Annotated in this window: 52 protein-coding genes and 1 tRNA gene (1 of these 53 only partly in view); 33 read left to right on the top strand and 20 right to left on the bottom strand. The window is 68.9% G+C overall.

What is annotated here, in order from left to right:
• The 5 genes in view from ACFVAV_RS02105 to ACFVAV_RS02085 are tightly spaced (at most 6 nt apart) and all read right to left on the bottom strand, a layout consistent with a single transcriptional unit that may run on beyond the window.
• A protein-coding gene (locus tag ACFVAV_RS02105; RefSeq protein WP_379028587.1) for a hypothetical protein crosses the window boundary here: on the bottom strand, window positions 1-741 show its 5' portion. Its footprint begins 51 nt before the window's first position; only the first 741 of its 792 coding nucleotides appear in the window; it begins with the start codon at window positions 739-741; its stop codon lies beyond the left edge, outside the window.
• Window positions 734-1333 carry an ATP/GTP-binding protein gene (locus tag ACFVAV_RS02100; RefSeq protein WP_189027398.1) on the bottom strand — a complete coding sequence of 200 codons (600 nt, stop codon included), beginning with the start codon at window positions 1331-1333 and terminating at the stop codon, window positions 734-736. The genes ACFVAV_RS02105 and ACFVAV_RS02100 overlap by 8 nt, the downstream gene beginning before the upstream one ends.
• Before the next feature lie 4 nt (window positions 1334-1337).
• Window positions 1338-1709: a DUF742 domain-containing protein gene (locus tag ACFVAV_RS02095; protein WP_189025876.1), complete on the bottom strand. Its 372-nt coding sequence runs from the start codon at window positions 1707-1709 to the stop codon at window positions 1338-1340.
• 6 nt (window positions 1710-1715) lie between these two features.
• Window positions 1716-2120 (bottom strand): roadblock/LC7 domain-containing protein, encoded by a 405-nt coding sequence (locus tag ACFVAV_RS02090; RefSeq protein WP_019049250.1) that lies wholly within the window; start codon window positions 2118-2120, stop codon window positions 1716-1718.
• Complete coding sequence (locus ACFVAV_RS02085; RefSeq protein ID WP_379028585.1) at window positions 2117-4927, bottom strand: ATP-binding protein; 2811 nt, start codon at window positions 4925-4927, stop codon at window positions 2117-2119. Before ACFVAV_RS02085 ends, ACFVAV_RS02090 begins: the two co-directional genes overlap by 4 nt.
• 302 nt (window positions 4928-5229) lie before the next feature.
• Between ACFVAV_RS02085 and ACFVAV_RS02080 the strand changes: the two genes are divergently transcribed.
• From ACFVAV_RS02080 to ACFVAV_RS02045, 8 genes are all read left to right on the top strand, one after another.
• A complete protein-coding gene (locus ACFVAV_RS02080; RefSeq protein WP_379028583.1) occupies window positions 5230-5916 on the top strand; it encodes a response regulator transcription factor in 687 nt (228 codons plus the stop codon).
• Between the two features lie 9 nt (window positions 5917-5925).
• Window positions 5926-7386, top strand: coding sequence for an ATP-binding protein (locus ACFVAV_RS02075; RefSeq protein ID WP_379028581.1), 1461 nt, complete (start codon window positions 5926-5928; stop codon window positions 7384-7386).
• Window positions 7387-7481: 95 nt separating this feature from the next.
• Window positions 7482-8909 carry a trypsin-like peptidase domain-containing protein gene (locus tag ACFVAV_RS02070; RefSeq protein ID WP_379028579.1) on the top strand — a complete coding sequence of 476 codons (1428 nt, stop codon included), beginning with the start codon at window positions 7482-7484 and terminating at the stop codon, window positions 8907-8909.
• Window positions 8910-8956: 47 nt separating this feature from the next.
• Complete coding sequence (locus ACFVAV_RS02065) at window positions 8957-9451, top strand: molybdenum cofactor biosynthesis protein B (protein ID WP_379028577.1); 495 nt, start codon at window positions 8957-8959, stop codon at window positions 9449-9451.
• A gap of 5 nt (window positions 9452-9456) precedes the next feature.
• The gene (locus tag ACFVAV_RS02060) at window positions 9457-9648 is read left to right on the top strand and encodes a hypothetical protein (protein ID WP_379028575.1); all 192 of its coding nucleotides are present in this window, start codon (window positions 9457-9459) and stop codon (window positions 9646-9648) included.
• 522 nt (window positions 9649-10170) lie between these two features.
• Window positions 10171-10851, top strand: coding sequence for an MspA family porin (locus ACFVAV_RS02055; protein ID WP_189025887.1), 681 nt, complete (start codon window positions 10171-10173; stop codon window positions 10849-10851).
• Between the two features lie 65 nt (window positions 10852-10916).
• Window positions 10917-11576, top strand: a complete 660-nt coding sequence (locus ACFVAV_RS02050; RefSeq protein WP_379028573.1) for an MspA family porin — start codon at window positions 10917-10919, stop codon at window positions 11574-11576.
• 308 nt (window positions 11577-11884) lie between these two features.
• Complete coding sequence (locus tag ACFVAV_RS02045; RefSeq protein ID WP_379028571.1) at window positions 11885-12553, top strand: MspA family porin; 669 nt, start codon at window positions 11885-11887, stop codon at window positions 12551-12553.
• 86 nt (window positions 12554-12639) lie between these two features.
• Here the strand turns inward: ACFVAV_RS02045 and mscL are convergent, their stop codons facing one another.
• The 4 genes from mscL to ACFVAV_RS02025 all read right to left on the bottom strand — a co-directional run bounded on the left by mscL (window position 12640) and on the right by ACFVAV_RS02025 (window position 14957).
• Complete coding sequence (gene mscL / locus ACFVAV_RS02040) at window positions 12640-13089, bottom strand: large conductance mechanosensitive channel protein MscL (RefSeq protein ID WP_379029912.1); 450 nt, start codon at window positions 13087-13089, stop codon at window positions 12640-12642.
• 156 nt (window positions 13090-13245) lie between these two features.
• Complete coding sequence (locus ACFVAV_RS02035; RefSeq protein ID WP_379028569.1) at window positions 13246-13917, bottom strand: SAF domain-containing protein; 672 nt, start codon at window positions 13915-13917, stop codon at window positions 13246-13248.
• Between the two features lie 89 nt (window positions 13918-14006).
• On the bottom strand, window positions 14007-14288 hold the full coding sequence (locus ACFVAV_RS02030; RefSeq protein WP_379028567.1) for an FmdB family zinc ribbon protein: 282 nt from the start codon (window positions 14286-14288) through the stop codon (window positions 14007-14009).
• Between the two features lie 69 nt (window positions 14289-14357).
• Complete coding sequence (locus ACFVAV_RS02025; RefSeq protein ID WP_379029910.1) at window positions 14358-14957, bottom strand: 5-formyltetrahydrofolate cyclo-ligase; 600 nt, start codon at window positions 14955-14957, stop codon at window positions 14358-14360.
• A gap of 87 nt (window positions 14958-15044) precedes the next feature.
• Between ACFVAV_RS02025 and ACFVAV_RS02020 the strand changes: the two genes are divergently transcribed.
• The 7 genes from ACFVAV_RS02020 (at window position 15045) to ACFVAV_RS01990 (ending at window position 21002) form a co-directional block, all read left to right on the top strand.
• The gene (locus ACFVAV_RS02020) at window positions 15045-15971 is read left to right on the top strand and encodes a UTP--glucose-1-phosphate uridylyltransferase (RefSeq protein WP_378848863.1); all 927 of its coding nucleotides are present in this window, start codon (window positions 15045-15047) and stop codon (window positions 15969-15971) included.
• Window positions 15972-16025: 54 nt separating this feature from the next.
• On the top strand, window positions 16026-17285 hold the full coding sequence (gene glp / locus ACFVAV_RS02015; RefSeq protein ID WP_379028565.1) for a gephyrin-like molybdotransferase Glp: 1260 nt from the start codon (window positions 16026-16028) through the stop codon (window positions 17283-17285).
• A gap of 11 nt (window positions 17286-17296) precedes the next feature.
• Window positions 17297-17947 (top strand): GNAT family N-acetyltransferase, encoded by a 651-nt coding sequence (locus ACFVAV_RS02010; protein WP_379028563.1) that lies wholly within the window; start codon window positions 17297-17299, stop codon window positions 17945-17947.
• Between the two features lie 136 nt (window positions 17948-18083).
• Entirely contained in the window at window positions 18084-19127 is a 1044-nt protein-coding gene (glpR, locus tag ACFVAV_RS02005) for a gephyrin-like molybdotransferase receptor GlpR (protein WP_379028561.1), read from the top strand.
• Window positions 19128-19224: 97 nt separating this feature from the next.
• Window positions 19225-19297 (top strand) — tRNA-Ala (locus ACFVAV_RS02000).
• Between the two features lie 620 nt (window positions 19298-19917).
• Window positions 19918-20298 (top strand): helix-turn-helix domain-containing protein, encoded by a 381-nt coding sequence (locus ACFVAV_RS01995; RefSeq protein ID WP_379028560.1) that lies wholly within the window; start codon window positions 19918-19920, stop codon window positions 20296-20298.
• Entirely contained in the window at window positions 20295-21002 is a 708-nt protein-coding gene (locus ACFVAV_RS01990; protein ID WP_379028558.1) for a DUF998 domain-containing protein, read from the top strand. Before ACFVAV_RS01995 ends, ACFVAV_RS01990 begins: the two co-directional genes overlap by 4 nt.
• Before the next feature lie 7 nt (window positions 21003-21009).
• Here the strand turns inward: ACFVAV_RS01990 and ACFVAV_RS01985 are convergent, their stop codons facing one another.
• Window positions 21010-21714, bottom strand: coding sequence for a class I SAM-dependent methyltransferase (locus tag ACFVAV_RS01985; RefSeq protein ID WP_379028556.1), 705 nt, complete (start codon window positions 21712-21714; stop codon window positions 21010-21012).
• A gap of 127 nt (window positions 21715-21841) precedes the next feature.
• Here ACFVAV_RS01985 and ACFVAV_RS01980 point away from each other — a divergent pair, with 127 nt between their 5' ends.
• The gene (locus tag ACFVAV_RS01980; RefSeq protein WP_379028554.1) at window positions 21842-24106 is read left to right on the top strand and encodes a serine/threonine-protein kinase; all 2265 of its coding nucleotides are present in this window, start codon (window positions 21842-21844) and stop codon (window positions 24104-24106) included.
• Between the two features lie 6 nt (window positions 24107-24112).
• On the opposite strand, the gene ACFVAV_RS01975 is transcribed toward ACFVAV_RS01980, so the two are convergent.
• Together ACFVAV_RS01975 and ACFVAV_RS01970 are read right to left on the bottom strand one after the other, a co-directional pair.
• Window positions 24113-24844, bottom strand: a complete 732-nt coding sequence (locus ACFVAV_RS01975; RefSeq protein ID WP_379028552.1) for a MerR family transcriptional regulator — start codon at window positions 24842-24844, stop codon at window positions 24113-24115.
• A 40-nt stretch (window positions 24845-24884) separates the two neighbouring features.
• A complete protein-coding gene (locus tag ACFVAV_RS01970; RefSeq protein WP_379028550.1) occupies window positions 24885-25787 on the bottom strand; it encodes an alpha/beta fold hydrolase in 903 nt (300 codons plus the stop codon).
• Between the two features lie 188 nt (window positions 25788-25975).
• Here ACFVAV_RS01970 and ACFVAV_RS01965 point away from each other — a divergent pair, with 188 nt between their 5' ends.
• A complete protein-coding gene (locus tag ACFVAV_RS01965; RefSeq protein ID WP_379028548.1) occupies window positions 25976-27748 on the top strand; it encodes an ArnT family glycosyltransferase in 1773 nt (590 codons plus the stop codon).
• Between the two features lie 3 nt (window positions 27749-27751).
• On the opposite strand, the gene ACFVAV_RS01960 is transcribed toward ACFVAV_RS01965, so the two are convergent.
• Window positions 27752-28189, bottom strand: coding sequence for a GtrA family protein (locus ACFVAV_RS01960; protein ID WP_379029907.1), 438 nt, complete (start codon window positions 28187-28189; stop codon window positions 27752-27754).
• A gap of 159 nt (window positions 28190-28348) precedes the next feature.
• Between ACFVAV_RS01960 and ACFVAV_RS01955 the strand changes: the two genes are divergently transcribed.
• A complete protein-coding gene (locus ACFVAV_RS01955; protein WP_379028547.1) occupies window positions 28349-29293 on the top strand; it encodes an ATP-binding cassette domain-containing protein in 945 nt (314 codons plus the stop codon).
• Window positions 29290-30057 carry an ABC transporter permease gene (locus tag ACFVAV_RS01950; protein WP_379028545.1) on the top strand — a complete coding sequence of 256 codons (768 nt, stop codon included), beginning with the start codon at window positions 29290-29292 and terminating at the stop codon, window positions 30055-30057. The genes ACFVAV_RS01955 and ACFVAV_RS01950 overlap by 4 nt, the downstream gene beginning before the upstream one ends.
• Here ACFVAV_RS01950 and ACFVAV_RS01945 read toward each other — a convergent pair.
• Entirely contained in the window at window positions 30041-33184 is a 3144-nt protein-coding gene (locus ACFVAV_RS01945) for a BTAD domain-containing putative transcriptional regulator (RefSeq protein WP_379028543.1), read from the bottom strand. The genes ACFVAV_RS01950 and ACFVAV_RS01945 overlap by 17 nt on opposite strands.
• Window positions 33185-33348: 164 nt before the next feature.
• On the opposite strand from ACFVAV_RS01945, the gene ACFVAV_RS01940 reads away from it, so the two are divergent.
• Genes ACFVAV_RS01940 through ACFVAV_RS01930 form a run of 3 tightly spaced genes read left to right on the top strand, consistent with a single transcriptional unit; the run spans window position 33349 to window position 35460 of the window.
• Window positions 33349-33993 carry a DUF4097 family beta strand repeat-containing protein gene (locus tag ACFVAV_RS01940; RefSeq protein WP_379028541.1) on the top strand — a complete coding sequence of 215 codons (645 nt, stop codon included), beginning with the start codon at window positions 33349-33351 and terminating at the stop codon, window positions 33991-33993.
• Window positions 33994-34033: 40 nt separating this feature from the next.
• A complete protein-coding gene (locus ACFVAV_RS01935; RefSeq protein WP_379028539.1) occupies window positions 34034-35254 on the top strand; it encodes a cytochrome P450 in 1221 nt (406 codons plus the stop codon).
• A 2-nt stretch (window positions 35255-35256) separates the two neighbouring features.
• Window positions 35257-35460: a ferredoxin gene (locus ACFVAV_RS01930; protein ID WP_379028537.1), complete on the top strand. Its 204-nt coding sequence runs from the start codon at window positions 35257-35259 to the stop codon at window positions 35458-35460.
• Window positions 35461-35478: 18 nt separating this feature from the next.
• Here the strand turns inward: ACFVAV_RS01930 and ACFVAV_RS01925 are convergent, their stop codons facing one another.
• Window positions 35479-36129, bottom strand: a complete 651-nt coding sequence (locus tag ACFVAV_RS01925; RefSeq protein ID WP_379028534.1) for a hypothetical protein — start codon at window positions 36127-36129, stop codon at window positions 35479-35481.
• Between the two features lie 243 nt (window positions 36130-36372).
• Between ACFVAV_RS01925 and ACFVAV_RS01920 the strand changes: the two genes are divergently transcribed.
• Window positions 36373-36978, top strand: coding sequence for a hypothetical protein (locus tag ACFVAV_RS01920; RefSeq protein ID WP_379028532.1), 606 nt, complete (start codon window positions 36373-36375; stop codon window positions 36976-36978).
• A gap of 76 nt (window positions 36979-37054) precedes the next feature.
• Here the strand turns inward: ACFVAV_RS01920 and ACFVAV_RS01915 are convergent, their stop codons facing one another.
• Window positions 37055-38545, bottom strand: a complete 1491-nt coding sequence (locus ACFVAV_RS01915) for an MDR family MFS transporter (protein WP_379028530.1) — start codon at window positions 38543-38545, stop codon at window positions 37055-37057.
• Window positions 38546-38840: 295 nt separating this feature from the next.
• On the opposite strand from ACFVAV_RS01915, the gene ACFVAV_RS01910 reads away from it, so the two are divergent.
• The gene (locus ACFVAV_RS01910; protein WP_379028528.1) at window positions 38841-39770 is read left to right on the top strand and encodes an alpha/beta hydrolase; all 930 of its coding nucleotides are present in this window, start codon (window positions 38841-38843) and stop codon (window positions 39768-39770) included.
• 2 nt (window positions 39771-39772) lie between these two features.
• On the opposite strand, the gene ACFVAV_RS01905 is transcribed toward ACFVAV_RS01910, so the two are convergent.
• A complete protein-coding gene (locus ACFVAV_RS01905) occupies window positions 39773-42049 on the bottom strand; it encodes a hypothetical protein (protein WP_379028526.1) in 2277 nt (758 codons plus the stop codon).
• Window positions 42050-42214: 165 nt separating this feature from the next.
• On the opposite strand from ACFVAV_RS01905, the gene ACFVAV_RS01900 reads away from it, so the two are divergent.
• From ACFVAV_RS01900 to ACFVAV_RS01875, 6 genes are all read left to right on the top strand, one after another.
• Window positions 42215-42658 (top strand): GyrI-like domain-containing protein, encoded by a 444-nt coding sequence (locus ACFVAV_RS01900; RefSeq protein WP_189025953.1) that lies wholly within the window; start codon window positions 42215-42217, stop codon window positions 42656-42658.
• A complete protein-coding gene (locus ACFVAV_RS01895; RefSeq protein ID WP_379028524.1) occupies window positions 42655-43095 on the top strand; it encodes an AraC family transcriptional regulator in 441 nt (146 codons plus the stop codon). Before ACFVAV_RS01900 ends, ACFVAV_RS01895 begins: the two co-directional genes overlap by 4 nt.
• 309 nt (window positions 43096-43404) lie before the next feature.
• Window positions 43405-45552 carry an Rv1355c family protein gene (locus tag ACFVAV_RS01890; protein WP_379028522.1) on the top strand — a complete coding sequence of 716 codons (2148 nt, stop codon included), beginning with the start codon at window positions 43405-43407 and terminating at the stop codon, window positions 45550-45552.
• Window positions 45553-45620: 68 nt separating this feature from the next.
• Window positions 45621-47438, top strand: a complete 1818-nt coding sequence (locus ACFVAV_RS01885) for a putative bifunctional diguanylate cyclase/phosphodiesterase (protein ID WP_379029905.1) — start codon at window positions 45621-45623, stop codon at window positions 47436-47438.
• Between the two features lie 8 nt (window positions 47439-47446).
• Window positions 47447-48430 carry a GAF domain-containing protein gene (locus tag ACFVAV_RS01880; RefSeq protein WP_379028521.1) on the top strand — a complete coding sequence of 328 codons (984 nt, stop codon included), beginning with the start codon at window positions 47447-47449 and terminating at the stop codon, window positions 48428-48430.
• Window positions 48431-48508: 78 nt separating this feature from the next.
• Window positions 48509-49636 (top strand): glycosyltransferase, encoded by a 1128-nt coding sequence (locus ACFVAV_RS01875; RefSeq protein WP_379028519.1) that lies wholly within the window; start codon window positions 48509-48511, stop codon window positions 49634-49636.
• Window positions 49637-49646: 10 nt separating this feature from the next.
• Here ACFVAV_RS01875 and rsmI read toward each other — a convergent pair whose 3' ends face one another.
• Complete coding sequence (gene rsmI / locus ACFVAV_RS01870) at window positions 49647-50552, bottom strand: 16S rRNA (cytidine(1402)-2'-O)-methyltransferase (RefSeq protein ID WP_379028517.1); 906 nt, start codon at window positions 50550-50552, stop codon at window positions 49647-49649.
• 129 nt (window positions 50553-50681) lie between these two features.
• On the opposite strand from rsmI, the gene ACFVAV_RS01865 reads away from it, so the two are divergent.
• On the top strand, window positions 50682-52256 hold the full coding sequence (locus tag ACFVAV_RS01865) for a dolichyl-phosphate-mannose--protein mannosyltransferase (RefSeq protein ID WP_379029903.1): 1575 nt from the start codon (window positions 50682-50684) through the stop codon (window positions 52254-52256).
• Window positions 52257-52259: 3 nt separating this feature from the next.
• On the opposite strand, the gene ACFVAV_RS01860 is transcribed toward ACFVAV_RS01865, so the two are convergent.
• Entirely contained in the window at window positions 52260-52619 is a 360-nt protein-coding gene (locus ACFVAV_RS01860; protein ID WP_379028515.1) for a GntR family transcriptional regulator, read from the bottom strand.
• Between the two features lie 6 nt (window positions 52620-52625).
• Window positions 52626-53867, bottom strand: coding sequence for an arginine deiminase (gene arcA, locus ACFVAV_RS01855; protein ID WP_379028513.1), 1242 nt, complete (start codon window positions 53865-53867; stop codon window positions 52626-52628).
• A gap of 132 nt (window positions 53868-53999) precedes the next feature.
• On the opposite strand from arcA, the gene soxR reads away from it, so the two are divergent.
• Both soxR and ACFVAV_RS01845 read left to right on the top strand, forming a co-directional pair.
• Window positions 54000-54485, top strand: a complete 486-nt coding sequence (soxR, locus tag ACFVAV_RS01850) for a redox-sensitive transcriptional activator SoxR (RefSeq protein ID WP_379028511.1) — start codon at window positions 54000-54002, stop codon at window positions 54483-54485.
• Window positions 54486-54525: 40 nt separating this feature from the next.
• On the top strand, window positions 54526-55278 hold the full coding sequence (locus tag ACFVAV_RS01845; RefSeq protein ID WP_379028509.1) for an isocitrate lyase/phosphoenolpyruvate mutase family protein: 753 nt from the start codon (window positions 54526-54528) through the stop codon (window positions 55276-55278).
• Window positions 55279-55390: the final 112 nt, after the last annotated feature.

Raw genomic sequence — 55390 nt, 5'->3', positions numbered from 1 at the left:
CGCGTCGCGCCGATCCGGCGCCACCAGTACCGCGGTGATCGGTACCGTCAAACCCAGCGCGCCGAGCACGAACATCGGGAACACCAGATCGAACAGCTGCAGCCCGCTCGGCGTCCGGCTGCCCGGATCGATCGAGAACGCGAGCGCGGCGACCGCCGTGTAGTACACGGCCGCGACGCCCAGCGCGAACAGCACGGACGCCCCGACCCGCACTGCCACCACGCGGACCACCTGGGAAGCCCACAGCGTGGCCGTGCACACCGCCATCGACAGCAGCACGGCAACCCCGATGAGCCCCAGTGACTCTTCGACCTGGCCCTGCACTTCGAGCGCGTCCAGGGTCAGATAGGTCGACAGGCCGGCGCTCAGTCCCATCGTCAGCCCGCCGACGATCAGCCGCGGCAACTGCGGTGTCCGCCCGCCGATCAGCAATCCGGCCAGCACGCCGAGAACCGCGATGGCCAGCGACGCCGCGCCGAGCGCGGCGTTGTACCGCATGATGCTGTCCTGGACCCGGATACCGAGCAGCGCCACCGAATTCGCCAGCCACAGCCCGACCCCGCCGAGCGAGACCGCCGCCATCGTCAGCCAGACGAGCCGGAACCGCGCCGAGTACTTCGCATGCCGCACACAGGCGAATGCCACCAGCGCGCCGAGCCCCGACATGTCCAGCGCGAGCCAGGCGATGCCCGTGCCACGCCCGAACGTCTCGGCGCCGGTCGCGGCGAGCAGGTCAACCACGCCGGCCGGCCCCCTCGAACTGCTGCGGCTCCAGCTGGGCGATGGCGTACTCGGTCACCGCGGCCAACGCCTGCCGCACCTCGACGGCATTGCGCGCGTCGATGTCGACGATCGGGATGCCCTCGCGCACCGAGAGCGCCTCGCGCAGTTCGGCGATCGGGAAGCGCGGGGCGTTCGGGAAGCGGTTCACCGCGATCAGGAACGGCAGACCGCGCGCCTCGAAGAAGTCGACCGCGGCGAAACTGTCCTCCAGCCTGCGGGTGTCGATCAGCACCACCGCGCCGATGGCGCCGCGGATGAGGTCGTCCCACATGAACCAGAACCGCTTCTGGCCCGGGGTGCCGAACAGGTACAGCACCAGGTTGCCCGGCAGCACGATGCGGCCGAAGTCCATGGCGACGGTGGTGGTCTCCTTCTCCGGCGTCTCGGCGAGATCGTCGATGCCGTCGGAGAAGTGGGTCACCATCGCTTCGGTGCGCAGCGGAACGATCTCCGATACCGCTCCGACGAAAGTTGTCTTGCCTGCGCCGAATCCACCGGCCACGACGATCTTGGTCGACGCGACCCGCTGATCGGGGTTCGGCGGGCGCATGCCCTCAGAGGCCACGGAGTCCACGCAAAGTCCTCTCCATCAGTGATCGGCGTTCGTCGTAGCTCGCCTGCTCGGTCAGCGTCGAATGCACTCGAAGAATCCCGCCGACAACGAGATCGCCGATCATCACCCGGACCATACCCAGTGGGCGGCCAAGGTATGCAGCTATTTCTGCGACGGACAGTCTATGTGTGCCAAGACGCACTATTTCGGTGCGCAAATCCCCTGCGGGCCATTCCAGGTGCGCGGTATACGAGACCGTTTCCACGACTGCCTCGAGTGGCAGCGAGATCGCGGGCTCGGTTCGGCCGGAGGTCAGGGCGTAGGGCCTGACCCGGGTCGTCGGCCGGTTTTCTGATCCGTACGGGCTCGACATCTCACCTCAGCCGGCGGAGCGGGCGGTGGCGGTGACCGCCGAGCCCACTCGGTCGACGAGCAACGCCATCTCGTAGCCGATACGGCCGATGTCGTGGCTCTTGTTGGCCAGAACCGCCAGGTGCGAGCCGTTTCCGACACTCATCACCAGCAGGTACCCGCGCTGCATCTCCACGATCGACTGCATCACCTTGCCGCCGTCGAACAGATGCGCCGCACCCATCGACAGGCTCGCCAGGCCCGCGGTCACCGCGGCCAGCTGCTCGGCCCGGTCCGACGGCAGGTGCGGACTGGTCGCCTGCAGCAGACCGTCGGCCGAGACCAGCACCGCGTGCGAGACGCCGGGCACGTCGCGGGTGAAGCGGGCGACCAACCAGTTCAGATTCTCGTCCGTGGGATGCGCGTTGCTCATTCGAGGCCTCCGTCGTTGTACTGGATCTCGGCGCGGCCACTGCGAACGCCGCTGAGGTGTCTGGTCAAGTTGTTGCGGATCTCCTCGGGATCGCGGGCGCCTGCTTCCTCGGCGGGGGTGAGTCCGCCGGGGACCAGCTGGGCGCCCGGTTTACGGATCGGCAGCCCGCCGACGGTGCGTGAGGAAGTCGGCGGATTGCCCGCGCTGGCCGCTGCCGACCAGCCCGCGTCGCCGGGGGCACTCCATGATGCGCCGTTTCCGCCGGATTCGGCAGTGGCGGAAGCGGGTTCGACGAGCCATTCCGACACCATCCGCTGGTAGATGGGGGTCGGCGCCTCGCCGGGAACCGGTGCCAGCCGGGTGGACGACGTCGGCATCGGGTCGGCGTCGGCGACCGGCGCCGGTTCGGGCTCGGGTGCCGGCGCGGGGAGCCGCGGCGTCTGCCTGGCCGCGGCGAGCTCGGTCAGCGCGGAGGCGGGAACGCGTTGCGGCAGGCCGATGGCGCCGGCTGTGGTGCCGTTCGACGCGGTGGTGGTGGCAGGCGCGACCGGCAGATCGTCGGTGTCGTGCTCGTGCTCGGCCCACAACCCGGTCGGTTCCTCGGGTTCGGGCGAGGCGGCGGGCACCGGCTCGGCCGCGGGCGCGTTCGCCGGACGGCGTTGCGGCAGACCGGCACTGGTGAGCGGCGCCATGGACAGCTCGGACCGGTCGGCGTCCAGGCCCGGTGCGACGGGTCCCGTCGGCACCAGCGGGTTCGGTCCGGTCGGCACCAGCGGGTTCGGTCCGGTCGGCAGCGGGATGCCGATCGGACCGGTGCCGGCCGGCGGCATGATCGGGTTCGGGCCGGTGATGTCGGCCGGGGTCAGCGCGTGCGGGCCGATGGCCGATGGCGCCAGTGCGTGCGAACCGGTCGACACGATCGGGTTGGGGCCGGTCGCCGGGCCCGACGACGCGGGCGGCGGGGAGACCAGCGCGCTGGGCAGATGCACGCTCGCGGTGATGCCGGGCTGCGGCGCCTGGGCGGCGGTACGCCGCAGGCTGACGGTGATGGTGTGCCGCTTGGCGAGCCTGCCGACCACGAAAAGACCCATCCGGCGGGCGGTCTCGATGGTGACCTCACCACCGGAGGCGAGCCGGTCGTTGGTCGTCTGCAGGTCCTCGGCCGACATGCCGAGACCGCGGTCGGTGATCTCGATCAGGTAGCCGCCGTCGACCGCGCGCCCGACGATGACCGCCACCGAGGTGCTCGGCGGCGAGTAGCGCAGCGCGTTGTCGATCAGCTCGGCGAGCAGATGCTCGATGTCGACCGCGGATTCACCGGCGACCACGCCGTCGGGCACATTGCCGATCTCGACCCGCTGGTAGTCCTCCACCTGGGAGACCGCACTCCAGAGCATGTCCGACAGCGGCACCGGCGGCAGATGACCGCGGCGCAGCGCGGTGCCCGCGAGCACGAGCAGGTTGTCACCGTTGCGGCGCATGCGGGTGGCGAGGTGGTCGAGCCGGAACAGCGTCTGCAGGCGCGACGGGTTGTCCTCGTCGTGCTCGAGCTCCTCGATGAGCGCGAGCTGCTGCTCGACCAGCGACTGGCTGCGCCGCGACAGCGTCTCGAACATGTTGCCGATCTGCAGGCGCAGGCGGGCCTGATCAGCGGCCAGATTAAGCGCCTGCTCGTGGATCTCGTCGACGGCACGGGCGAGCTGACCGACCTCGTCGGTGGAATGCACGCCCACCGGTGCGATCTCGGGCGTGGCGCCGCCGCTGCGGACCACGGCCAGCTCCTCGGGCAGCTTCACGTGCGCGACCTCGAGCGCGTCGCGGCGCAGCCTGCGCACCGGGACGACGAGCGTGCGGGCGACCGCCAGCGCCAGCGCCAGGCCCGCCAGCAGCATGCCGAGCACCAGGGTGGTCTCGCGCAGCGCCGCGGTCTGCGCGTTCGCGGTGTTCGTGTCGAGCGTGCGGTCGATGTTGTCGAGCAGGGTGGCGATGCTCGACGCGTAGGTGTCGGCGCTGACCTGCAGGGTGTTGAGCACCGCGGCGTTGGTGGTGGGATCGCCGTTGTTCTGGCTGAACACGCTGATCCTGGTCTGCACCGCGTCCAGCAGCGCGGCCATGCTGCCCGCGTTCTGCGGCATGATCATGCCGTAGGTCTTGATCATGGTGGACTCGGAGCCGAGCTCGACCAGCATCTTCGCCCGCGCGCTCTGGCTGCGGCCCGCGTCGGGGGAGACGACCAGCGTGCGCTCGCGGGTGAGCACCCTTCTGGCCTGGTGCAGCGCGGTGATCTGGAGGAAGTAGCGCTGGACGACGAAGTCCTCGACCACCGGGGTCTTGGCGAGCGCGTTGCCGATCCGTTCACCGATCTCGTCGGTCTGCTCGCCGACCATCGCCGGGGAGCCGCCGCGCACGGTGTTGCGCAGGGTGGAGCCGGTGGCGGTGGCCGCGGTGAGTTCGGACGCGACGGCGGGGTCGATCTGCGCCGAGCGCAGCGCGTTCTGGACCTCGGCGAGCGACTGGTCGTAGGTGGTCAGCGCGGCGTCGGTCTGCGGGTCGGCGATCGCACCCCAGTTGGCGGTCGCCGCGATCGCGAGTTGTTCGGTCGCGGTGGCGAATTTGACGACGGGACGGATGACGGTGGCTTGCTCGGTGGCCGCGCCGAGCTGCGTCATCGTTTGCAGCTCGTTGTTGATCCGCAGCACGGCGAACGTGGTCGCCAGCATCACCGGCAGCACCAGCACCACACCGACCTTGCGCGTTACCGACCAGTTCGACAGGCTGAATTGCCAGGAGCGCGATGCAGGTTCCATCCGCGTGCGTTGCCTCTGCTTCCACGTGTGACCCCGGCCCGCGCGGGGAGGTCGCGGAGTGATGCGAGCGCAGAACCAACTGGAGGTCTTCTTTTATCGCAGGAAAGATACCGTGCTGGGTGGTCAACGGCAATCCGGGCCACTCGGTCTGTAATTCGCCGAATATGCGCTGACACAAAGACGATTCACGTGGATTTGTCAAGGGCGACAGGTTGTGCTGCCGCGCCGCTACCGATCGCGCTCCGCCACGCGGGGCGCGACCCTCTCAGTGCGTTCTCAGTCGATCACGGCAAACTGAGCACATGCGCATTCTGGTAGTCGACGACGATCGCGCCGTGCGGGAATCTCTGCGCCGGTCGCTGAGCTTCAACGGCTACACCGTCGACCTGGCGGTGGACGGCATGGACGCGTTGGAGAAAGTCACCGCGGCCAGGCCCGATGCCCTGGTTCTCGATGTGATGATGCCCAGGCTGGACGGCCTGGAAGTGTGCCGCAGGCTGCGCAGCACCGGCGACGATCTGCCGATTCTGGTTTTGACCGCGCGGGATTCGGTCTCCGAACGCGTCGCAGGCCTCGACGCGGGCGCCGATGATTATTTGCCGAAGCCTTTCGCGTTGGAGGAATTGCTGGCGCGTTTGCGCGCGTTGCTGCGCCGCCGAGCGCCCGACCCGGGCGAAGCATCGGAAGCGATGGTGTTCGCTGACTTGTCGCTGGATCCGGTGACGCGTGAGGTCTCGCGTGCCGAACGCGCCATCAGCCTCACCCGAACCGAGTTCTCGTTGCTCGAGATGTTGATGGCCAATCCGCGCCGAGTGCTCACCCGCGGGCGCATCCTCGAAGAGGTCTGGGGCTACGACTTTCCCACGTCGGGAAATGCGCTGGAGGTCTACATCGGTTATTTGCGGCGCAAGACCGAGGCCGACGGCGAGGAACGACTGATCCACACCGTGCGTGGCGTCGGCTACGTGCTGCGCGAGACTCCTCCGTAGGCGGCGAGGATGGCACCCAAGGAACCCGTGGTCGCGGTATTGCGGCGGCCGCCGGACGGCGGCGAGATGCGGCCGCCGATGCCGCTGACGCGCTCGGTGTCGCTGCGCTGGCGGGTGACGCTGCTGGCGGCGTCGGTGGTGCTCATCGCCGTCGCGGTCACCTCGATCGCGGCCTACGCGATGGTGGCGCGCGCGCTCTACGCCGACGTCGACGCCCAGCTCGAGGCGCGCGCGGCGACGATGATCAACAACAACTTCGAGACGCTCGGCTTCCAGACGATCGTGCTGGCCGGGTTGTTCTCCAACGATGTCGGCGTGGCGCTGATCTACGCCGACCACAAGCCGTACATGCCGCCGCAGCAGACGATTCCGCCGGTGGGCGCCCAGGAGCTGGCCGTCGCCGACGGCAAGTACAGCTCCTCGCTGCGCACCGTCGGTGACCAGCGGGTACTCGCGGCGCGCACAAACAGCGGCGCGACGCTGATCATCTCGCAGAAGCTCTACCGCACCAGGGAGGTGCTCGACCGGCTGGCGTGGCTGCTGTTCGTCGTCGGTGCCTGCGGCGTCGTGCTCGCCGCGGCGGCGGGCACCGCGGTGGGCCGCACCGGCCTGCGTCCGATCGCCCGGCTGACCGCGGCCACTGAGCGCGTCGCCCGCACCGACGACCTGACCCCGATCCCGGTCACCGGCGACGACGAACTGGCCAGGCTGACCGACAGTTTCAACACGATGCTGCGGGCGCTGGCCGAATCCCGCGATCGCCAGCGCAGGCTCGTCGCCGACGCGGGCCACGAACTGCGCACTCCGCTGACCTCGCTGCGCACCAATATGGAACTGCTCATCGCCTCCGGCAGGCCGGGCGCGCCCCAGCTGCCCGACGAGGACATGGCCGAGCTGCGCGCCGATGTGGTCGCCCAGATCGAGGAGCTGTCGACGCTGGTCGGCGACCTGGTCGAGCTGGCCCGCGAGGACGCGCCCGAAACCGTGTACGAGCGGGTGGATCTCGGCGAGGTTGCCGAGCGGGCGCTGGAGCGGGCCCGCCGCAGGCGCACCGGCATCACCTTCACCGCCGAACTGCGTCCCTGGTTCGTCTACGGCCACGAGGCCGGGCTGGAACGCGCGGTGCTCAACGTGCTCGACAACGCGGCCAAGTGGAGTCCCGGCGATGCCGAGGTGCGGATCACCATGCGCCCGGCCGGGCCCGGCCTGCTGGAGCTGGCGGTGGCCGATGCCGGTCCCGGCATTCCGACGGGGGAGCGCGAGCTGGTCTTCGAGCGCTTCTACCGGACGACCGCCTCGCGCTCGATGCCCGGCTCCGGGCTGGGGCTGGCGATCGTCAAGCAGGTGGTCACCAAGCATGGTGGCACGATTGCGGTCGACACCTCCGACCGCGGCGGCGCCCTGGTCCGGATCGTGTTGCCCGGTGAGGCGCCGACGGTTCCGGACGATCCCGACGCCGGATCGGTGTGATCGGCCGCGGAGTCTCGGTGAACTGACGGCGCGATCTCAGCCACCTCTCAGTACCCGTCACGAAGCTGGTCGGCAAGCGTGAGGAGACAGACACCATGACCGACGATCCCCAGCAGCGACCTGCTGACCGGCCCGCCGATCCCGGATCCGGCAGCGCGGATCATCCCGCCGAGGCCCAGCACGGGCAGCAGGCCCCGTTCCCCGGCCAGGCGCAGCCTCAGGGCCCGGCGCAGCCGTACGGTGGCGAGCAGCCGCCCTACGGCTCGGCGCAGCATTACGGCGCGCCGGAGTCACCCGGCACCGCTCCGCTGCCCGGCGTGTCGGTTTACGGCGCGCCGCACGGTCACCAGGCGCCGCCTCAGCCGCCTTTCGGGGCACAGCCCGGTCCGTTCGCCCCGGCGCCCGCACAAGCGCCGCAGCGTAGGCCGCTGCGGCTCGGCCTGGTCGCAGGCGCGACCGCGCTGGCCCTGGTCAGCGGTGGCGTCGGCGGTGTGGTCGGCGTGCTCGCTACCGGCTCGGACTCCGCGACGGTGACCAACGCGCTCGATGTCCCCAAGCCCGCGGTCAACAACGCCGTCAACGCGCCCGCGGGCTCGACGCAGGCGGTAGCTCAGCGGGTGCTGCCGAGCGTCGTGATGATCAAGGTGGCCGGTACGCGCGCCTCCGGCGAGGGCTCCGGGGTCGTGTTGTCCTCCGATGGGCTGATCCTCACCAACAACCACGTCGCTGCCGGCGCGGGCGCCTCGGCGAAGATGGAGGTGGTGTTCAGCGACGGCAGCACCGCCCCGGCGACCATGATCGGCGCCGATCCGGTCTCGGATCTCGCCGTCATCAAGGTCTCCGGCAAGAGCGGGCTCACGCCGATCGAACTCGGCACCTCCGACGGTCTCGCGGTGGGTCAGCCGGTGATCGCGATCGGTTCGCCGCTCGGCCTCGCCGGCACGGTCACCACCGGCATCGTGTCCGCGCTCAACCGCCCGGTCTCCACCAGCGGCGAGGGCACCCCGAGCCAGGTCAACCCGGTGATCGACGCGATCCAGACCGACGCGGCGATCAACCCGGGCAACTCCGGCGGCGCCCTGGTCGACGCCCAGGGCAAGCTGATCGGGATCAACACCGCCATCGCCAGCCTCGGCGGCGAAGCGGCGGGCGCGCAGAGCGGGTCGATCGGCCTCGGCTTCGCGATCCCGGTGGATCAGGCCCGCCGGGTCGCCGACGAACTGATCAAGACCGGGCACGCTACCTACGCCCAGATCGGCATCAAGCTGCGGCCGCTGGACACCGCGGCCCGGGTTCTCGAGGTCACCCCGGACGGCCCCGCCGCCAAGGCGGGCGTCCCGGCGGGCGCGATCGTCACCCGGCTCGACGACCGGCCGATCGATTCCGGCGACGCGCTGATCGCGGCGGTCCGCTCGCATCAGCCGGGCGACAAGGTGAAGCTCACCTATACCGACGAGCAGGGCGGCAACGCCAAGACCGTCGAGGTCACGCTCACCGCGGCCGCGACGGAGGGCGGCCGATGATGCGTTCGAGCGCGGCGCTGCCGACTGTAGGCGCTACGGTGATGAGCATGGACATCGATGCTCCCGTGGCAGGGCGTGCACTGGTTGTTGTCGTCGACGATCGGACGGCGCATGGCGGCGTGGATTCGTTCGGCCCGCTCGTCACCGAACTGCTCAGCGAAGCGGGCTTCCTCGTCGACGCCTCGGTGACGGTGCAGGCCGAGGAGGTCGAGATCCGCAACGCGCTCAACACCGCGGTGATCGGCGGCGTCGACCTGGTGATCTCGGTGGGCGGCACGGGGATGTCCCCGCGCGATGTCACCCCCGAGGCCACCGCACAGGTGCTCGACCGGGAACTGCCCGGCATCACCGAGGCGCTGCGCGCGTCCGGCCGGGTGGCCGGGTCGCTGGACGCGGGGCTCTCGCGCGGCGTCGCCGGTATCTCCGGCAGCACCCTCGTGGTGAACCTGCCGGGTACCCGGTCGGCGATCCGCGACGGCATGGCGACCCTCGGCCCGCTCGCGAGCCGGGTGATCGGCGAGCTCTCCGGATTGGACGAGTGAGGGCAGTGGCTACGCCGGACAGCACGTCGCCGCGGGATCCGGAGGCGGCCAGGCGCAAGGCCGCCGAGGCCGCGCGGCTGGCGCGGATCTTCGGCGATGTGCTGCCCGAGACCACCGGCGACGAACGCGGCGATGGCGGCGGGCGCTCGGATAACGATGAATGGTTACGTTCGCAGGTACCGCCGCATCACGGGTGACCGTACCGTTATCTACGTAGCTGCTACGTAATAAGTGCTCACCGAAATGCCGTTTTCGGTGTGATTGCGAACGGGTGACAATTCCTCAGGACCACGCGAAAGCGTGGTCCTTTGTCGTATAAGTGTTCGAAACCGGCCAGTAGCCAACCTGCGGTCCATCCCCGTTGACGCGGTGGGTCTCGGATGCATTTATGCACGTCAAAGCATGTGGCGATGTGCGCACCTGTGGCTGGGGTCACAATGAAATTTACGAACTCTTTCGTTGCCGGAACGATGATGCAGCGTTTAATGTTCGCCATCGAGCCATCAACTATTGGTCCCCGCAGTACCCCACTTCTATGCGTTGAACCACCCGGTGGAGCCCTGGCTCGGGTTCGTCACACCGGCCCCGGCCGTATCGTCGAAATAACAGTTGGTTACGTAACGGCAACAAAGGGGCGACACACTGAGCTGGGCCTGTGAGGTCCACCCGTTCGGTCTCGAAAGTCGAGGCCGGCTGCTAGACACCTGATGAGGGGAAGTATGAGCGAGAACCGCACCACCGGTGTGCGCCGCGGAGCCCGTGCCGCGGGCGTCGGCGCTGCCGCGGCCGCCGTGGCCTTCGGCCTGCTGTCGACCGGTGCCGCCAATGCCGACACCTTCGTGCCGTTGCCGGACGGCCAGAAGGTCAGCCCTGCGGGCGTAACCATCACCCGCACGGGTGAGCACGCCCTGATCTCGCCGTCGCTGGCCGCCAATGGCGCGGGCCGCGTCGTCTGGGTCTCGGGCTCCGCGATCGCCGAGGTCGCCGACACCCCCGAGGGCGAGGTCGGCCCCTGGAACGGCCCGACCGGCCGTCCCGGTTCCAACAACTCCTCCACGCACGGCACCTCCCAGCTGAACACCGGCTACATCGTCGGTTGCCAGGTGAGCATCGCCGACGACGCCATCGGCGCCGGTGTATCCGGTGGCGTGAGCACCGGCGGCGTGAGCGCCGGCGGTTCGATCGGCGTCAACCTGGGCCCGGGCGAGGTCAAGTTCGTGCAGATCAGCTCGAAGGACATCCAGAAGGCCGGCACCTACGCGATCGATTACCAGGACGCCGAGATCGAGATCCAGGGCTGCGCCGGCTACGCGCAGGCCCGGGCGTACACCGTGGTCGAGATCATCGGCGACCACTACTCGAAGACCACCCTCTACGGCATGCCGTTCAGCATCGGCTGACGTCTTTCGAACTGTACGAATCTTCTTCTCGCTGCGGCGAACTCAATCTTCGAGGGATAAATCCTATGATCAACCGTAAGTTCATGGCGCGGATGGCGGGCGTCAGCGCTGCGGCCACCGTGGCCGTCGGCCTGTTCTCCACGGGCGCGGCCAATGCCGACACCTTCGTTCCGCTGCCTGGCGGACACATCACCAAGGTCCTGTCCGACGGCACCGTCGTCGACATCAGCCTGGTGGGCGAGTCGGCCAACATCAACCCGTCGCTGGGCTCCACCCCGGTCCACCGCAACGCGTGGGTCTCGGGTAGCGCGCAGGTCACCGTCTCCGACGGCGGCAGCGGCAAGATCTTCCCGGGCTACACCGTGGGTTGCCAGGTGAACATCGCCGGCGGCGGTGTCTCCGGCGAGGGCACGGTCGAAAGCGACTGGGAGGGCAACGCTGCCGGTGGCATCGGCACCGGCGGCGAGCTCTCGCTCGGCCCCGGCCAGGCGAAGTCGTTCTACGTGCTCGACATCGAGAAGGCCGACGACTTCGGCAGCGAGTCGCACGGCAAGTCGAACAAGTTCAAGAACGGCAGCGGCTCGGTGACCTGGTCGGACACGACCATCGGCCTGAGCGGCTGCGCCGGCTACGCGCAGGCTCGCGCCTTCGTGAGCGTCGAGGTCGAGACCGACAACGTCATCAGCTGGGTGACCCTGTGGGGTCAGCCGTTCAGCCTGGGCTGATCTGTTCGATTCCCGAACACACACGGGCCGGTCGCTTCCGCGACCGGCCCGTTGTGTTGTGCCCGCACGGTGGCAGGGCTGGACTTTGCCAGGCCGGCTCACTATCTTTGTCTCGAATCGACTGCCCGACAGTCGATATCGCCACGAGTTTCGTGCTTTTCAGCTTCTCGATATACCTCCCGGCTGGGCGTACCTGCCCTGTTGCCAGCGGTGTGGTCTGCGGACCCGCCTGGGCTGGGTCCGGGGCGCAGCACAGATGTCGACCTCGACGGTCGAGGTCGATTTTTGCGTACACCTCGAGGGGAAGTATGAGCGAGAACCGCACCATCCGCGTGCGTCGCGGCGCCTGGAGCGCCGGCGCCGCGGTGGCCGTGACGATCGGCCTGCTGTCGGCCGGTGCTGCCGATGCGGATACCTTCATATCGCTGCCGGACGGTCAGAAGCTCGGCCCCGGCGTCACTCTCACCCGAACCGACGAGCATGCCGTCATCTCCCCGTCGCTGGTAGCCAACGGTGTGGGCCGCGTCGTCTGGGTCTCGGGCAATGCCAGGGCCGATGTGCGGGTCACGCCGGAGGGTGAGGTCGGCCTCTGGAACGGCCCGACCGGCCGTCCCGGCTCCGACAATTCCTCGACGCACGGTGCCTCGCAGCTGAACACGGGCTACATCGTCGGTTGCCAGGTGAGCGTCGGTGACGATGCGCTCCGCGCCGGTCTGCAGGGTCTGGTGACGACGGACGGACCGGGTGTGGCCGGGGCGATCGGTCTCGACCTCGGCCCCGGTGAGGTGGCCTTCGTCCAGATCGGCGCCAAGGACATCCTGAAGCCGGGCGTCTACTCGGTGGAGTACCAGGACACCGAGATCGAGATCCAGGGCTGCGCCGGCTACGCCCAGGCCCGCTCGTACTCGGTGGTCGAGATCATCGGTGACTACTACTCGAAGACCACTCTGTACGGACAACCGTTCAGCATCGGCTGACGGGTTCGGCGCCGAAACAGCCTCCAGCCCACCGAGATCGGGGTGGGTTCTACCGAACCTGCCCCCGATCTCGCTGTGTGCGGAGCTCAGTGCTTGTGCTCGCCGTCGCTTCCGGCCGGTTCTGTCAGCATGCCGTGCTTGCCGCTCGACGTGGTCCCCTGTTGAGCCTGAGCCAGCAGATCCCGGATCTCGATGAGCAGTTCGTTGTCGGAGAGCTGCTCGTCTTCCTTCGAGAACCGCTTCCTCGCCATGGTCGCCGGCAGGATGAGGACGAAGTACAAAATTGCGGCGATCAACAGGAAGTTGACGGCCGCGGTGATGATGGGCCCGATCGCGATGAAGGTGGCCGGTTTGCCGGCGACGAGCTGGACGCCGAGCCCCATCTCGTTGCTCCCGCCGAATACCGCGAGCACCGGGTTGACGATCCCGTCGGTGAACGCGGTGACGATGGCGACGAACGCGGTACCCAAGACGACGGCGACCGCCAGGTCGATCACATTGCCGCGGAGCAGGAAGTCTTTGAAGCCTTTGAGCATGCCGATATCCCCTTCGTCTAGGAGCCGGCCGGAGGCGCTGTGCTCCATGTTCGAATGCTGCGAAACGGTCGTGCTGTGTGTGTGATGCTAACCAGAGCTCTGGCAATTATCTCGCGAACTCTGGCCGGGTGGCACCGACGACCCGTGCCAGGGGCGTCAATGGAAGACGACAGTGAGCGCGGTGCGCAGCGAGGCACCGGCCACCGCGGTGGCGTATTCGGCGTCCAGCGCGACCAGGACCACCCGTTCCGCACCCGAGCGCCGCTCGCCCGTCGCGGTGACGAGCACCACGGCGGCATCGGTGGCGAGGGTGCGTGCCGGCTTCGTCGCGCCGGGGCCGCCCGCGTCCTCGACGCCGACGACGTCCACCCGATCGCCCGCGCGCAACACATCGGCCACCGCCGAATCGGCCAGCCGGATGGGCACGATCCGCGCGTCGGCGCTGCCCGCCGCGGCGGCGGCCAGGCGCGGACCGACCACGCGCAGATCGGTGAAGGTTTCCCCGGCGCGCATCGCACCGGTGAGCGTCGCGCCGAGCAGGGGAGCGGACTCGGTGGCGGAACCCGAAGGCAGCGAACGGGATTCGTGATGGTCGACGCGCAGATCGTCGGCGGTGAGCAGCCTGCCAGGCGCCAGATCGCGGGCCGCGACCACGACGGCGCGCCGGGAATCACCGGGATCGCCGCGGACGAACATGGCCAGCGCGAGCAGGGCCAGGACGGCGGCGGCGAGGCGGCGCGCGAGCAGGGCATCGGCCCACGCCGGGCGGTTACCGAGGGCGAAACGCCAGGAGCTGCCACGTCCCAGATCGGCAAGACTGCGAGTCATGCTCCGAGCCTAGGAGCGGGGCAGCGGGGAACAGCCCCCGAAAGTCCAGGTTGTGGACAACTACGGGGCTGTGGATAACTCCGGGGAGATCAGCTGGCGGCGGCGGGCGCCGAGCTCGTGCTCGACGCGGGGGTGCTGGTGCCGCTGCTGCCGTCCGAGGACGACTTGGCGGGCTCGCTCGCGGTGGACGCGCCACCACGGCTGTCGGTGCGATAGAAACCGCTGCCCTTGAATACGATGCCGACCGAGTTGAACAGCTTCCGCAGCTTCCCCGCACACTGCGGGCATTCCGTCAGTGTGTCGTCGGAGAAGGACTGAACGATGTCGAAGCGGTTGTCACACTGGGTGCACGCGTATGAATAAGTTGGCACAGGATCCTCCGCAAGTCTCGTCGATCTAGCACTCTACCGCCGACACTGCCAACGTTGCGAATCGCCGTTTCATTCCGGCGAAACGGGCAGCTCTCGGCCCAGTTCACGCAGACCGTGGCCGGGCGTCAGCGCCCAGCCCATCCGCCGGTCGTGTGGTTCTTCCGGCAGGCGGTCGACGAGTTCATTATCCCGCACGACGGCGATGAGCCTGGTCCCGTCTCCGACGGCGCCCAAGGTCCGGTCGTAGTAGCCGGCCCCGCGCCCGAGCCGTACCCCGCGCAGATCCACCGCGAGCGCGGGAACCAGGACCGTCGACGCGGTGGCCACCGTGTGCGGCGGCAGGGTTGTGGTCGTCGGTTCCAGCAGCCCGAAGCGGGCCTTGCGCAGGGAATCGGGGCCTTCGTAGCGCGCCCAGCTCAGCGGTCCCGGCTCCCCGGTCACCGGCAGCAACACCGTGGCGTTGCGCACACGCAGCGCGTCGAGCATGCGCAGATCGCCGGGTTCGCCACGCATCGGGACATAGGCGCAGACGACCTCGTCGGCCCCGGCCAGCGGCCCGATCGCGCTCGCGAGCTCGGCCGCTTCGCGTGCGTGCTCGGCTGCCCCGACCAGGGCGCGCTCGGCCAGTATCTGGCTGCGCCACGCATATTTGGTGCGCTCACCGGGCATCTCCACAGCGACCACCCTAAGCTCTTGCCGACGCCGGATCGTCGCGACGGGCGATCGGACGGCACGCTGAATGGATAGGGTATACGCATGACAGACAAGACTTCCGGTTTCCGCACTGCGGTGGTACCCGCGGCCGGACTCGGGACGCGGTTTCTGCCTGCCACCAAGACGGTGCCCAAGGAATTGCTGCCGGTCGTCGACACTCCCGGCATCGAGCTGGTCGCCGCCGAGGCCGCCGATTCCGGTGCCGACCGGCTGGTGATCGTCACCTCGCCGGGCAAGGACGGCGTGGTCGCCCACTTCGTCGAGGACCTGGTGCTGGAGAGCACGCTGGCCGAGCGCGGCAAGTTCGCGCTGCTGGAGAAGGTCCGCAAGGCCCCCGGCCTGCTCGATGTGACCTCGGTCGTCCAGGAGGAGCCGCTCGGCCTCGGGCACGCGGTCGCCCAGGCCGAATCGGTGCTCGACGACGACGAGGACGCCATCGCGGTGCTGCTGCCCGACGATCTGGTCCTGCCGTGCGGCGTGCTGGAGACGATGAGCCGGGTGCGCCGGGAGCGCGGCGGCTCGGTGCTGTGCGCCATCGATGTACCGAAGTCGCAGGTCAGCGCCTACGGCGTGTTCGACGTGGAGGATCTGACCGAGGGCGCCGAGGCCGACGTGCTGCGGGTCAAGGGCATGGTCGAGAAGCCCGAGCTGGCCGATGCGCCGTCGACCCTGGCCGCCGCGGGCCGCTACCTGCTCGACCGCGTGATCTTCGACGCACTGCGCCGGATCGAGCCGGGCGCCGGCGGGGAACTGCAGATCACCGATGCCATCGCCCTGCTGATCGCGGAAGGACACCCGGTCCATGTGGTCGTCCACCGTGGGTCGCGCCACGATTTGGGTAACCCGGGCGGCTATCTTCGAGCTGCTGTCGATTTCGCCCTCGAGCGGGAGGAATATGGTCCGCAACTGCGCGAGTGGCTGAAGTTCCGGCTGAGCCCGGAGTGGGACCCCCAGTCTCCGAACGCGTAAGCGCGGCAAGCGGTAGCACACAGGCAGGCAGTCGCCGATAGACACAGGAGCTCGATGCGCTCGGTTGAGGATCAGCTGATCAAGGTCACCGCGGCCGCGGTCGCACCCAGGCCGGTCCGGGTCGCGATATCCGAGGCCCAGGGTTTGCTGTGCGCGGAAGACGTCGTCACCGAACGCCCGCTGCCCGGCTTCGATCAGGCCGCCATCGACGGTTACGCGGTGCGCAGCGTCGATGTCACCGCCGCGGGCACCGATGTGCGCGACGAGGAGGGCGAGCTGATCGACCTCACCCTGCCGGTGGTCGGTGAGGTGGTGGCCGGTTCGCGTCAGCCGATCCGGTTGCAGCCGCGCCAGACCGTGCGGGTCGACACCGGCGCGCCGCTGCCGACGCTGGCCGACGCGGTGCTTCCGGTAGAATTCACCGACGGCGGCCGCGCCAGGATCAAGGTTTTCGAGCCGGTCCGCTCGGGCGATTACGTCCGCCGGATCGGTGACGACGTGCAGCCCGGTGACGTGGCGGTTCGCGCGGGCACCATCATCGGCGCGGCCCAGGTGGGCCTGCTGGCGGCGGTCGGCCAGGACAAGGTGCTGGTGCATCCGCGGCCGCGGCTGTCGGTGATCTCCATCGGTGGCGAGCTGATCGATATCGATCGCACGCCCGGACCCGGTCAGGTCTACGACGTGAACTCCTACGCGCTGGCCGCGGCCGCGCGCGACGCCGGTGCCGATGTGAACCGGGTCGGCATCGTCAGCGCCGATCCGCGCAGGCTGCGTGATGTGGTCGAGGGGCAGTTGGTGCGCTCGGAGGTCGTCGTGATCGCCGGCGCCGTCGGCGGCTGGGCCTCGGAGCAGGTGCGCGAGGCGCTGGACGGACTCGGTGAGCTCGAGGTCGACCGGGTGGCCATGCATCCGGGCTCGGTGCAGGGTTTCGGCCGGCTCGGCCGCGACGAGGTGCCGACGTTCCTGCTGCCGTCGAATCCGGTGAGCGCCCTGGTGGTCTTCGAGGTGATGGTCCGTCCGCTGATCCGGATCGCGCTGGGCCGCAGGCAGCCGATGCGCCGAATCGTCAACGCCCGCACCATCACTCCGGTCTCCTCGATGCCGGGCCGCAAGGGTTACCTGCGCGCGCAGCTGCTGCGTGACGAGGCGACCGGCGACTACCTGGTGCAGCCGCTCGGCAACGGCAACGGCGGGTCCTCGCATCTGCTGGTGACGCTGGCCGAGGCGAACAGCCTGATCGTCGTCGAACCCGACGACACCGATTTCCGGACCGGTGACGAGGTGCGGGTCGCGTTCTTGGCGCAGCGCGGCTGAACGTGGAGTCGATGAACGTATTCCGGGCAGGCCAGCATCCCGGCTGGCCCGCGCGGCTCGGTCCGGTGGTCGTGGCGGGCGGACAGGTGACCCTGCGGCCGGTGCGCTTTCGCGATGCCGCCGCGTGGAGCCGCATCCGGCTGCGTGACCGCGACCATCTGGAGCGCTGGGAACCGACCGGGCGCGGCAGCTGGGAGGCGCGCAATCACGCGTCGAACTGGCCGTCGCTGTGGACGAGCCTGAAGGCCGAGGCGCGGCGGGGCGCGATGATCCCGCTGGTGATCGAGGTCGACGGGCAGTTCAGCGGGCAGCTGACCATCGGCAATATCGTGCGCGGCGCGCTGCGCTCGGCCTGGATCGGCTACTGGGTGGCCAAGGACCTCGGCGGTCAGGGCGTGGCGACGGCCGCGCTGGCGCTGGGGCTGGATCACTGCTTCGGGCCGGTCGGCCTGCACCGCGTCGAGGCGACGGTGCGGCCGGAGAACCTGGCCAGCCAGGCGGTCTTGCGCAATGTCGGCTTCCGCGAGGAGGGCATGCTGCGCCGCTACCTCGATGTGGACGGCGAATGGCGCGATCACCTGCTGGTGGGCTTGACGGTCGAGGAAGTCATGGGCACGGTGGTGGACCGCCTGGTCAGGGAGGGTCGAGCGGCGCTGCCGTGAAATTTCTGTTACTCATGTGGCAGGTGTGCACGGCGCGCCTGCCCCGCGGGCAGGCGCGCCCGAATTAACCTACGGACGTCGGTAGTGCGTCCACGGATGGACAACACGCAGGCGGGGACGGGAGGTGATGACCGCGATGCCGAATTCGATCCTATGGATCGGACTCGTCGTGCTCTGGGTCTTCGTCCTGTTCCCGATCCTGGCGGACCGGCATCCCCGGATCCGCCGCACCACCGATGCCGCGCTCGCCACGCGCGTGCTGCACCGTGGCGGGGCCGAACGGCGGATCCGCATCGGGGCGGCAGGCGGTCACGAGAGTGACCCCGACTACCGCCCCCGTGTGCTGAGCAAGCGCCCCCACCGTACTGATTCGGAGGATCGGATGACGACATCGGCCGACGAGCCCGTCACCGAAGCTGACGACGAGAAGCTCACCCCCACACCGGAACTCGAAGCTGCGTCCGAGACCGAGGTCGACCTCGGCGACGACGCGGCCGACGACGAGCCCGAAGAGCGCATCGAGACAGCCGATTCCGCGGATGCCGAACTCGATGACGCTGCGGCGGAGCCGGACCCGGACATCGCGGAGGACGACGACGAGGCCGAATCGTCGGGCGCCGCGCGCATTCCGCCCGCGCCGCCCGCCCGCCTCGACGACGTCGCCGAGGACGTCACCGAGGACGACTTCGACGAGGACTTCGTGCCGAGCAGGCGCGGCCGCGGCGGCTACGACCCCGAGGCCGACGCCGTCGCCCGCGCCGCCCGCTACAGCTTCCGGCAGCGCGCGGTCATGGGCCTCATCATCGCCACCATCCTGTTCGCCGCGTTCGGCCTGCTGCTGAACGCGATGTTCTGGTCGGCGTGCGGCCTGTCCACGGCCGTGCTGGTGGGCTACCTGGCCTACCTGCGCAAGCAGGTCCACGTGGAGGAGGAGATCCGCCGCAGGCGCGCGGCCCGCCTCACCCGCGGCAAGCGCCGCGAGGCCACCGCCACTCCCGAGGCCGCGACGACCCGGCGCACGATGGACCGCGACACCGCCCGCGCCCTGCGCCGCCGCTCCACCCTGCTCGACACCGACGACGAGGATCCGATGTTCGAGCACCTGGAAACCTTCGATCCGGCCACCGCACGTGCCCTACGCACCCGGGTCGAGGACCTAGGCCGCGCAGTCGGCGAATAACTGGTCGAACCACGCAGAACAGCAGGTCAGAGTACCGATTCGGTATCCGGGCGCAACGCCTGATACAGTGTCACAGCGCGGTTCACCAGAGCCGCACGGGGCTATAGCGCAGTTGGTAGCGCGTCTCGTTCGCATCGAGAAGGTCAGGGGTTCGATTCCCCTTAGCTCCACTTCACCCGTAGACGGCTCATGCTCATGGAGAGCATGGGCCGTTCTCGTTTCCTCGTGTTTGTGGGGGCGGAACCCCCACAGCCCCATCCGGCGGACCCCCTCCCCAGCTCGCCTGCCGTGCGGGCTCGTTAGCCTGGACGAGGTGGGAGTTGCGGATGCTGGCTGCGGGCCCGATGTGGGATGGGATTTCGCGGGTCCGTCCGCTGCCGCGCCGTCGGGTGCCGCGATCATCGGATATCGCGATGTGGGTGGCGCTGGGTTGGACTTGCGGGTTGCCGCGACGACGGCGGTCGCCGTGGTGATCGAGTTCGGGGGTCGCGAGCTGATTGTCGACGACGCTGGTGGGCGGCAGGCATCGGGCGGTTTCGTCGTGGGACTTCCCATGGCGGCCATGCGCATTCGTAGCAGGCACGCCGCGTGCGTGGAGGTTCGCTTGTCGCCGATCCGGGCGCACTCCCTGTTGGGTATTGCCGCAACCGATCTGGGTCGTGGCGTTGTCCCGGTGGAGGAGCTGTGGGGATCCGAGGTTCGGCGACTGCGGGAGCAACTCGCGGACGCCGGGACCTGGGCGGAACGGTTCGCGCTGACGAAATCGTTTCTGGCACAGTGCGACAGGCCAATGCGAACGCCGGATCCCGAGGTGATCGCCGCCTGGCATCGCATACTCGCCTCCGGTGGCCAGGTGAAGGTCGGCGAGCTCGCCGAATCCCTCGGTTGGAGCCGTAAACGGCTGTGGGCGAGGTTCGAATCCCAGATCGGTCTGACACCCAAGCGGGCGGCGATGCTGGTCCGATTCCGGTGCGCGGTAGGCGGTTTGCTGGCGGGCAGGCCCGCCGCCGACGTCGCCGCGGTGTGTGGGTACACCGATCAGGCTCATCTGTGCCGGGATGTGGCGATCTTCGCGGACCGCACACCGGGGGCGCTGCACGCGGACAATCTGCCTGTCATCGCCCTGGATCGGTACCGGGCCTGGGGAACATTTTTCCAATCCCCGGGGTGACCGACCGGTCGATAGTGGTGTTCATGGAAGCCTCAGCACAAAGTACTGGAGAGCGGTCGGCGGCGATGAGATTGCTGCTGGCTTGCGGTGTCATTGCTCCGCTGCTCAACATTGTTGTCATTCTCGTCCTCGGGGCTGTCCGCCCTGACTACAACGCCTGGGTAGTCCCCGACAGCAACCTCGAGCTGGGGCCTGGTGGGTGGATGCAGATAACCAACTACATCGTGACCGGAGCGCTCCTGCTCGCTTTTGCCATCGGGATGAGGCTGCTGCTGCGCACCGGACGTGGTTCCACCTGGGGGCCGATCCTGCTCGGTATCTATGGCTTCACCTTCGTCGCCATCGGGCCTATCCTTCCCGACCCGTCGCTGGGTTACCCAGCGGGAGCGTCGGAAGCGCTGACCATTCACGGAGCCATTCATAGTCTCTTGGGTCTGGTTCAGTTCACTTCGCTGACTGTGGCTTGCTTCGTGTTGGCACGGCGCGAGGAGGCGCTCGAAAGTCGCGGCTGGTCCCGGTATTCGGTGGCCACCGGCCTGCTGGTCGCCATCTCTTATGTCGCCTTCGTCCTCACCGCCAAATTGGTGGACGGGGGACCGGCAGGGCTCATCGAACGAATGGGGATCATCGCCGGCGGCATCTGGGTTGCCCTGTTGGCGATCCGCCTGATGCGCAGACCGGTCCCACGCGTGTCTGCCGAATGAATGGGGATCAGCCCAGGTGGGCGCTCAGCAGCCAGGCGGGAACCGATTTGCGGCCACTGGGTTCGTCGCGCATGCCCTCGAACCGGAACCCCGGGCCGTCGGCGGTCGGCCCGAAGCCGCCGACCGGCATGTTGCCATGGATTCGCGCCGGCTTGATCTCGTCGATCACCCAGTACTTCTCCACTGCCTCGCGAAGCTCGTCGGCGGTGACCGGCGACGGCCCAGGAACGGGTGCTTCGGGCAAGGCCGCCCGGTCGAACACCAGCGCGAAATACGACGCGCCCGGTGCGGCGGCGCGCACGATCGACTGCTGGTAGCCCGCCCGCGACTCGACCGGTATCGAATGGAACAGCGTGCTGTCGACGATGGTGCCGAAGCGGCCGTCGTAGCCGGTGAAGGAGGTGACATCGGCGACCTCGAAGGAGGCGCCGGCCAGGCCGCGGCGGGTGGCCTCGGTGCGGGCCAGCTCGATCGCGGTCGGCGACAGATCCAATCCCACGGTGGTGTAGCCCCGCTCGGCCAGGTACAGCGAGATCGCTGCCTCCCCGCATCCGACATCGAGGACATCGCCATGGAATTTGCCCTGCTCGATCAGCGCGGCGAGTTCAGGCTGGGGTTCCCCGATACTCCACGGCGGTTTGACGCCCGGCCCGAACGGGCCACCCGTGCCTCGATAGACAGCTTCGAACTCGAAATCATCCGGCACAGTCATAGCTAATGGGTATCAGCGCGCTCGGTGCCTGTCAACGTCCTCGATGGAGCGGGCAGTGGGACCGGTTTTCGAGGGGAGTGCGATAAAATTGATCATGCCGCGGAGTTCCACCTCGGAGTGACCTGCGATGGGCGATCGACCGGCGGGCGATGCAACCGCTGCCTTCGATCCGTTGGCCGATCGGGCAGCGAGCGATGAGTCGCGGCTCGTGGACGTGGTCGAGGCGTTCACGGCAGCATGGGAATCGGCTGAAACGCCACCCGATCCGGCGAAGTTTGCGCTGGCGGGCGACACAGCCCGCCGGGCCTCGCTGATCCGGCTGATCAAGGTCGACCTGAAGTACCGCTGGCTGCGCTACGACCGTCCGAAGCGGCTCGCCGATTACCTGGCACGGTTTCCGGAGCTGCGATCCGGTCCGATGCCCCGGCAATTGCTCTACGAGGAGTTCCACCTTCTGCGTCACGCCGGCGTCCAGGTCGACGTCGACGAGTACGTGCGGGAATACCCCGAGTACGCCGAGCAGCTCGAGGAGATCCTCCGGCCGGGCGAGCGGTACGAAAGCACGCTCACGGAGCGGCCGAGCGTGCCGGTCGCCGGCGAGGAGCTCGAGCCCGGGGACCGGATCGACGACTTCGACCTGCTGCTCGAGCTCGGCCGCGGCGCGTTCGCCAGGGTGTTTCTGGCGCGGCAACGCTCGATGCAGCGGCTGGTGGCGGTGAAGATCTCCGCCGACCACGGCACCGAACCCCAGACCCTCGCCCAGTTGGAACACGAATACATCGTTCGGGTCTACGACCAGCGGGTGCTGCCCGACCGCGCGCTGAAACTCATGTACATGCAGTACCTGCCTGGTGGAACGCTGGCATCGGTGCTGCAACGGGTCCGCGAGACCGCGCCGGAGCAACGCGGTGGACGGCTACTGCTGGACGCCATCGACGAGGCGTTGGCGGAGAAGGGCGAGATGCGTACCTCGAGCGGCGGAGTGCGTGACGAGATCGCCGCTCTGTCGTGGCCGGAGACGGTGGCCTGGCTCGGACGTCGGCTCGCCGAGGCGCTGGACTACGCCGAGCGGCGGGGTGTGCTGCACCGCGACGTCAAGCCGGCGAACGTCCTGCTCTCCGCTGACGGTCTGCCGAAGCTGGCCGATTTCAACATCAGCTTCAGCGACCACCTCGCTGGCAGCAGTCCGGTGGCGTACTTCGGCGGGTCCCTCGCCTACATGTCGCCCGAGCACCTCGAAGCGAGCCACCCGGCGCTGCCCGGCACGGTCGACGACCTCGACACGCGCAGCGACATCTACGCCCTCGGCGTCGTGCTGTGGGAGTTGCTGACCGGGCGACGACCGTTTCCCCGGATCGAGTCGAAGGATTCCCAAGCGTACGTCGAACAGCTGATCGAGCTGCGGCGCCGCCCGATCGCGCAGGAATTCCTGGACGACCTCCCCGCCGACTGCCCGGCCTCGCTACGCCGAGTGCTGCTGACCTGCCTGTCGCCGCGGCGGGAGGATCGATGGGCGCACGGTGCGGAGCTGGCCCAGCAATTCGAGCTGTGCCTCGACCCTCGGGCACGCGATCTGGTGGATGCGCCGCCGCGCAGCCACCGGCCGAGCGGGCCGCTGTGGCCGATACCGATTCTCGCGCTGGCGATCGCAGTACCGAACGTGGTGGCCGCCGGGTACAACTACTACTACAACAAGACTTTGATCGTCAGCAAACTCACGACCGAGGCTCAGCAGTCCTTCAACTATGTCGCGGGGGTGCTGTATCCGCTCGCCATTGCGGTCGCCGCGATACTGATGCTGTACGTTTCGCGCCGCCTCATCCTGGTACTCATAGGCCTGCGCCTCGGATGGAACTTTCTCGATGCGACTTTCACCCGTGCGCGTATCGACGCGCTACGGCTCGGCAACCGGGTGGCGGGGATCGCCTTCGGGTTCTGGGTTCTCGGCGGCCTGGTCTTCCCGGTGCTGCTGAATCTGATCGCCGGGGACGTTCCGCGCGGCACGTACGCGCATTTCCTGCTGTCGGTCGTCGTGTGCGGCGCCATCGCGGTGGCGTATCCGTACTTCGCGATCACCTGGTACGTGGTGCGGCGCCTGTATCCCATTTTCCTGGTGCGCGGGCGATCCGACACCGCCGATGTCGACCACCTCCGTAAGCTCGCCGGGCGCACCGGTTTCTACCTCACCGTGGCAGCCGCGATACCGCTGATCGGCGTCACCGGTATCACCTTCCTGCCAGGGACAGAGATCGAATCTGTTGTCTGGGCGGTCCGCATACTGGGTGTCGGCGGCATCATCGGCTTCGTGCTCGTCTATTTGCTGTTCGACGTCATCGAGAAGGATCTCCAGGCGCTCGAACGCGTTGCCGGCATCCAGGTGACTATTCAGTGAGCGGCGTCAGCGCTTGTCGTGCCCGCGTTGTTCGGCTCGGTGGGTGAGGGCGTCGACGATGCGTTGCCAGGACGGGGAGGCTTCGGAGATTCGGGACGAGATCAGTGCGCGGGTCGTCTTCCTGCCGGTGTCTCGTTCGTGGGCGATTTCCCAGGCGTCCAGATCGTCGATGAGCTGGTCCAGGCGTGGATCGTGGGGGTCCCAGCCGACGGAGTGGTCGACGGCTACGTAGAGGCGAGTGGTCTCGGGGTCGTCGAACTCGGCGTTCTTCTCGCGGATGCGCTGGGGTACGGCGTCCGGGTCCAGTGCTTGCAGCAGGATCCAGGAGTCGCGTTCGAGCAGTACCCGTTGTTCGCCGATCCCGAGACCGCGCATGCGGTTCAGGATCGCGACGACATCGGGTGGCAGGACGAGACTTTCGCCGCCGGCCAAGGCTGCGATCCGGCCGCGGTATTCGGTGAGCTGGTCGATCTTGCGCTGGAGTTCGGCGTCGATATCGGTGATGGCCGCGGCGAATTCGGTGGGTTGGGCGTGCAGCAGCGCGTCGATTCGGGCCAGGGGGACACCGGCGTCGGCGAGGGTTCGGATCCGGATGAGATCGACTGCGGCTTGCGCGCGGTAGCGGCGGTAGCCGGAGGCGTCGCGTTCGGGCTCGGGGAGCAGGCCGACGTGGTGGTAGTGGCGGACGGTACGCACGGTCACGCCCGCGGTCGCCGCGAGCCGGCCGATCGTGAGCACCGTCCTCCTCGGGTCTACGCCGAACATGATCGCGTCGAGTCTAGGCGCGCGCGGCTCGGTCGACGACATCGCGAATCGCCTGGACCACGGCATCGGGACGGTCGAAGCAGAGCCGGTGGTGCACGGTGTCGGCGAGGACGCGGTGCTCCCCGTGCGTGAACCCGCGCATCAGGGCCGCGTCCATTCGCCGCCGGCCGTCGTGCAACTGGCGCAGTGTCTCCGGTGACTGGGTGGGATCGGGGCCCATCGCGCTGAGCGCGATCACGGGGACATCAGGAAGGCCCGGTCCGGCGTGCAGTTCGGCGGCCGGTGCGGTCAGATTGCTGCGCTCGGCGATGCCGACGCGGGTCCATTCGTCGCTCTCCTTGGCCTCGACCAGCGATCGCCGGATGTGCTCCGGGTAGGCCGCGAGCAACTCGGTGTGCATCGCGCGCAGGGCAGGGCGCAGCTGTGCGAGCTGCTCCGGATCGGTGCCCATCCGCTCGGCCGCGGCCAGCCGCATCGCGGGCGGCATGAAGTCGTCCCAGTCGCGGTGCAGGCCGTCGATCCAGACCAGTCCGGCCACGTCGTGCGGGTACAGCTGCGCGAACCGGTGTGCGTAGAAGCCGCCGAGCGAGTGCGGCGCGAGAACATAGGGGCCGGGGATGTGCTGGGCGCGCAGCAGTTCGCGCAGTTCGGTGGCGACCGCGGCGGCGGTGCGCGGCAGCGGGAGGGCGTCGCTGTAGCCGGTGCCGCCGCGGTCGTACACCACGGCGGTGGTGAACTGTGAAACCTGCTGCTGGACACCGAAGTAGTCCAGACCGACCGCGCTCGCGCCCGGCAGGAACACCACGGCAGGCCCGCCGCTGCCCGAGCGGTACACGAAGATGCGGTGGCCGCCGACTTCCTGGAACCCGCCGATCGGCGCAGCAGGCCGAGCCTGGGGAGTGCTGTTGTTCGTCATGCGACAACCCTGCAACCTTGACGTACGGTCAATGTCAAGATCTTTCAAATGAAAGGCTCGTTTTGCAATTCACGCGCTGACTTTATCAATTCGGGGCAATTATAGATGCCGCGCGCAATGTATCGCCGATATCACTTGTTTACCCGGCCGAGCCCGGTCTAATCACAGCGAACCGCTATTGGTGTGCGGTGTATTTGCGGACCCTGTCGGCAGCCACTAACGTTTGTAAAACTGAATCCGAGCAGGATCTCGGGCGCTCGCGCTCATCAAGTTCGCTGCCGGGGAGGAATCGGTTCACCAGCGAACAGAGCGTGACGCCACCGCGGGGTGGGGCGTCGAACGTGTCTGTCGGAAAGCGTCAGGGGCAGTTCATGACAGCGGTCGTCGCGGTTCGCGCCGCGCCCGAAAACATTCCGGAAACCGACCCGTCGTTCGCTTTTCGCGGCGTCGCGCTGATCGCTTCGATCGCCGCGATAGCGCTGACCGTGACGGCGGGAAGGTACGAATTCTTCGGTGACGAGCTCTATTTCCTTTCCGCCGGACGACGGCTCGACTACACCTACGCGGATCAGGGTGTAGTGGTGCCCCTGTTCGCCTGGATCGCGGACCAGCTCGCACCGGGATCGGTGACGGCACTGCGGTTCCCCGCGGTCGTGATGGGCGTCGGTGCGATCGTGGTGGCGGCGTTGATCGCCTACGAGCTCAGGGGCAGCCACCGTGTCCAGCTGCTCGCCGCGGGCACCTATGCGACGTCCTATCTCGTGGCCACCCAGGTCGTGTTGAGCACGTTCTCCTTCGACGCCACCCTCACGGCCGTGATCACCTGGCTGTTCATCCGCTGGGTTCGTACCCGCCAGGACTGGCTGCTCGTCGTAGCGGGACTGGTAGCCGCCGTGGACATGCAGGTGAAATGGATGATCCCGATCGTCTGGGCGTGCCTCGGCCTGGCCGTCATCCTGTGCGGTCCCCGGGAAATCCTGCGTCGCCCCGCGCTGTGGGTATCGACCGGCATCCTCGCCTCGTCCGTGATCCCGATTCTCTACTGGCAGTCGCACAACAACTGGCCACAGCTGGCCATGGGCCCGATCATCGGCGCGGAGCAGGATGCCACGGGCTACGGTCCGCCGGGGTTCATTCCGCAGTGGCTCGGCTTGGCCGGTTTCCTGGGCGCATTGCTGATCGCCGTCGGATTCTGGGCTGTGTTCAAACAACAGTCACTGCGTCCGTATCGCTTTATCGCGGTCGCGCTGGTGATCATGACCACATTTGTCATCATCACGCACGGTCGGCCCTATTATCCGACGGGCTTTTTTCCCGCCATGTTCGCCATCGGCGCCGTCGGCCTGTGGCAGTACGATCGGAAACGGTGGATGAACCTGGCGTTGATTCCGATCGCCGGGCTCTCGGTGCTGACGTTCATCGCCATGATTACCGTCACGCCCCTGCCGCCCAGTTGGCGTACCCCGGCCGAGAACGCCATCGACCTCGGCATCCGGTCGGCGTTTTGGGGAACCACCAATTGGTCGGACATGGTGTCCGCCATCGATACCGGGTACAACACTCTGCCGCCGGCGGAAAAGGCGAACGCTGTCATCATGGCCCAGGGTTACTGGCAGGCGGGCGCTGTCGAGCAGTTCGGCGGGCAGTACGACCTGCCTGCCACCTACAGTCCGAGCCGGGGCTTCGGCTTCTTCGGCCCGCCACCCGACTCGGCGACCTCGGTGATCTATGTCGGATTGGATACTGCCGAGCCCGAATTGCGATCCCGCTTCGCCGAGGTGGAGCGCGTGGTGCACCTCGATGATCCCATGGGGATCCCCGGCATCGACCGCATGGTCGCCGTCTGGCGATGCACAGGGCCGAAGCAGCCGTGGTCGATCATGTGGGACTCCATGACCACGCTCTACTTCGATCTGGGCCTCTGGCATGACCCTCGGGCCACTACTCGACCCACGCACTGAGGCTCAGAACACCAGGCCGCGCAGGGCCAGGAAGCGCAGACCGCCCGCCGCCGCCATGACGGCGAGCACGGCGCCGGCCTGCGCGAGCCGGCCGAGGCCCGGTGCCAGGGACTCGAGGCCGGCCAGCGCCGCGGTGCTGACCAGCAGGCCGATCAGCGCCAGCCCGCCACCCTCCCACTGCGCGGTGAACCAGCCGACCCGGCCGGCCGCGCGGAAGGTGAGCTGCCGGTGCAGTTCGTTCGCGATCACCGTGCTGACGATCGAGCCGATCGTATTGGCGGCCAGCGGGCCGAACCCGTCGCAAGCCAGGAACAACAGCACATAGGCGATATTGCTGGCGCCGCCGACCAGCGCGAACCGGATCAGCTGTGCGACAGCGTGATCGCCGCGCAGAAACCGCCGCACGCGGGCGAGTCGATCCGGCCATTCCGCGCGCAGCATCGGGTCGAGGGCGGGACCGAAGGCCGGATCGGCGAATGCTGTGCTGTTCACACGAAACACTGTCGGCGGCCGCGCTGACGTCGGCCTGACACACCACTGGCACGGCGGTGTCAGGGCGGTGTCAGCCCGGTATCAGTCGCACCGGCGACGGTAGTCCCCATGAACAGCACAGCAATTGCGGCCTCCGGGCTGCGGAAGTCTTACGGGGACAAGACGATCCTCGACGGCATAGACCTCACTGTCGGTGCGGGCACGATCTTCGCGCTGCTCGGTCCGAACGGTGCGGGCAAGACGACGACGGTGAACGTACTGACCACGTTGTCGAAGGCCGACGGCGGAACGGCCCGCGTGGCAGGCCACGACCTGGATACCGAGACCAAAGCGGTGCGCGCGGCGATCGGGGTCACCGGCCAGTTCGCGGCGGTCGACGATCTGCTGACCGGCGAGGAGAACCTGAGGCTGATGGCGGATCTGCACCGTCTGCGCGGCACGGCGGGCAAGCGGGTGGTCACCGAACTGCTGGACCGATTCGACCTGGTGGAGTCGGCGCGCAAGCCGGCGTCGTCCTACTCCGGCGGTATGCGCCGGAAACTGGATCTGGCGATGACGCTGGTCACCAGGCCGGAGATCGTCTTCCTGGACGAGCCGACCACCGGCCTGGATCCCCGCAGCAGACGAACCATGTGGGAGATCGTGCGGGAGTTGACCGCTGACGGCGTGACGATCTTCCTCACCACCCAGTACCTCGAGGAAGCCGATCAGCTGGCCGACCGGATCGCGGTCCTCGACCAGGGCCGCATCGTCGCCGAAGGCACCGCCGATGAGCTCAAGCGCCGGGTCCCCGGCAGTCACATCCAGCTGCGGTTCACCGACGCCACGGAACTGGCGGCGGCGGCGCGGATCCTGCCCGGCTCCACCACCGACGACGAGGCACTGGCTCTCAGCGTCCCGGGCGACGGCGGCTCGAAATCCCTGCGGGCCCTGCTGGATCGGCTCGCCGCCCACTCGATCGAGGCCGACCAGGTCTCCATCCACACCCCTGATCTCGATGATGTCTTTCTTGCCCTGACCGGGCACGCCACCACGGAGGCCGAAGCACGATGAGCACTCTTTCCGTATCCGATGCCCTGTTCGACGCATCGGTCATGTTGCGCCGCAACTTCACCCACATCGCCCGTACCCCGGTCACCATCTTCAACGCGGCGCTGATGCCCGTGGTGATGATGCTGATCTTCGTGTACGTGTTCGGCGACGCGTTCGACGTCGGCGAGAACTACATCGACTACGCGGTGCCCGGCATGCTCATGCTGGCCATCAGTTATGGCCTGTCCGGCACCGCGGTCTCGGTGAGCTCCGACATGACCAAGGGCGTCATCAACCGGTTCAAGGTCATGGATGTCTCCCGGGGCGCGGTGCTGACCGGCCACGTCGTGGCCAGCATCCTGACCAATGTGGTGGCCATCACCGCCGTTCTCGGTGTCGGTTTCGCGCTGGGATTCCGTTCCCCGGCGACCGCGCTGCACTGGCTCGGCGCGATCGGCGTCATGGTGGCGACGGCCTTCGCCGCCGCCTGGCTCACCGTCGCGCTCGGCATGGCCGCCAAGACCCCGGAAGCGGCGGGAATGTCGGTGGTGCCGTTGATCATGCTGCCCTTCGTGAGCAGCGCGATCGTCCCCGCCGAGAAGATGGGGCCCGGCGTCCGGCAGTTCGCGCAGTACCAGCCTTTCACGCCGATCATCGAATCCCTGCGCGGATTCCTCGCCGGTACCCCGTCCGGCGGCTACACCGCCGCGGCGCTGGCCTGGTGCGCCGGGTTCGCCGTCGTCGGATACCTGTGGTCGCGTGCCACGTTCAGCAAGCGAGCGTGAGTGCGACCAGGTCCGGCCTGCTCGCCAGCGCACCCTCCCGCATCGCCTCGGTGAATCCCACGTCACCGAGGCGATGTCGTGCTGTCTGCTCGATTCTGGCCACATCCGGCTGGGAACGATCGGGCAGCCCGCGCGTCGCGGTACTCGCCGCGAGCAGCCGCGCGGCCTGTTCGTACTGTTCCGCGCGGAGCGCCAGATCCGCTATGCCGACGAGCACCTGGGCCATCAGGGGAGCGTGGCCTGCCGCGGACGCCGCCTGGAAGGCTGAAGTGTGTTGTGCGCGAGCCTCATCGAGTTCCTCGGCGAGGTAGCCGAGCAGGACGTGCACCATCGCACTGACATTCGGATGTTCGGCATCGCGGCCGAGCAGCGTGCGCGCGAGGTCGATCTGGCGGTGCGCCAGCTCGGTGTCACCGCGCCAGCGGGCCAGTTCAGCACGCGCCAAGGCGATTTCGGCCAGTGCGGTCGGCCAGCCGGTCCGGTCCGCGCAGCGCTGCGCTTCGGCCAGGGCGGCGGCACTCGCCTCGGCATCGTCGAGCAGCCAGTACAGCTGAGCCTGCCGTGCGCGCATCCCGACCACGTCCTCGATCGCGCCGACCTCGGTGACCACCGCGATCGCCTGCTCGTACAGGTCACACGCAGCGGCGAATTCGCCGCGCAGGGCGGTGCGGTTCGCCAGTTCGGTCAGCGCGAACGATATCCCCCAGCGCTCGCCGAGGGCACGGAACTCGGTGAGCGCCTGTTCGAGATACTCGTCCGCCTCCGGCCCGTCGTGGCCGAGCACGGTGCGCAGCTTGCCCAATTGCAGCCGCGCCAGGGCCCGCGCCCAGGGGTCGTCGTCGGTGAGCACCGCTTCGAAGGCGGGCAGATATTCGTCCGGGCCGCCCAGCATGCGTTCCAGTGCGGCGGTGAAACGCAGCGACGGATGGCTGCCCCGGCTGTCCCGGCCGACGCGGTACGCCCGGTGGATCCATTCCGCCACCTGGTGTTCGTCATTGCGTCCCGAGGTTCCGAAATGCACGACCAGCCCGTACACCGTGGCCCTGGTCTCGTCGTCGACCTCACCGGGCACCTCGGCGGCCGCGATGACCAGCTCGGATCCCTCGGCCTTGTACCCGCCCAGCCACCAGTACCAGCCCGCTGCCGCCGCGAGTCCCATCGCCCCGGCCGCGTCATCGGACGCGAGCGCGCCACGCATCGCGGTCGCGATGTTGTCGTGCTCGGCGTCGAGGACGGCGAGCCACTCCAATTGCTCGGCGCGGCGCAGGTGCGGCTCCGCGGTGGCGGCCAGGCCGGTGAAGTACGCCAGATGCGCCCGGCGCGCCGAATCCGCGTCTCCCGCCTCGGCGAGCCGGTCGGCAGCGTACTGCTTGATCGTCTCGAGCATGCGGTAGCGCGGGACCTCGTCCTCGGTGACGAGCAGCAGGGACTTCTCGGTCAGGGCGGTGAGCAGCTCGAGCACCTCCCACTGCTCGACCGCGGCGTGCCCCGCGCAGACCTGTTCGGCCGCTTCCAGACTCGCGCCGCCGGAGAACACCGCGAGCCGGCACAGGACCATCTTCTCGGCGTCGGTGAGCAGTTCCCAGCTCCAGTCGACCACCGCCCGCAATGTCCGGTGCTGCGGGATCGCGGTGCGGCTGCCGCCGGTCAGCAGCCGGAACCGATCGTCGAGGCGGTGCGCGAGCTGATCGAGAGACATGGTGCGCAATCTGGCCGCGGCCAGTTCGATCGCCAGCGGTATCCCGTCGAGCGCCCGGCAGACTCGCGCCATGGTGGCCAGGGTGCCCGCATCGGTCGCGAGATCCTTGCGCACCGCGCCCGCCCGGTCCCGTAGCAGCGCGACGGCGGGGGAGGTCTCGATCTCGCGGGCGTCCGCGTCGTCGGCGGGCAAGGTCAGCGGCTCGACCTGCCACAGCGCCTCGCCGGTGATGCCGAGCGGTTCCCTGCTCGTCGCGAGGATCCGCAGTCGCGTGCACTCGCCGAGTATCCGGTGGGCGAAGGCCGCCGCGGACTCGATCACATGCTCACAGTTGTCCAGGATCAGCAGCGTCTCGCGGTCGCGGATCGCCGCGATCAGCCGCTCCATCGGGTCGGCGTTCGGGGCGTCGCCGAGCAGCGCGTCCCGGAGTCCGAGCGCGGCGAAGGCCGATTGCGCCAGGTCGCCACTGCCGTCGGTGGCGGCCAGTTCCACCAGCCAGGCGCCGTCCGGCAGATCGCCGAGCATGGTGCGCGCGGTTTCCACGGCCAGCCGGGTCTTGCCCGATCCGCCGGGTCCGGTCACGGTGGTGAGCCGGTGTGCCGCAATGAGTTCGCGGACCGCGGCGATGTCGGCGCGCTTGCCGACGAAGCTGGTCAACTCGGCGCGCAGGTTCGTCGTGCGTTCCGCCGGTCGTGCTCCCACCTCGCCGCGCAACAGGGCGACATGCAAGGCGGACAGCTCCGGTGACGGGTCGACGCCCAGTTCGTCGGCGAGTGCCTCCCGGGCGCGCTGGTACACGATCAGTGCCTCCGCGCCACGGCCCGCGGCGCCCAGCGCCCGCATCAGCGCGGCCACGAGCCGTTCCCGCACCGGATGCCGGGTCACCAGTTCGGTCAGCTCGGCGACCACCTCGGGGCCACGGCCCAGCCGGAGCTCGGCTTCGTAGCGATCCTCCATGGCGGCCAGGCGCAGACCGTCGAACCGGGTGATCACCACGTCGAAGGCCGTGCTGTCGCCGATGTCCTGCAACAGCGCACCGCGCCACAGGTCGAGGGCTTCGCGCAACAGCCGCGCCTGCTGCGCGTCGTCGCCGCCGCGGGCCTGGTCGAGAAGGTGTTCGAACCGGACGGCGTCGACCGCGCGTGGTTCCACCGCCAGCCGGTATCCGCCCGCCTGCACCTCGATGGCGCCGTCGGGCAGTGCCCTGCGCAAGCGGGAGACCAGTGCTTGCAGGGCGTTCGCCGCGTCGGCGGGCGGCTGCTCGTCCCAGATCCAGTCGACGAGTTTCGATTTCGGGACCGCGCGGCCTGGTTCGAGTGCCAGGGCGATCAACAGCGCCCGCAACCGAGCGCCCGGTACCTCTATCGATCCACCGTCCTCTGTTCGGATCTCCAGCGGTCCAAGCATCCCGATCTGCACCCGGCCCATTGTGCCCCGGGCGTCGACGGGTGGCGCGACCCGCGGTGGATATGCGCTTGCGCAGGCCGGACTTCGTGTCAGTGGGTGCGTCAGGTCGGTGTCAGGTCGGTGTCAGCGGCGCTCGCGACAGTAGTCGCATCAACAACGCAGCAGCACCCACCGAGGAGATCCTGATGTACACGTTCCAGACCCCCGCGCCGATCGCCGTCACCGTCGATGTCCTCTCCGCCGGCGTCACCGTCATCGCGTCCGACCGCACCGACACCGTCGTCGAGGTCAAGCCCGCCGATGCGGCCAAGAAGGCCGACGTGCGCGCCGCCGAGCAGACCAAGGTCGAGTTCGGCGACGGCACCCTGACCGTGACGGCATCGAAGAACTGGCGCACCCACACCCCGTTCGGCGGCAACCCGTCGATCGAGGTGACCATCGAGGTGCCGACCGGCTCGCAGCTGACGGGCACCGCCGGAGTGGGTCACCTGCTCGGCGCCGGTGAACTCGGCCGATGCGACCTGTCGGTCTCGCTCGGCGACATCACTGTGGAGCGTCCGCAGGGGTCGGTGACCGCGAAGACCGCCAAGGGCAACATCCGCATCGGTGAGGCGTCTCGCGGTGAACTCCGGCTGGAGACCTCCTCGGGCGAGCTGGAGGTCGGGATCAGCCCCGCCAGCGCGGTCCGGCTGGAAACCAACACCACGCTCGGCACCGTGCAGAACCTGATGGAACCGGTCGCCTCGGCGCACAGCGGGGCCGACACCGTGCAGGTGTTCGCGCGCAATGCCCTCGGCAACATCACCATTCGGCACACCGCCGCCGCCTAGTTACCGCGCACCAGAGCTACTACTCGACAAGGAAAACCCGATGAGTGAAACACTTCCCGTCCCGCACGGCCTTCCGCAGCATCGCGACGCGGGTCCCTTCGATCCGCCCAGCGAGATCACCCGGCTCCGCGAGACCCGTCCCGTCAGTCCGCTGATCTTCCCCGACGGTCACGAAGGCTGGGTCGTCACCGGCTACGAGGCGGTCCGCCGGCTCCTGGCCGACACCCGGTTCAGCTCCCGCCAGGATCTCGGGATCGTCCACGTGGCGTACGAAACTCCCGGCATGCCCGTGCAGACCGAGCCGTCGCCGCAGATCCCGGGCCTGTTCGTCGCCATGGACCCGCCGGATCACACCCGGCTGCGGCGCAAGCTGACCGGCGCTTTCACCGTCAAGCGGATGAAGCAGCTCGAAGAGCACATCATCGAGATCACCGAGCGGCGGCTCGACGAGATGGCGCGGCTGACTCCGCCGGTCGACCTGGTCACGGAGTTCGCGCTGCCGGTGCCCTCGCTGGTGATCTGCGAACTGCTCGGCGTCCCGTACGAGGACCGGGCGACCTTCCAGGTCAACTCGGCCCAGTTCCTGGTCAAGGACCAGGAACTGGAGCAGAAGATGGCCGCCTACGGTGCGATGACCTCGTACCTGGCCGAACTGGTCATGCGCAAACGCGCCGAACCCGGCGAGGACATCCTCTCCGATCTGGCCCGCGACGAGGACCTCGGCATCGAGGAGCTGGTCGGCATCGCCTTCCTGCTGCTGCTGGCAGGCCACGAGACCACCGCCAACATGCTCGCGCTGGGCACCTTCGCGCTGCTCGAGCACCCCGAGCAGGCGGCCGAACTGCGCGCCGACCCGGAGCTGGTTCCCAACGCCGTGGAGGAGCTCATGCGCTACCTGTCCGTCGCCGACATCTTCTATCGCTACGCCACCGAAGACATCGAACTGTGTGGGGAGACGATCGGCAAGGGGTCGACCGTCGTCGTCTCACTGCTGGCCGCCAACCGTGACCCCCTGCGCTTCGACAACCCCGACGCCCTCGACGTGCAGCGCACGGCCCGCGGTCACGTGTCCTTCGGTCACGGCGTCCACCAATGCCTCGGCCAGCAATTGGCCCGCATCGAGATGCGCGCCGGCTTCGCCGGACTGCTCCGCCGCTTCCCGACCCTCGAACTCGCCGTTCCCGCAGGTGAAGTGAAGCTCAAGACCGACATGAACATCTACGGAGTCCACGAACTGCCGGTCACCTGGACGGACCGCTAGTGATGACGACGATGCGAATCTCGGTGGATCGGGAGCGCTGCATCGGCGCGGGCATGTGCGCCCTGCTCGCGCCGGCGGTCTTCGACCAGGACGATGACGACGGCCGGGTGCGATTGCTCGACCCGGCACCGCGGGGCGTTCACGCGGCGGTGCGGGAGGCCGTGGAAGCGTGCCCGTCCGGTGCGCTCACGATCGGCGAGTCCTGAGACACCCACGCCAGGGTCTCAGAGCCGCGCTACGCAGACGACGAATTTGCGCTGGTTGTAGACGAATCCGAGATTGCCCGACTCGCATTGGTTGGCATCGGCAACGCCATGCTTGACCTCCAGCACCTTCACGCCCTCGGTGGTGCCCCCGGTGGCGCAGTCGATGTGCGTCGGCTTCTTCTCGCCGAGCTCCAGGCAGCCGCCGACCACCCAGTCGATGTCCATGCACAACGCACCCTGCTCGACCGAGCCGACACGCTCGCTGTAGGTCTGATCGGTGTCGGTCGGGCAGGTGCCGCCCGCGGCCGCCTTGTCGAAGATCTTGTAGCTGGAAGGGGCACTGCCGCAGGTGGTCTTCTCGACCGTGACCTGCTCGCCCGCACCGTCGGCCACCACGCAGTCACCGACGGCCAGCTGGATCGCGATCGGCGTTTTGGCGGCCGAGCTGAGAGTGGCGACGGGGGCGGGTAGCTGAGGTTCGACCGGCGCCGATGGCGTGTTCGTACCCGATGCGGCTGCCGCAGTCACGTTCTCGGCCGGATGCCCGCTGCCCGCGATGTCGTCCGAGGTCAGGGATATCGCGGCCACCATCACCACGGTTGCGAGCAGAGCGGCTGAAGCGATGAAGACCGTCAGGACTAAACCGGCTTGAACACGTTGGCGTGACACGGACAGTCCTCCAGAGCTTTACTGTTGCACCTCGAATCAAGCAAATGCTTACACCATGTGACGCGCGCTCGTCGAATCACCAGTTCGGTCAAACGGATTCGGTCAAACGACTAGGTCACGATCCGGCAACGATGCGCGGCCAGGTCTGGCCGATTGCCATTCTCTGCCACAAGCTTCGGACGCTGTACAGCTGCTCGCCATTCGGTCATGCCGACCGGAGGTACCCGAGAAGGAAATGTCAGTATGAAGTTCGGCCCGTTGATCCCGGCGACCCTCCTGGCCGTCGCGGCCGTTGGCATCGCTGCGGGGACTGTGAATGCGAAACCGCAGGACAATCAGGATGTTTCGACGTCCGGCGTCGATCATGGCGTCGCCTACCACACCGTTGTCTCCGATTTCTCCAAGGTCGTCACGACCACCGTGGACCACGGCAAATTCGAACTGACCGACAACGGTGGCAAGGTGTCGTTGAAGTCGGATAACGGTGTCGTGATTACTGAAATACCGCTGACTTACATTGTTTCCGAAAGTCGCATGGCGGTAGCGCAGGAAATCAGCGACGACGGCCGAAAACTCACCCTTACCCCGAAAGTGACCGCGCAAAACATCGGCGAGATGCAGCCCATCAACTCGATGGGACGCCTTGCCGCCGAGGTCAATCAGAACGTGGTCGGCGTCGTCGTCGGCGGACTGCTCGGCGCCCTGATCGGAACCGTGCTCGGCTTCGGTTTCTTCAGCATCATCACCGGGCCCGTCGGCCTGGTGGTCGGTGCGATCGCCGGTGGCGCCATCACGGGTGGCCAGTCGTTCATGGATGCGGTGACGGCGGTCGTCAGCGGCCAGCCCTGATCGCGTCACCATACGGAAACTGCCACCCCTGGCCGCATCGGGACGCGACCAGAGGTGGCAGTTTTCGCAGGGGTTGTCAGCTCTTGACGAGTTCCGGCGACTCGGGTTCGCCGGACTGTTCCGGAGCATGAGCACCGTGCGGGTTGTCGGAGCGGTTCGGCAGCAGGACCGCCATCGCGATGACGATCAGGGCCAGGCCTGCCGAGACCAGGAAGGCCAGGCGCATGCCCTCCAGGGTGGCGGTGGTCGGGTCGGTGCCGTCGGCGATGAGCGAGGTGCTGCGGGCCGACATGACCGTCACGACCAGGGCGGTGCCGAAGGCGGCCGCCACCTGCTGCAGGGTGCCCAGCATCGAGCTGCCGTGCGAGTACAGGTGCATCGGCAGGGCGCCGAGGCCGAGGGTGAACACCGGGGTGAACGCGGCGGCCAGCGAGACCATCAGCAGGATGTGCAGACCCAGCAGCTGCCAGTACGGCATGGTCATCGAGATCTGGGTGAAGCCGGCCAGCGACACGGCGATGCCGATCGAACCGGGGATCACCAGCGCGCGGCCGCCGAACTTGTCGAACAGGCGGCCGACGGTCGGGCCGAGCAGACCCATCGCCAGACCACCCGGCATCACCAGCAGACCGGTCTCCAGCGGGGTCAGGTGCCGCAGATTCTGCAGGTACAGCGGCAGCAGGATCATCGAACCCATCATCGCCAGGAACGCGATGGCCATCAGGACCAGCGCCTTGGCGTAGGTGCCCGACAGCAGGACCCGCAGGTCCAGCAGCGGGGTGCCGTTGCGCTGCAGCTGCACCTGACGCAGCGCGAACGCGGCGATCAGGGCGACGCCACCGGCCACGATCAGCGCCGGGGTGGTGTAGCTGCCGCTGTGGAACTTGCTCAGACCGAACACGAGTCCGCCGAAGCCGACGGCGGCCAGGAACACGCTGGGAATGTCGAGCACGCCGGGCCGCGGTTCACCGACGTTCTCGAGCTGCCGCAGACCCAGCCAGGTGACCACACCGGCGATCGGCAGCATCACCACGAACAGCAACCGCCACGAGTCGAGCGCCGGGATACTGATCTGCAGGATCAGGCCGGAGATGACCGGGCCCATGGCGGGCGCGACCGAGATGGCCAGCGTGACGTTGCCCATCACCCGGCCGCGATCCTGCTCCGCCACGACGGTCATCAGGGTGGTCATTAGCAGCGGCATCATCACCGCGGTGCCACCCGCCTGGATGATGCGGCCGATCAGCAGCACCGCGAACGTCGGCGCGAGCGCCGAGAGCACGGTGCCCGCGATGAAGACACCCATCGCGACCGCATAGGCCTGGCGGGTCGTGACCCGCTGCAGGAACCAGCCGGTGGTCGGGATGATCGCGGCCATCGTCAGCATGAACGCGGTCGAAACCCACTGCGCGGCGACCTCGGTGACGCGCAGATCGCTCATCAGCCGCGGGATCGCGTTGATCATGATGGTTTCGTTGAGGATGACGACGAAGGTCGCGAGCACCAGCACCCGGATGACGGTCGGTGTCCGGCCTTTCGTCATCGGCGGGGATAGTTCGGCTGGCATCGGGTACCTCCAGAAGCAGGGGTCGGCAGGGCGAGCGGTGGCCCGAGGCCGAGTCGACTGTGTCCAACTCATCGGGCGCGGGCCAGTATTCCGCTCACCACCGACACAAATCACCTTGTTTTCGCCGCGAGCACCGCGACGGCATGGTGAAAACGCGCTGCTCGAGTGGGCTTCTCACCCGCCGATCCGGCTGATGGTGAGCCTGGTCACTCTCCCAGATCCTGCGCCGGGAAAGGACTCGCCAAAACGCGTGTGGCTGAGTGTGTGCGCCGACCCGACGGGGTATACCGGATCAGTGACTACATCGAGAGTGTGGCTTGCTGTGGTGTGCGCGATCGTGGCCTCGCTGGGCGGTGTCCAGGCGAAGGCCGATCCGGGGTCGTACGTGGCGGGGGAGGCGCCGCTCGGCGGGCCGGCCGCCCGGATCGATGTGTACTCGCCCGCGATGGGCCGGGTGATCCAGAACCGGGTGATCAAGGCGGCGGGTGCGGGAGCGCCCACGCTGTACCTGCTCACCGGCTTGGGCGGCGGCGACGACGGGATCTCCTGGTGGGACGACACCGATGTGCGGCAGTTCTTCGCCGACAAGTTCGTCAATGTCGTCATGCCGGTCGGCGGCGCGTTCACGCTGTACACCGACTGGATCGCCGACGACCCCGGCGTCGGCCGGGTGCGCTGGGAGACCTACCTGACCGAGGAACTGCCCGGCGTGATCGACGGCGCGCTGGGCACGAGCGGACGCAATGCCATCGCCGGCGTATCGATGAGCGCGTCCTCGGCGCTGGATCTGACCATTCGCGGCGGTTCCCGATTCGCCGCCGTCGCCGCGATCAGCGGTTGTCCCTGGGCGGCGGACCCGCTCGGGATCGGCATGGCCAGTGCCCAGGCCGTCCGCGGCGGCGGCAACCCGGGCAACATGTGGGGCGTCCCCGGCGGCGCGGTCTGGCGCGAACACGATGTCTTCGCCAACGCGGGCAGGCTCGCGGGCAAGACGATCTTCCTGTCGGCCGCCACCGGCCTGCCCGGCGGCATCGACCGGGGTCTGCCCATGCCGCCGGTCGAAGCGATCGCGGGGGCGTGCACAGCCGCCTTCGCGAGCCGCCTGGGTCAGCTCGGTATCCCGGCTACCTACGTCCACCGGCCGACCGGCTCGCACACGTGGGGCCAGTGGGAGGCCGACCTGCACGAGGCCTGGCCGCACCTGGCCGCCGCCATCGGGGCCTGAGCTCAGGCCTCGACGGTGGCCGGTCGTTCGACCGGCGCGGGCGCCTCGGCAGCGGGTGTCGTCGGCGCCGGTTCGGGCGCGATCTCGGTGTCGCGCTTGCCTCGCCGGAACCACCACTGCAGGACACCGATGCCGATCAGCGCCAGCAGGGCGCTGGTGAGGCTGATCGACAGGCCCGGCGGCCGCCAGGTGACGGTGAGCTGGGCGTTCTGGGTGCCCGGCGGGATGTCGACGGCGACGAAGGTGCCCGCGACCGCCTTGGTGGGGATCTCGCGATCGCCGAGCGTGGCGGTGTAACCCGGCCAGGCCAAGCGGGACAACACGACCCGGCCGCCGGTGCCGGAGGACACGGTGGCCCGGTTGGTCAGGCCCGCCTCCGGCATCACGGTCGCGTGCACACCCGACTCGTGCGCGATGAGGTCGCCGGGGGAGGGCAGCGGGTTGACCCGCTCGAGCACCCAGATCTGCTGTTCATGACCGGGGTAGTGGACGAACTTCCAGCCCGCAGGAGCGGGCTTCTCGCCCGCGTCGGGGTACTGGGCGCGTTGCAGGACAACACGATCCAGCCGCATCAGATCGACGACCGGGGTATCGGTCGACGGCTCGACCGCGAACACCTTGCGATACGCCTCGGGGCAGGTACCGCCGTCCCAGGCCATGCACAGCAACCCGGCGAACGCCGCGTGCCCGACGGGGGTGTAGCCGTTGACGTACTGCAGGCCGAGGTTCTTGGCATAGCTGCCGAGCGCGATCGAACCGTAGGTTGCCGCGAGTGTGCGCTCCTCGTCGCGCACCATGATCCGGTCGGCCAATTGCAGTGTGCGGCCGCCGAAATCGGGGAACGCGGCGGTCATCTCGGAGCGGCGTTCGGGGAACCCGTACGACATCGGCGTCGCGGGCGCCGCGGCCACCTGCGCGTAGGCGATGGGGAAGGTCGCGACGATGGTCAGCGCGGCGGCGGCGGCGACTCCGCGGGTACGCGCCAGCCAGACGACGCCGGCGCCCAGCGCGACCACCACGACCACCGCGAGCACATGCCGTTCGAGGAGTTTCGGTGCGGCGGAGAACGATCGGACGAACAGCAACCCGATCAGCGCGCCCGCGGCCGCGTACCGGCGCCGGGACGCGGCGAACACGCCGTAGCGGCTGACCAGCACGCACACCAGTACCAGCAGCGCGATCGCCAGCATCGGCAGCACCCTGGCCGGCCAGCGCAGCGGACCGATCGCGCCCGGCCCGGCCGTCCACATCAGCGCGGCGACGGCGAACAGCGCGATCCCGCTCCAGTCGGCGGCGGCGCGCGCGGCGGCCTTCCAGTCGATGAAGGCCAGCGCCGGGATCACGAACCACGCGATGTAGACCATCGGCAGCGGCTGCACATGGCCCCACCAGGCGGTGAACGCGGGCACCGTGCTCGGCAGGCTCGCATTGAGCGATTCCGACCACGGCACGGTCAGGAACGGGTCGTTGTGGATGGTGGAGACGTCACCGCGCCAGGTGGCCTGCGAGGACAGCAGGATCGGCAGGTTGGCCACCATCGCGGCCAGTACCGCGAGACCGGACGCGGTGAGCAGCCGCAGCACCGGCGCCCACCGGCGCTGGTACAGGTACTCGCCCGCGGCGACGGCGACGATCATCAGGCCGGATTCGACGGCGGGGAACGCGTATTGGATCGTCAGCGCCAGGTACAGGAACACGAACAGCGGGATCGGCCCGGTCCGTCCCCGCGCGTACAGCACGGCCGAGGCCCAGGCGTGCACGAGCCAGGCGGTGCCGGTGTGCGAGGTGAACCAGCTGGCCTCGTCGAAGAACAGGAACCAGCCGCTGAACGGGAACGCCACGCCCGCCACCGCGGCCCAGGGCGCGCGGGCGCCGTAGGCCAGGCAGATCCGGAACACGCCGAGCGCCGCGATCGCGGAGAACACCAGCTTCACCGCGGTCGCGTACACCGCGAGATTGTCGAACGAGGGCGCGAGCAGATAGACGAGCAGCTGCGGCGGGTTGTAGAGCCCGGCCTCCTCGAGGCTGTAGTTGCCCGCCATCCATTCCCACGGCACCATCGCCGGGAACCGGCCCGCCCGCAGTTCGGTACCGAGCAGCTGCCACATCGGCACGTATTGCGCCTCCGTGTCATCGGTGTAGAAGTGCCGCGGGTCGCCGAGCAAGACCGCGAGATAGCCGGCCAGTACCGCGATCACGACGATGATCGCCCACTGCACCACTAGCTTTCGCGGTTCGAATGCCGCGCGTACCCACACGAGCGCGGGAGCATAGGGCATAGACGTGAATCGAACAATACGTAGGGATCTCACGGCGTGGTGGTGGACGTTTGTCCAGCTCAGGTGTGGTTAGGTTGGGGTAAGAACAACTCGGTGTGTCACCGCTGTCGGTGATCGAAGTTGATAGCATGGCGCAACCGAGCCGACCCTTCGAGAGAGTCATCAATGCAGTTCGAAATCGTCGAGCGGGACGAGACATGGGTGGCCGGTCTACCGGTCCGTAGTCCCAAGCGCGCCCTCGGTGAGCTGCGCGACCGGGATCTCGAAGCCGCGTGGTCGGCCGTCCTGCACCAGGACCTCGGCGGACCACTGGCCAGTGCCTACACCGACTACACCGGTGAGCTGAGCACCTACAACACCCAGATCGTCGGCTACCAGTGCGATTCGCTCGACCAGGTGACCCGCGGACATCTGGCGGCCCGCCTGCCGCGCGGCACCTACGCGCGCTTCTCCTCGGTCGGTAACTTTCCGCAGGTGATGACGGATCTGTGGACCCAGATCGCCTACGCCGAGGAGCACAACCAGATCAAGCGCACCTTCACCGGCGATTTCGAGTGCTACCCGCACGCGTACAAGATCGACCTGTATCTGGCGGTCGATCCGCGATGACCTACACGATCGTCGTGCGCGGCAGCGCACTCTACGGGGGCCTGGCCGTGCCGCGGGTCCATCCGAGCTTCAAGGTCAGCAACAGCGATCTGATCGAGTTCCTCAAGGACCGCCTGCGCGACCGGCCCGGCGGCGGCGAACCGCTGCACACGGTCTATGTCCCCGACCCGGCGGGCAACTGGAACGCGCTGGTGGCGCGGGAATACGCGACCCCGGACGACGTCCCGGTCGGCGATCTCATGGTGCGGGTGCCCCGGGGCATCTACGCGCGATTCGCGCCCAACGGCGATTACCACGATCCGGTCGAGGACGTGTGGGCGCAGGTCGACGACGCGACGGCGTCGGCGGAGATCTCGCGCGCCTATCGCGAAGAGATCGAGGTCTGGCACGGTCCGGACACCGTAGAATTGTTCGTTTCGATCACGGCCGATAGCTAGAAAGTAGCCAGATTCGAACCGGTCGGTCTCGATTATGCCAGTATCGCTCTGAGCACCCATTCTGACCTGCGGAGACTTCACCGGTAACACAGGGTTTTCGGAAAATTAGCCACTCGCCTGGTGGATTCCATTCGGATGACGGATACTGCACGGGTCGGCATCGGTAGGACGTCGGCCGCGCGCGGGCGCGTAGCACGGAGCTAGGAACACGATGGCTGTCGAAGCAGCGCGCAACGACGCGTGGTTGCGGCGCGTTCACCGCGGCGCCGGACGACCCGCGACGACGCGGTTCGTGGTTCGGACCCGTCGATGATCGAACCGGACCCGCTGACCGCGGATTACCGCCCCTTTGTGCTCGATCCGGCCGATCACGCCGACGCGGCAACCTTGCGGCAGCTGGCACAATCGGCCGGCATCCGCCGATACGACCTGCGCGCCGGTCTACGCGCCGAACTGGCCGAGCTCACCGGGCCGCCGCCCGGACTCGATCCGGGCGAGGAACGGTGGGTCTACTACCCGTGGCGGCACGCGCTCGTGGCGGTCCTCGGCCCCGCCGCGTTCCGGGCGATCCGGACCGACCGCAACCGCAACAAGCTCACCCGCGGTGAACAGCAGCGCCTGGCGCAGCTGACGGTCGGTGTGGTCGGGCAGAGCGTCGGCCATTCGGTCGCGTACACGCTGGCGCTGGAAGGCGCGTGCGGACTGCTGCGGCTGGCCGACTTCGACACCATCGAGCTGTCGAATCTGAACCGGGTGCCGGGCGGGTTGTTCGACGTCGGCGTCAACAAGTCCGTCGTCACCGCCCGCCGGATCGCCGAACTCGATCCGTATCTGCCGGTCGAGATCTGGCCGACCGGCGTGCTGATCGACACGGTCGACGAGTTCCTCGACGGGCTCTCGGTGGTGGTCGAGGAATGCGATTCGCTCGACATCAAATTCGCGGTCCGCGAGGCCGCGCGCAGGCGGCGGATCCCGCTGCTCATGGACACCAGCGACCGCGGCCTGTTCGACGTCGAACGCTACGACCTCGAACCCGGCCGCGAGCCCTTCCACGGCCTGCTCGGCGCGACCACCGGCGCCCAGCTGGCCGACCTGGACACCAAGGCCAAGGCGCCGCACGTGCTGCGCATCCTCGACCCGGGCCAGCTCTCCTCGCGGATGGCCGCCAGCCTGGCCGAGGTCGGCGAGACCATCACCACCTGGCCACAATTGGGCAGTGACGTGCAGCTGGGCGCGGCCATCGTGACCGCGGCCGTACGCCGGATCGGGCTGGGCGCCAAGCTGTCCTCCGGCCGGACCCGCGTCGACCTCGAGGCAGCGCTGGACTCGCTGGCCGAACCCGGCTACCTCGACGAGGGCATCGACACCGTGCCCGAGCTCCCCGCCGACGAGCCCCCGGCCGATCCTGTCGCGGCGATCCTCGCCTGCGCCCAGCGCGCGCCCTCGGGCGGCAATGTGCAGCCGTGGCGATTGCGCGGCGAACCGGGGCTGATCGAGATCGCCCTCGATCCCACCGGTTCCACCGCGATGGACATCGAGCTGCGCGGCAGTGCCGTCGCGGTCGGCGCGGCACTGCACAACGCCCGCGCCGCCGCGGCCGCGCACGGCCTGCTCGGCGAGCCGCACTGGCGTGTCGACGACCCGGCCGCACCCTTGCTCGCCCGGCTGCGGCTGCGCGCGGGCACCGACCCCGACCTGGCCGCCGACTATCCCCTCGCCCTGGATCGGCACACCAATCGCCGTCTCGGCGCGACGACGCCGTTACCGGGGACTGTGGTGCCCGCGCTCGGCACCGCCGCCGCGGCCGAGGACGCCACCGTGTACGCGATCACCGGCGCGGACGCGCTGGCCGAGGCGGCCGCGCTGCTGGGCGCCAGCGACCGGATCCGCCATCTCACCCCCCAGCTGCACGGGCAGCTCTACGCCGAATTGCGCTGGCCAGGCGACGATCTGCGCACCGGCATCGACGTGCGCACGCTCGAACCGGCGCCGGACGAACTGGCCAAACTCCAGGTCGGCCGCCGCACCGATGTGATGGACCGGCTGCGCGAGTGGTCGGCGGGCGCCACGCTCGGGGAATCCACCGTCGACCGGGTGCGGGCCAGCTCGGCTCTGGTGGCGATCGGCTTCCGCGCTCGCGCGGGGGGTATCCCGGATCTGGCCGACTACGCGCGAGCCGGTGCCGCGGTGGAAAGAGTGTGGCTACGGGCGCATCTGCTGGGGCTGGCGGTGCAGCCGGTGTCCCCCGTGTTCCTGTATGCCGACCGACGCGAGGATTTGCGCAGCGTTTCTCCCGAGTTCACAGATACACTTGCCAGCATTCAGAGGCGTTTCCAGGACCTGATGGGACTCCCTGAGGATGAGAACGTGGCATTGGTTCTTCGTCTGAGCTACGCCGCGGCTGCGAGCGTTCGCAGTCGACGGTTGCCGGTGCCCGGCAGTAGGAACGACGGATAGCGCGGATCGGAGACAACGTGCCTCGGCAAACGCTCGACTCACTGGTGACGCAGGTCGCCTCCGAGTTGATGGGTGTCGACGCCACGACCATGGTGGCGGCGAGCGAGCGGGTGCTCGCCTCCCTTGTCGATCATTTCGACGTCGACGTCAGCTATCTGCGCCACACCGACCGGGCGCGGCGCGCGACCGTCCTCATCGCCGAATGGCCGCGCAGGCTCGACGTCCCCGATCCCGACCCGCTGCACACGGTAGAGTTCGAGCACGCCGACTCGGTTTTCCGTGCCCTCGAATTCGCGACCGAGCCGCTGATCGTGCGCCCCGGCCACGACAGCGCCGACTACCAGGAGACGATCCGCAAGTCCTCGGGCATACCCGAGGTGGCCATGGCCTGCGTGCCGCTGGTCTCGCGCGGCGAGTCGACCGGTGTCCTCGGCTTCGTGAAGATGGGCGACCGCGCCTGGTCCAAGCGCGAACTCAATGTCCTCAAGGCCATCGCCGCGCTGTTCGCCCAGTTACAGGCGCGCGTGGTCGCCGAGGAGAAGCTGCGCTACATCGCGCTGCACGACGATCTGACCGGCCTGGCCAACCGCCGCGCCCTGCTCGAATACATGGAGGAGCGGCTGCGCGCGGGCGAACCGGGCCCGGTCGCCACGTTCTTCCTCGACCTGGACCGGCTCAAGGCGCTCAACGACTTCCTCGGCCACAGCGCGGGCGACAACTTCATCCGCACGCTGGCCCGCAGACTCAAACAGAACCTCGAGCCCAGCGACATGATCGCGCGGCTCGGCGGCGACGAGTTCGTCATCGTGCCCGCGGCGCCGATGGACGCGGTGGCGGCCGAACTCGAGGCGACCCGGATCCAGCAGCTCATCGGCCGCCGCGTCTCGGTGGGGCAGGAGTCTGTCAGCCGCGGGGTGAGTGTCGGTGTCGCGCTGGGCATTCCGGGGGAGACCTCGGTGTCGGACGTGCTGCGCCGCGCCGACCATGCCCTGCTGTCGGCGAAATCCGGTGGCGGCAACGGCGTCGCGGTGTTCACCGACGCCATGCGCGCGCAGTTCGAACTCCAGGACGATGTGGAGCTGAATCTGCGCAGCGCGGTGTCCGACGGCTCGCTGGTGCTGCACTACCAACCCGAGGTCGACCTGCGCACCGGCCGGATCGTGGCGCTGGAAGCGCTGGTGCGCTGGCAGCACCCGACGCGTGGACTGCTGCCGCCGGGCGCCTTCGTCTCGGTGGCCGAGGCCACCAACCTGGCCGGTGAACTCGGCCGGTGGGTGATCCGTTCGGCCTGTTCGCAATTCGCCGACTGGCGCCGCCGCGGGCTGGCCGCCAATGTGGTGATCCGGATCAACGTCTCGCCGGTGCAGCTGGTCAGCGCCGATTTCGTCGAGCGCATCGAGGACATCCTTCGCCTCTTCGGGATCGACGGCAGCTCGGTCTGCCTCGAGATCACCGAGCACGTCGTCGTGCAGGACCTCGTGCGGACCAGGCTCACCCTGCGCGGCCTCAAGCGGATGGGCGTGCAGATCGCCATCGACGACTTCGGCACCGGCTACAGCTCGCTGTCGCACCTCAAGGCGCTGCCCGTCGACGCGGTGAAGATCGACCGCGGTTTCGTGCAGCGCCTCGGCGACAGCAACGACGACCTGGCGATCGTGAAGTCGATCATCGGCCTGGCCGGCTCGTTCGGGCTCGGCGTGGTCGGCGAGGGCGTCGAGACGCCGATGGCGGCCAGGACGCTGGTCGGCCTCGGTTGCTATCGCGCGCAGGGCTTCCTCATCGCCCGGCCCATGCCGGCCGAGGAAGTCGAGGCGCAATTGCGGGAAGGGCGCATCCCCCTCGACCTCGATCTGCCACGCGCGGGACGCGGCGTGGCGCCGAACTGATCGCGGCGATGCCCGCCGGGGAGTGGCTGCTGATCGAGACCCTCGTCGAGGAGCTCGACCCCACCGTCGTCGCGGACGGCGCGCAGGTCAGGCAGTGGGCCGGACCGGTGTGGCTGCACCGCAAACTCGGGCAGGCGCGCGCGGGTGTCGCCGCCGCGGCGGTGCAGCGCTGCCGGGCCGATCAGACCTCGGTGCGGGAAGAGACCGACGGCCTGCTGGTACTGGCCGAGCCGGTCCGCTGCGCGTTCGACGGGGTCCACGGTGTCCAGCTGTGGGCCGGACCGGTGGCGGAGCCGGTGCCGCCGCGGCGGCAGGTGGCGGCATGGGACTGGGAGGCCGACACCGAACTCGCCTACCACGGACCGGGTCTGGAGGAGCTCATCTTCGCCCGCCATCCGGCCGAGGTGCGGGTGGTCCGCACGCCGCCGGACGCCTTCGGCCGGATGGTGCGGTTCGACGGCAGGGTCGAGTACTTCGCGATGGCCACCGGGCTCGTGCCCGGCGGTCACTGGCAGGGCGAGGTCGACATGCTGGGCGACGACGACGCGGTGCGCAGGTTCCAGATGATCGCCAGGGCCGCACCGCGGCTGCGCCGGGTGAGCGGCCTGATGCACGCCGTCCCCGAACACGACGGGGTGCCCGACCCGGATGTGACCATGCTGCGCGCGGTCTCGCAGCGCAGCGGTGTCGGTGTCGGCCTCGTCGAGCTGTCCAGCGCGATCATCTACGAATGGGCCGCCGAACCGCTGCCCCCGCTGGACCGGTGGGCGGTGGAACGGCCCACCGTCGACCCGGGCGACCTGGCCGCGTTGCGCGCCGCCTGCACCGATGTCGCGCGCGAGCCGGGGACGGCCAGGCGGCTCGCGCTGCGGGTCCGCTTCGCCGAGGGCGAGTGGATCACCGCGCAGGCCGAACTGGTCGCGATGACCACCGCCGCGTCCGGACACGGCCTGCTGCGGGTCTGGTTCGAGGACGCGCCGGAGTCCGGTTAGCCGCATCTTTCGCGGCTGTTCACGCGCTGTTCCACGGGCCGGTTCCAGGGGGCACCCGCGTCGCTGAACGATCGGGGAGTGCGCATCGTGCAGCTCGCCAACTTCTACGGCCCGCGATCGGGAGGGCTGCGCACCGCCTTGCACCACCTCGGCGAGGGATATGTCGCGGCGGGCCACGAGGTGGTGCTGATCGTGCCGGGGCCGCGGCGCAGCGAGGAAGTGCTGTCCACCGGCGCACTGCGAATCACCTTGCCCGCGCTGGCGATTCCGTGCACCGGTGGTTACCGCGCGGCCGATCCGCGGCGGGTGGCCGATGTGCTCGGCGGGCTGCGGCCCGACGTGCTCGAGGTCTCCGATCGGCTCACCCTGCGCGGTTTCGGGCGCTGGGCCGGGCGACGCGGGGTCGCGAGCGTGATGATCTCGCACGAACGGCTCGACCGGCTGCTCGGCCAGTTCCTCCCCGGGCCCGCCGCCCGCCGCTTCGCCGACGTCGCCAACCGGCGCACCGCCGCCGACTACGACATGGTCGTGTGCACGACCGACTTCGCCCGCGAGGAATTCCAGCGGATCGGCGCACCCAATGTGGAGTTGGTCCCGCTCGGCGTCGACCTCGACCTGTTCAGCCCGCGCCGCCGTGACCACCGGCTGCGCGCCGACCTCGGCGTCGCCGGGCATCCGATGCTGGTGCACTGCGGCAGGCTGTCGGTGGAGAAGCGGGTGGATCGCAGTATCGAGGCGGTCGGCGCGCTACATCGGGCCGGTGTCCCCGCCCGGCTGGTCGTCGCGGGTGACGGCCCGCGGCGTGAGTCGCTGGAACGCCGCGCCCGCGCCATGCCCGCTCTCCCCGGCGGCGAACCGTCGGTCCACTTCACCGGATTCATCAGCGACCGCGCGATGGTCGCGAAACTCCTTGCCACCGCCGATGTCTCACTCGCCCCCGGCCCCCACGAGACCTTCGGCCTCGCCGCCCTGGAAGCCCTCGCCGCAGGCACCCCCGTCGTCGCCAGCCGCTCCTCGGCCCTCGCCGACATCGTCACCGCCGACTGCGGCGCCATCGCCGCCGACCGCCCCCGCGCCTTCGCCCAAGCTGTCACCGACGTCCTCGCCATGCCCACCACGGGCCGCCGCAAAGCCGCCCGCACCCGCGCCGAACAATTCACCTGGCCCCGAGCGGTCGCAGGCATGCTCGCCGTCCTCGACCGGTGAGCTGTCCGGACTACTCGGCTGAACGTGCGGCCAGTACTGCTTCGTACAGGTCCTTGCGGGAGGCGCCGCGGCCTGCGGAGACTTCGGCGCAGGCGTCCTTGAGGCGCATGCCGCCCGCCACGAGCGTTTCCACCTCGGTGACCAGGTCGGCCGCGTCTGCCGAAACCGGTTGGGCGCCTTCGAGGACAACAGTGATCTCGCCGCGGGCGCCCTCGACTGCCCAGGCGGCGAGTTCGGCGAGGGTGCCGCGGACGACTTCCTCGTAGGTCTTGGTGAGTTCCCGGCAGACAGCGGCGCGGCGGTCGGGGCCCAGGACCGTGACGGCGTCGGCGAGGCAGTCGGCGAGGCGGTGTGGCGCCTCGAAGAAGACGCAGGCGCGCTGTTCGGAGGCCAAGGTACGCAGCCACTCCCGGCGCTGGCCGCCCTTGCGCGGCGCGAAACCGTCGAAACAGAAGCGCTCGACCGGCAGGCCGGACAGTGCCAGGGCGGTGGTGACCGCGGACGGGCCGGGCAGGCAGGTGACCGGAAGATCGCGTTCGACCGCGGCGGCGACCAGCCGATAGCCGGGATCGCTGACCGACGGCATGCCCGCGTCGGTCACCAGGAGCACGGTGAGCCCGCTCGCGATGTCGTCGAGCAGGGCGGGGATGCGGGCCGTCTCGACATGGTCGTAGAAGCTGACGATCCGGCCGGTGATCTCCACCCCGAGCGCCTTCGCCAGCGACTTGGTCCGGCGGGTGTCCTCGGCGGCGACCACATCGGCCGAGCCGAGCGCGTCGCGCAGTCGCTGCGACGCGTCCCCGATGTCGCCCATCGGTGTAGCCGCTAAGACCAACACAGTGTTGTCCAGCCTCTCCGGTATTTTGGCCGTACCGATCGAGTGCGGCGGCGGGGCGTGCGTGCGGTGTTCGGCCATTCTGTCAGGCGGGCCCGTCGCGCCGGATCGCGCATCTACAGGGAAACGAGGGGGGACGGTGTCGGGTCGGACTTCGGTGGGCGCACCGCCTACGATCGGGGCGTGATCCCGGTGACCGAAACGCGCGCGATGCCACCGTCGCGGTCGGCGGCGTTGGTCGCGCCGGCTCCGCTGCGGCCTGCCCCCGACTTCGGCCCGCTCGACACCGCCCGTGGCTGGGCGGTCACCGCCGTGCTCACGGTGATCGCGGCGATCACCCGCTTCGCGAACCTGAACTACCCGACCGACGCGCGCACCCCCGTCTTCGACGAGAAGCACTACGCGCCGCAGGCCTGGCAGATGGTGACCGGCGGCGGCGTGGAGGACAACCCGGCCTACGGGCTGGTGGTGCATCCGCCGGTCGGCAAACAGTTCATCGCGATCAGCGAGGCCCTGTTCGGTTACAACGCGTGGGGCTGGCGCGGCACCGCGGCCCTGGCGGGCACCGTCCTGGTGCTGCTGGTGATCCGGATCGTGCGCCGCATGTCGCGCTCGACGCTGATCGGCGCGTTCGCCGGCATCCTGCTCATCGCCGACGGACTGACCTTCGTCTCCTCCCGCATCGGCATGCTCGACATCTTCATGGCGCTGCTGGTGACCGCCGCGTTCGGCTGTCTGATCGTCGACCGCGACGAGGTCCGTGCCCGGATGGCCGACGCCGACCTGGCAGGCCGGATCGGGATCACCGACTGGGGACCGCGACTCGGCGTGCGCTGGTGGCGCTTCGGCGCCGGTGTGCTGCTCGGGCTGGCATGCGGCACCAAATGGTCGGGCCTCTACTTCATCATGTTCTTCGGGCTGCTGAGCGTGGCCTTCGACGTGAGTGCCCGGCGCGCGTACGGGGTGCGCAGGCCGTGGGTCGGCACGCTGGTCCGTGACGTGGGCCCGGCGCTGTACGCGCTGGTCGTCATTCCGCTCGTGGTGTATCTGTCCTCGTATTGGGCCTGGTTCGCCAGCGAGAACGGGGTGTATCGGTACGCGGTCGGCAACCAGATCGGCACCGGCGGCCCGTTCTCGTTCGTGCCCGGCGCATTGCGCTCGCTCTGGTACTACCAGGGCGAAACCCTGGACTTCCATTCGAGTCTCACCAACTCGGCGGGCAACCACCATCCGTGGGAATCCAAGCCGTGGACCTGGCCGATGGGCCTGCGCCCGATGCTCTACTACTACGCCGACGGCACCGTCACGGGCTGCGGCGAGGCGCAGTGCGTGAAGGCCGTGATGGCGGTCGGCACGCCCGCGCTGTGGTGGCTGGCGCTGCCCGCCCTCGGCTGGATGGTGTGGCGCTCGGTCGTGCGCAAGGACTGGCGCTACGCGGCCGTGCTGGTCGGCTACGGTGCCGGCCTGCTGCCCTGGTTCCTCACCCTCGACCGGCAGATGTACTTCTTCTACGCGGTGGTGCTCGCGCCGTTCCTGGCGATGGGCGTCGCGCTGATCCTCGGCGACATCCTCGGCTCGGCCCGGCCGGCGGGGATACCGCGCAGTCCGACCGGAACCTACCTGCCCGCCCCCGTGAACGAGCGGTACGCGCTCGGGCTGCTCATCGTCAGCATCTACCTGGGCTTGGTGATCGCGAACTTCGTCTGGCTCTGGCCGATCCTCACGGCCCAGCCGATCAGCCCCGCCAGCTGGCAAGACCATCTCTGGCTACCCAGCTGGCGCTAGCGCTCAGCTGTCCAGTGTGCGCCGGACGAACTCGAGTGCGTCGGCGTCGGTGAGACCCAGGCGGCGGATCGTGTTCACATAGTCGACGGCCGCGCGGCCCGCGATATCGCGGGTGGGGTCGCCGGAGGAGGCGATGAAAGAGCCTTGGCGGCCCCGGGTTTCGAGGACGCCGTCAGCCTCGAGTTCGCGGTAGGCGCGGGCGACGGTATTGGGGGCGATGCCGAGATCGGCGGCCAGCGCGCGGACGGTGGGGATCTTGGTGCCCGCGGTGAGCGTGCCCGCGCGGACCTGTTCGATCACGGCCGTGCGCAGCTGCTCATACGGCGGCTGAGCGGAATCGGCGGACAGCTCGACGTGGAACATGATCGCTCACACCTCCTCTCGGGCCAGTGGGCAGGACATGCAGCGCGGACCGCCACGGCCGGAGCCCAGCTCCGACCCCTGGATCGTGAGTACCTCGACCCCGGCGTCGGTCAGGCGCGAGTTGGTCATCTCGTTGCGTTCGTAGGCGACGACCACGCCGGGCGCGAGGGCCAGGGTGTTGTTGCCATCGTCCCACTGCTCACGTTCGGCGGCCGGCCCGTCGCGGCCGGTGTCGATCACCCGCAGGCGCGCGATGCCCATGGCGGCGGCCGCGGCGGGCAGGAACGGCTCGGGTCCGGTGATGCTGATCCGGTCCAGGTCGCCGCGCCCGGAGAAACCGTCTTCACGGCGGATCGTGAAGGCCTGCAAGGATTCCCGCACGCCCGGATACATCACCACCGCGTCGGTGTCGACCATCGTGCACACGGTGTCCAGGTGCATGGTCGCGCGGTTCTGCGCGATCGGCACCACCAGCACGGTGTGGGCGAGATCGTCGTCGAAGAGGCTGCGCGCCAAGGCTTCCGCGCCCGCGGGCGTGGTCCGCTCACCGACGCCGACCGCCACCACGCCCGGCGTGAGCAGCAGTACGTCACCGCCCTCGATCGGCGCGGTGTGCGATTCGTAGGCCCGGCGCACGCCGAGGAAGCGCGGGTGGAAGGCGTAGACGAGATCGGTGATCGAGGTCTCGCGGTGCCGGGCGGGCAGGGCGAGCGAGGTGATCGCCACCTTCGGCCCGACCCAGAACGAGGAGTCTCGGGTGAACAGCAGATTGGGCAGCGGGTCGATGACGAAATCGGCGCCGTGGTGCATCCGGCGCACCAGCGAGGTGGTGTCGGGGCCGAAGGGCAGTTCGTCGAAGGTCATCCCGGCCATCAGGATGTCGGCGAGCTCGCGCGCCTCGAATTTGCGCAGTTCGGCGGCGAGCTGGTCGGCCAGGCCGTGCCCGAGCCTGCGGGCATCGACGGCGGCGGAGATACCCTGGATTCTGGCCGCCCCGCTCACCTCGAGCGTGTCGGCCAGCAGCTCGGACAGCAGCAGCACCTCCACGCCACGTTCGCGCAGCAGGGCGGCGAAGGCGTCGTGCTCGGCTTGGGCGCGTTCCACCCACGGAATGCCGTCGAAGAGCAGCTGATCGTTGTTGCTCGGGGTGAGCCTGCGCAGTTCGTCGCCGGGCCGGTGCAGCAGCACCGTCCGGAGCGTGCCGACCTCGGAGGTGACGGCCAGGCGGGAGTCGGGGGCGGTTCCCATGCGGAAACCGTAATGCGAGGAGCCCGTGTCGGCATGGAAGACCCGCAGACCTGGCCAGGGAGAGTCCAGCCGTTTTCGTACACGACACGAAAACCTCAAGTATTGTTGAGGGCGAAAACGGGAGGAGCGCAGATGACGACGGCCGATTGGCAAACGAAGGAGCTGACCCCCGGGCAGCTATCCGAGCGTAGTGGAGTTGCAGTGTCCGCGTTGCACTTCTACGAACGCGAAGGTCTCATATCGAGTCGTCGAACCAGCGGCAATCAACGTCGCTACGCTCGCGAAACTCTGCGCCGGGTCGCCTTCATCCGGATCTCGCAGCGGGTGGGGATCCCGCTCAGTGAGATCCGGTCGGCGCTGGACCGGCTCCCCGAGGGGCGCACCCCCACCCGTCGCGACTGGGAAACCCTGTCCACCACGTGGCGCGAGGACCTCGACGACCGCATCACCCAGCTCACCCGCCTGCGCGACAACCTCACCGGCTGCATCGGCTGCGGCTGCCTGTCGCTGGGCTCGTGCAAGCTCGTCAACGAACACGACCGCCTCGGCTCCGAAGGCCCCGGCGCGCGCGTGCTCGATGTGCAGCTGAACTGCCCGCCGCGCACCGGCTGCGTCTAGTCCGGCGGCACGGACGCTCGCGGTGCGGCATCATCGCGGTATGACCTCTCTGGACGCGAAAGCGAAGACTCTGCTCGAACTGCACCAGCCGGGTGACCCGGTGGTGCTACCGACCGTGTGGGACGCGTGGTCGGCGAATATCGCTGTGGCCGCGGGTTTTTCGGCATTGACCATGGGTAGTCATCCGGTTGCCGACTCGGTCGGGCGCAGTGACGGTGAGGGGATGACCTATGACGAGCTGCTCGCGCGCGTCACCCAGGTGACCGGGGCGGTGGACGTGCCGGTGTCGGTCGACATCGAATCGGGGTACGGGCTCGAGCCAGGGCGGCTCATCGACGGACTGCTCGCGGCGGGCGCGGTCGGGCTCAATATCGAGGACACCGTGCACAGCGAGGGCAAGCGGCTGCGCACTCCCGAGGAGCACGCCGAGCTCGTGCGCGGGTTGCGCGTGGCCGCCGACGCGGCGGGGGTGCATGTGGTCGTCAACGCGCGCACCGATCTGTTCCTGCGCCAGGACGGTGCCGAGGCCGACCGCGTCGACCGCGCGATCGCCCGGCTGACACTGGCCGCCGAGGCAGGCGCCGACGTGCTGTACCCGGTGGGCAGGCATGCCGACGACGTGCTGCGCAGGCTCACGAGCGAACTGCCGTTGCCGGTCAACGCGATCGGGCAGCCGGGGACTCCGGCCAAGGACCACTTCGCCGAACTGGGCGTCGCCCGGATCAGCTTCGGGCCGTTCCTGCAGGCCGCGCTGGGCGCCGAAGCGAGCAAGCTGCTCGCCGCCTGGGCCTGACGCGCGGAGGTGGGGGGCCGCGGGCTGGGGGGGGCCCCCCCCGCTTAAAGCATGGGGGGGGCCGTGGGGGGGGTCCCCCCCCGCGCCGGGGGGCGGGGGCGGAGAGGGGGGC

The organism is Nocardia sp. NPDC057663, from assembly GCF_042799895.1.
In the GTDB taxonomy this organism is placed as follows: domain Bacteria; phylum Actinomycetota; class Actinomycetes; order Mycobacteriales; family Mycobacteriaceae; genus Nocardia.
Note: the sequence above shows the minus strand (reverse complement) of the source record. Positions and strands in the feature narration are given on the sequence as shown.

What these genes read in the sequence shown, in the direction of transcription:
- ACFVAV_RS01885 (WP_379029905.1), top strand. Translation starts at nt 45,621, where the DNA reads ATGGGTGTCGACGCCACGACCATGGTGGCGGCGAGCGAGCGGGTGCTC.
- ACFVAV_RS02080 (WP_379028583.1), top strand. Translation starts at nt 5,230, where the DNA reads ATGCGCATTCTGGTAGTCGACGACGATCGCGCCGTGCGGGAATCTCTG.
- arcA (WP_379028513.1), bottom strand. Translation starts at nt 53,867, where the DNA reads ATGGGAACCGCCCCCGACTCCCGCCTGGCCGTCACCTCCGAGGTCGGC.
- ACFVAV_RS02035 (WP_379028569.1), bottom strand. Translation starts at nt 13,917, where the DNA reads ATGACTCGCAGTCTTGCCGATCTGGGACGTGGCAGCTCCTGGCGTTTC.
- ACFVAV_RS01860 (WP_379028515.1), bottom strand. Translation starts at nt 52,619, where the DNA reads ATGTTCCACGTCGAGCTGTCCGCCGATTCCGCTCAGCCGCCGTATGAG.
- ACFVAV_RS02100 (WP_189027398.1), bottom strand. Translation starts at nt 1,333, where the DNA reads ATGCGCCCGCCGAACCCCGATCAGCGGGTCGCGTCGACCAAGATCGTC.
- ACFVAV_RS01980 (WP_379028554.1), top strand. Translation starts at nt 21,842, where the DNA reads ATGGGCGATCGACCGGCGGGCGATGCAACCGCTGCCTTCGATCCGTTG.
- ACFVAV_RS01895 (WP_379028524.1), top strand. Translation starts at nt 42,655, where the DNA reads ATGACCTACACGATCGTCGTGCGCGGCAGCGCACTCTACGGGGGCCTG.
- ACFVAV_RS02065 (WP_379028577.1), top strand. Translation starts at nt 8,957, where the DNA reads ATGGACATCGATGCTCCCGTGGCAGGGCGTGCACTGGTTGTTGTCGTC.
- ACFVAV_RS02045 (WP_379028571.1), top strand. Translation starts at nt 11,885, where the DNA reads ATGAGCGAGAACCGCACCATCCGCGTGCGTCGCGGCGCCTGGAGCGCC.
- ACFVAV_RS02055 (WP_189025887.1), top strand. Translation starts at nt 10,171, where the DNA reads ATGAGCGAGAACCGCACCACCGGTGTGCGCCGCGGAGCCCGTGCCGCG.
- ACFVAV_RS02020 (WP_378848863.1), top strand. Translation starts at nt 15,045, where the DNA reads ATGACAGACAAGACTTCCGGTTTCCGCACTGCGGTGGTACCCGCGGCC.
- ACFVAV_RS02070 (WP_379028579.1), top strand. Translation starts at nt 7,482, where the DNA reads ATGACCGACGATCCCCAGCAGCGACCTGCTGACCGGCCCGCCGATCCC.
- ACFVAV_RS01970 (WP_379028550.1), bottom strand. Translation starts at nt 25,787, where the DNA reads ATGACGAACAACAGCACTCCCCAGGCTCGGCCTGCTGCGCCGATCGGC.
- glp (WP_379028565.1), top strand. Translation starts at nt 16,026, where the DNA reads ATGCGCTCGGTTGAGGATCAGCTGATCAAGGTCACCGCGGCCGCGGTC.
- ACFVAV_RS01940 (WP_379028541.1), top strand. Translation starts at nt 33,349, where the DNA reads ATGTACACGTTCCAGACCCCCGCGCCGATCGCCGTCACCGTCGATGTC.
- ACFVAV_RS01900 (WP_189025953.1), top strand. Translation starts at nt 42,215, where the DNA reads ATGCAGTTCGAAATCGTCGAGCGGGACGAGACATGGGTGGCCGGTCTA.
- ACFVAV_RS02090 (WP_019049250.1), bottom strand. Translation starts at nt 2,120, where the DNA reads ATGAGCAACGCGCATCCCACGGACGAGAATCTGAACTGGTTGGTCGCC.
- ACFVAV_RS01915 (WP_379028530.1), bottom strand. Translation starts at nt 38,545, where the DNA reads ATGCCAGCCGAACTATCCCCGCCGATGACGAAAGGCCGGACACCGACC.
- ACFVAV_RS01845 (WP_379028509.1), top strand. Translation starts at nt 54,526, where the DNA reads ATGACCTCTCTGGACGCGAAAGCGAAGACTCTGCTCGAACTGCACCAG.
- ACFVAV_RS02010 (WP_379028563.1), top strand. Translation starts at nt 17,297, where the DNA reads ATGAACGTATTCCGGGCAGGCCAGCATCCCGGCTGGCCCGCGCGGCTC.
- ACFVAV_RS01985 (WP_379028556.1), bottom strand. Translation starts at nt 21,714, where the DNA reads ATGACTGTGCCGGATGATTTCGAGTTCGAAGCTGTCTATCGAGGCACG.
- ACFVAV_RS02075 (WP_379028581.1), top strand. Translation starts at nt 5,926, where the DNA reads ATGGCACCCAAGGAACCCGTGGTCGCGGTATTGCGGCGGCCGCCGGAC.
- ACFVAV_RS01865 (WP_379029903.1), top strand. Translation starts at nt 50,682, where the DNA reads ATGCCACCGTCGCGGTCGGCGGCGTTGGTCGCGCCGGCTCCGCTGCGG.
- ACFVAV_RS01950 (WP_379028545.1), top strand. Translation starts at nt 29,290, where the DNA reads ATGAGCACTCTTTCCGTATCCGATGCCCTGTTCGACGCATCGGTCATG.
- ACFVAV_RS01930 (WP_379028537.1), top strand. Translation starts at nt 35,257, where the DNA reads ATGACGACGATGCGAATCTCGGTGGATCGGGAGCGCTGCATCGGCGCG.
- ACFVAV_RS01890 (WP_379028522.1), top strand. Translation starts at nt 43,405, where the DNA reads ATGATCGAACCGGACCCGCTGACCGCGGATTACCGCCCCTTTGTGCTC.
- ACFVAV_RS02050 (WP_379028573.1), top strand. Translation starts at nt 10,917, where the DNA reads ATGATCAACCGTAAGTTCATGGCGCGGATGGCGGGCGTCAGCGCTGCG.
- soxR (WP_379028511.1), top strand. Translation starts at nt 54,000, where the DNA reads ATGACGACGGCCGATTGGCAAACGAAGGAGCTGACCCCCGGGCAGCTA.
- ACFVAV_RS02095 (WP_189025876.1), bottom strand. Translation starts at nt 1,709, where the DNA reads ATGTCGAGCCCGTACGGATCAGAAAACCGGCCGACGACCCGGGTCAGG.
- ACFVAV_RS01955 (WP_379028547.1), top strand. Translation starts at nt 28,349, where the DNA reads ATGAACAGCACAGCAATTGCGGCCTCCGGGCTGCGGAAGTCTTACGGG.
- ACFVAV_RS02085 (WP_379028585.1), bottom strand. Translation starts at nt 4,927, where the DNA reads ATGGAACCTGCATCGCGCTCCTGGCAATTCAGCCTGTCGAACTGGTCG.
- ACFVAV_RS01905 (WP_379028526.1), bottom strand. Translation starts at nt 42,049, where the DNA reads ATGCCCTATGCTCCCGCGCTCGTGTGGGTACGCGCGGCATTCGAACCG.
- ACFVAV_RS01920 (WP_379028532.1), top strand. Translation starts at nt 36,373, where the DNA reads ATGAAGTTCGGCCCGTTGATCCCGGCGACCCTCCTGGCCGTCGCGGCC.
- rsmI (WP_379028517.1), bottom strand. Translation starts at nt 50,552, where the DNA reads ATGGCCGAACACCGCACGCACGCCCCGCCGCCGCACTCGATCGGTACG.
- ACFVAV_RS01995 (WP_379028560.1), top strand. Translation starts at nt 19,918, where the DNA reads ATGCGAACGCCGGATCCCGAGGTGATCGCCGCCTGGCATCGCATACTC.
- ACFVAV_RS02025 (WP_379029910.1), bottom strand. Translation starts at nt 14,957, where the DNA reads ATGCCCGGTGAGCGCACCAAATATGCGTGGCGCAGCCAGATACTGGCC.
- mscL (WP_379029912.1), bottom strand. Translation starts at nt 13,089, where the DNA reads ATGCTCAAAGGCTTCAAAGACTTCCTGCTCCGCGGCAATGTGATCGAC.
- ACFVAV_RS01960 (WP_379029907.1), bottom strand. Translation starts at nt 28,189, where the DNA reads ATGCTGCGCGCGGAATGGCCGGATCGACTCGCCCGCGTGCGGCGGTTT.
- ACFVAV_RS01945 (WP_379028543.1), bottom strand. Translation starts at nt 33,184, where the DNA reads ATGGGCCGGGTGCAGATCGGGATGCTTGGACCGCTGGAGATCCGAACA.
- ACFVAV_RS01935 (WP_379028539.1), top strand. Translation starts at nt 34,034, where the DNA reads ATGAGTGAAACACTTCCCGTCCCGCACGGCCTTCCGCAGCATCGCGAC.
- ACFVAV_RS01880 (WP_379028521.1), top strand. Translation starts at nt 47,447, where the DNA reads ATGCCCGCCGGGGAGTGGCTGCTGATCGAGACCCTCGTCGAGGAGCTC.
- glpR (WP_379028561.1), top strand. Translation starts at nt 18,084, where the DNA reads ATGCCGAATTCGATCCTATGGATCGGACTCGTCGTGCTCTGGGTCTTC.